53 protein-coding genes and 2 pseudogenes (1 of these 55 cut by a window edge) are annotated in these 57,671 nt (G+C 42.0%); 48 read left to right on the top strand and 7 right to left on the bottom strand.

The annotated features are described in order from the left end of the window. From asnS to I2E70_RS02775, 5 genes are all read left to right on the top strand, one after another. Positions 1 to 589 carry the end of an asparagine--tRNA ligase gene (gene asnS / locus I2E70_RS02795; RefSeq protein WP_003007581.1) on the top strand. The gene continues 758 nt to the left of window position 1, outside the view, so the window shows 589 of its 1,347 coding nt (coding positions 759-1,347); its start codon lies off the left edge, out of view; it ends in the stop codon at positions 587 to 589. 68 nt (positions 590 to 657) lie between these two features. Next, positions 658 to 1,395 (top strand): DUF1003 domain-containing protein, encoded by a 738-nt coding sequence (locus I2E70_RS02790; protein WP_195423320.1) that lies wholly within the window; start codon positions 658 to 660, stop codon positions 1,393 to 1,395. 58 nt (positions 1,396 to 1,453) lie between these two features. Next, positions 1,454 to 2,653: an MFS transporter gene (locus tag I2E70_RS02785; RefSeq protein ID WP_049506464.1), complete on the top strand. Its 1,200-nt coding sequence runs from the start codon at positions 1,454 to 1,456 to the stop codon at positions 2,651 to 2,653. A gap of 116 nt (positions 2,654 to 2,769) precedes the next feature. Continuing rightward, positions 2,770 to 4,497 carry an ABC transporter ATP-binding protein gene (locus I2E70_RS02780; RefSeq protein ID WP_195423318.1) on the top strand — a complete coding sequence of 576 codons (1,728 nt, stop codon included), beginning with the start codon at positions 2,770 to 2,772 and terminating at the stop codon, positions 4,495 to 4,497. Continuing rightward, positions 4,494 to 6,236 (top strand): ABC transporter ATP-binding protein, encoded by a 1,743-nt coding sequence (locus I2E70_RS02775; protein ID WP_061590614.1) that lies wholly within the window; start codon positions 4,494 to 4,496, stop codon positions 6,234 to 6,236. Before I2E70_RS02780 ends, I2E70_RS02775 begins: the two co-directional genes overlap by 4 nt. 339 nt (positions 6,237 to 6,575) lie before the next feature. Here I2E70_RS02775 and I2E70_RS02770 read toward each other — a convergent pair whose 3' ends face one another. Together I2E70_RS02770 and I2E70_RS02765 are read right to left on the bottom strand one after the other, a co-directional pair. Further along, on the bottom strand, positions 6,576 to 7,316 hold the full coding sequence (locus I2E70_RS02770) for an amino acid ABC transporter ATP-binding protein (RefSeq protein ID WP_003007564.1): 741 nt from the start codon (positions 7,314 to 7,316) through the stop codon (positions 6,576 to 6,578). Next, the gene (locus I2E70_RS02765) at positions 7,316 to 9,499 is read right to left on the bottom strand and encodes an amino acid ABC transporter substrate-binding protein/permease (protein ID WP_195423316.1); all 2,184 of its coding nucleotides are present in this window, start codon (positions 9,497 to 9,499) and stop codon (positions 7,316 to 7,318) included. The genes I2E70_RS02770 and I2E70_RS02765 overlap by 1 nt, the downstream gene beginning before the upstream one ends. Positions 9,500 to 9,761: 262 nt before the next feature. Here I2E70_RS02765 and I2E70_RS02760 point away from each other — a divergent pair, with 262 nt between their 5' ends. Further along, positions 9,762 to 10,709 carry a CPBP family intramembrane glutamic endopeptidase gene (locus tag I2E70_RS02760; protein ID WP_024055300.1) on the top strand — a complete coding sequence of 316 codons (948 nt, stop codon included), beginning with the start codon at positions 9,762 to 9,764 and terminating at the stop codon, positions 10,707 to 10,709. Between the two features lie 93 nt (positions 10,710 to 10,802). On the opposite strand, the gene I2E70_RS02755 is transcribed toward I2E70_RS02760, so the two are convergent. Together I2E70_RS02755 and I2E70_RS02750 are read right to left on the bottom strand one after the other, a co-directional pair. Beyond that, entirely contained in the window at positions 10,803 to 11,879 is a 1,077-nt protein-coding gene (locus I2E70_RS02755) for a sensor histidine kinase (RefSeq protein ID WP_195423314.1), read from the bottom strand. Further along, positions 11,864 to 12,535 (bottom strand): response regulator transcription factor, encoded by a 672-nt coding sequence (locus I2E70_RS02750; protein ID WP_049514999.1) that lies wholly within the window; start codon positions 12,533 to 12,535, stop codon positions 11,864 to 11,866. The genes I2E70_RS02755 and I2E70_RS02750 overlap by 16 nt, the downstream gene beginning before the upstream one ends. 158 nt (positions 12,536 to 12,693) lie before the next feature. Between I2E70_RS02750 and I2E70_RS02745 the strand changes: the two genes are divergently transcribed. From I2E70_RS02745 to I2E70_RS02660, 17 genes are all read left to right on the top strand, one after another. Further along, the gene (locus tag I2E70_RS02745; RefSeq protein WP_003007544.1) at positions 12,694 to 13,404 is read left to right on the top strand and encodes an ABC transporter ATP-binding protein; all 711 of its coding nucleotides are present in this window, start codon (positions 12,694 to 12,696) and stop codon (positions 13,402 to 13,404) included. 1 nt (position 13,405) lies between these two features. Continuing rightward, positions 13,406 to 14,215 carry a hypothetical protein gene (locus tag I2E70_RS02740; RefSeq protein ID WP_123159135.1) on the top strand — a complete coding sequence of 270 codons (810 nt, stop codon included), beginning with the start codon at positions 13,406 to 13,408 and terminating at the stop codon, positions 14,213 to 14,215. Continuing rightward, positions 14,199 to 14,888: a hypothetical protein gene (locus I2E70_RS02735; RefSeq protein WP_195423312.1), complete on the top strand. Its 690-nt coding sequence runs from the start codon at positions 14,199 to 14,201 to the stop codon at positions 14,886 to 14,888. The genes I2E70_RS02740 and I2E70_RS02735 overlap by 17 nt, the downstream gene beginning before the upstream one ends. A gap of 262 nt (positions 14,889 to 15,150) precedes the next feature. Next, positions 15,151 to 17,139, top strand: coding sequence for an excinuclease ABC subunit UvrB (uvrB, locus tag I2E70_RS02730; protein WP_195423310.1), 1,989 nt, complete (start codon positions 15,151 to 15,153; stop codon positions 17,137 to 17,139). 13 nt (positions 17,140 to 17,152) lie between these two features. Continuing rightward, positions 17,153 to 17,776: an NAD(P)H-dependent oxidoreductase gene (locus I2E70_RS02725; protein WP_129824596.1), complete on the top strand. Its 624-nt coding sequence runs from the start codon at positions 17,153 to 17,155 to the stop codon at positions 17,774 to 17,776. Between the two features lie 30 nt (positions 17,777 to 17,806). Then, on the top strand, positions 17,807 to 18,370 hold the full coding sequence (locus I2E70_RS02720) for a hypothetical protein (RefSeq protein WP_049493087.1): 564 nt from the start codon (positions 17,807 to 17,809) through the stop codon (positions 18,368 to 18,370). Positions 18,371 to 18,493: 123 nt separating this feature from the next. Further along, the gene (locus I2E70_RS02715) at positions 18,494 to 18,961 is read left to right on the top strand and encodes an 8-oxo-dGTP diphosphatase (RefSeq protein ID WP_173020169.1); all 468 of its coding nucleotides are present in this window, start codon (positions 18,494 to 18,496) and stop codon (positions 18,959 to 18,961) included. 291 nt (positions 18,962 to 19,252) lie between these two features. Beyond that, on the top strand, positions 19,253 to 19,957 hold the full coding sequence (locus I2E70_RS02705) for an ABC transporter ATP-binding protein (protein ID WP_195423308.1): 705 nt from the start codon (positions 19,253 to 19,255) through the stop codon (positions 19,955 to 19,957). Positions 19,958 to 19,960: 3 nt separating this feature from the next. Further along, a complete protein-coding gene (locus I2E70_RS02700) occupies positions 19,961 to 21,058 on the top strand; it encodes a hypothetical protein (RefSeq protein WP_195423306.1) in 1,098 nt (365 codons plus the stop codon). Between the two features lie 83 nt (positions 21,059 to 21,141). Further along, the gene (locus I2E70_RS02695) at positions 21,142 to 21,546 is read left to right on the top strand and encodes a PaaI family thioesterase (protein WP_061590603.1); all 405 of its coding nucleotides are present in this window, start codon (positions 21,142 to 21,144) and stop codon (positions 21,544 to 21,546) included. Further along, positions 21,521 to 22,273, top strand: coding sequence for an HAD family hydrolase (locus I2E70_RS02690; RefSeq protein ID WP_195423303.1), 753 nt, complete (start codon positions 21,521 to 21,523; stop codon positions 22,271 to 22,273). The genes I2E70_RS02695 and I2E70_RS02690 overlap by 26 nt, the downstream gene beginning before the upstream one ends. 126 nt (positions 22,274 to 22,399) lie before the next feature. Continuing rightward, positions 22,400 to 22,735 carry a zinc ribbon domain-containing protein YjdM gene (locus I2E70_RS02685; protein WP_129299215.1) on the top strand — a complete coding sequence of 112 codons (336 nt, stop codon included), beginning with the start codon at positions 22,400 to 22,402 and terminating at the stop codon, positions 22,733 to 22,735. 44 nt (positions 22,736 to 22,779) lie between these two features. Then, the gene (locus tag I2E70_RS02680; protein ID WP_021153316.1) at positions 22,780 to 23,403 is read left to right on the top strand and encodes a Pr6Pr family membrane protein; all 624 of its coding nucleotides are present in this window, start codon (positions 22,780 to 22,782) and stop codon (positions 23,401 to 23,403) included. Between the two features lie 274 nt (positions 23,404 to 23,677). After that, positions 23,678 to 24,196: a bifunctional pyr operon transcriptional regulator/uracil phosphoribosyltransferase PyrR gene (gene pyrR / locus I2E70_RS02675; RefSeq protein WP_003001719.1), complete on the top strand. Its 519-nt coding sequence runs from the start codon at positions 23,678 to 23,680 to the stop codon at positions 24,194 to 24,196. Between the two features lie 46 nt (positions 24,197 to 24,242). Further along, the gene (locus tag I2E70_RS02670) at positions 24,243 to 25,166 is read left to right on the top strand and encodes an aspartate carbamoyltransferase catalytic subunit (RefSeq protein ID WP_031577073.1); all 924 of its coding nucleotides are present in this window, start codon (positions 24,243 to 24,245) and stop codon (positions 25,164 to 25,166) included. A 124-nt stretch (positions 25,167 to 25,290) separates the two neighbouring features. After that, positions 25,291 to 26,382 (top strand): carbamoyl phosphate synthase small subunit, encoded by a 1,092-nt coding sequence (locus I2E70_RS02665; protein ID WP_195423301.1) that lies wholly within the window; start codon positions 25,291 to 25,293, stop codon positions 26,380 to 26,382. After that, on the top strand, positions 26,379 to 28,118 hold the full coding sequence (locus I2E70_RS02660; RefSeq protein ID WP_195423299.1) for an ATP-grasp domain-containing protein: 1,740 nt from the start codon (positions 26,379 to 26,381) through the stop codon (positions 28,116 to 28,118). Before I2E70_RS02665 ends, I2E70_RS02660 begins: the two co-directional genes overlap by 4 nt. A gap of 35 nt (positions 28,119 to 28,153) precedes the next feature. On the opposite strand, the gene pepT is transcribed toward I2E70_RS02660, so the two are convergent. From pepT to I2E70_RS02645, 3 genes are read right to left on the bottom strand one after another with little or no spacing between them, the layout of a single operon-like run. Beyond that, positions 28,154 to 29,374 carry a peptidase T gene (pepT, locus tag I2E70_RS02655; RefSeq protein ID WP_195423297.1) on the bottom strand — a complete coding sequence of 407 codons (1,221 nt, stop codon included), beginning with the start codon at positions 29,372 to 29,374 and terminating at the stop codon, positions 28,154 to 28,156. A 2-nt stretch (positions 29,375 to 29,376) separates the two neighbouring features. Then, a complete protein-coding gene (locus tag I2E70_RS02650; protein WP_195423295.1) occupies positions 29,377 to 30,198 on the bottom strand; it encodes a Cof-type HAD-IIB family hydrolase in 822 nt (273 codons plus the stop codon). Continuing rightward, the gene (locus I2E70_RS02645) at positions 30,195 to 30,950 is read right to left on the bottom strand and encodes a LexA family transcriptional regulator (RefSeq protein WP_195423293.1); all 756 of its coding nucleotides are present in this window, start codon (positions 30,948 to 30,950) and stop codon (positions 30,195 to 30,197) included. The genes I2E70_RS02650 and I2E70_RS02645 overlap by 4 nt, the downstream gene beginning before the upstream one ends. 195 nt (positions 30,951 to 31,145) lie before the next feature. On the opposite strand from I2E70_RS02645, the gene I2E70_RS02640 reads away from it, so the two are divergent. The 25 genes and pseudogenes from I2E70_RS02640 to I2E70_RS02520 form a co-directional block, all read left to right on the top strand. Continuing rightward, positions 31,146 to 31,583: a GNAT family N-acetyltransferase gene (locus I2E70_RS02640; protein WP_195423291.1), complete on the top strand. Its 438-nt coding sequence runs from the start codon at positions 31,146 to 31,148 to the stop codon at positions 31,581 to 31,583. A gap of 66 nt (positions 31,584 to 31,649) precedes the next feature. Then, the gene (lepA, locus tag I2E70_RS02635; protein ID WP_009731117.1) at positions 31,650 to 33,476 is read left to right on the top strand and encodes a translation elongation factor 4; all 1,827 of its coding nucleotides are present in this window, start codon (positions 31,650 to 31,652) and stop codon (positions 33,474 to 33,476) included. Positions 33,477 to 33,784: 308 nt separating this feature from the next. Then, complete coding sequence (locus I2E70_RS02630; protein ID WP_195423289.1) at positions 33,785 to 34,429, top strand: hypothetical protein; 645 nt, start codon at positions 33,785 to 33,787, stop codon at positions 34,427 to 34,429. Between the two features lie 84 nt (positions 34,430 to 34,513). After that, complete coding sequence (locus tag I2E70_RS02625; protein WP_195423287.1) at positions 34,514 to 35,008, top strand: YkgJ family cysteine cluster protein; 495 nt, start codon at positions 34,514 to 34,516, stop codon at positions 35,006 to 35,008. After that, positions 35,008 to 35,697, top strand: a complete 690-nt coding sequence (locus I2E70_RS02620) for a YjjG family noncanonical pyrimidine nucleotidase (protein WP_195423285.1) — start codon at positions 35,008 to 35,010, stop codon at positions 35,695 to 35,697. Before I2E70_RS02625 ends, I2E70_RS02620 begins: the two co-directional genes overlap by 1 nt. 123 nt (positions 35,698 to 35,820) lie before the next feature. Next, positions 35,821 to 36,093, top strand: coding sequence for a 30S ribosomal protein S16 (gene rpsP / locus I2E70_RS02615; RefSeq protein ID WP_003007475.1), 273 nt, complete (start codon positions 35,821 to 35,823; stop codon positions 36,091 to 36,093). 20 nt (positions 36,094 to 36,113) lie between these two features. Next, positions 36,114 to 36,353 (top strand): RNA-binding protein KphA, encoded by a 240-nt coding sequence (gene kphA, locus I2E70_RS02610; RefSeq protein ID WP_003001620.1) that lies wholly within the window; start codon positions 36,114 to 36,116, stop codon positions 36,351 to 36,353. A gap of 42 nt (positions 36,354 to 36,395) precedes the next feature. Further along, entirely contained in the window at positions 36,396 to 36,728 is a 333-nt protein-coding gene (locus I2E70_RS02605) for a MazG nucleotide pyrophosphohydrolase domain-containing protein (RefSeq protein ID WP_013903651.1), read from the top strand. A 75-nt stretch (positions 36,729 to 36,803) separates the two neighbouring features. Beyond that, positions 36,804 to 37,587, top strand: a pseudogene (locus I2E70_RS02600) (alpha/beta fold hydrolase). 36 nt (positions 37,588 to 37,623) lie between these two features. Continuing rightward, on the top strand, positions 37,624 to 38,142 hold the full coding sequence (gene rimM / locus I2E70_RS02595) for a ribosome maturation factor RimM (protein ID WP_195423283.1): 519 nt from the start codon (positions 37,624 to 37,626) through the stop codon (positions 38,140 to 38,142). After that, positions 38,132 to 38,848 (top strand): tRNA (guanosine(37)-N1)-methyltransferase TrmD, encoded by a 717-nt coding sequence (gene trmD, locus I2E70_RS02590; protein WP_003007469.1) that lies wholly within the window; start codon positions 38,132 to 38,134, stop codon positions 38,846 to 38,848. Before rimM ends, trmD begins: the two co-directional genes overlap by 11 nt. Positions 38,849 to 38,986: 138 nt before the next feature. Beyond that, positions 38,987 to 41,308, top strand: a complete 2,322-nt coding sequence (locus I2E70_RS02585) for a CAP domain-containing protein (RefSeq protein WP_195423281.1) — start codon at positions 38,987 to 38,989, stop codon at positions 41,306 to 41,308. A 229-nt stretch (positions 41,309 to 41,537) separates the two neighbouring features. Continuing rightward, positions 41,538 to 42,281, top strand: coding sequence for a DeoR/GlpR family DNA-binding transcription regulator (locus tag I2E70_RS02580; protein WP_031573070.1), 744 nt, complete (start codon positions 41,538 to 41,540; stop codon positions 42,279 to 42,281). Beyond that, on the top strand, positions 42,278 to 43,189 hold the full coding sequence (gene pfkB / locus I2E70_RS02575; RefSeq protein ID WP_070662261.1) for a 1-phosphofructokinase: 912 nt from the start codon (positions 42,278 to 42,280) through the stop codon (positions 43,187 to 43,189). The genes I2E70_RS02580 and pfkB overlap by 4 nt, the downstream gene beginning before the upstream one ends. Further along, a pseudogene (locus I2E70_RS02570) lies at positions 43,186 to 45,154 on the top strand (PTS fructose transporter subunit IIABC). Before pfkB ends, I2E70_RS02570 begins: the two are co-directional and overlap by 4 nt. 123 nt (positions 45,155 to 45,277) lie before the next feature. Beyond that, on the top strand, positions 45,278 to 45,718 hold the full coding sequence (locus I2E70_RS02565; protein ID WP_070662255.1) for a hypothetical protein: 441 nt from the start codon (positions 45,278 to 45,280) through the stop codon (positions 45,716 to 45,718). A 201-nt stretch (positions 45,719 to 45,919) separates the two neighbouring features. Further along, positions 45,920 to 46,294 (top strand): DUF1149 family protein, encoded by a 375-nt coding sequence (locus I2E70_RS02560; protein WP_003001888.1) that lies wholly within the window; start codon positions 45,920 to 45,922, stop codon positions 46,292 to 46,294. A 3-nt stretch (positions 46,295 to 46,297) separates the two neighbouring features. Continuing rightward, on the top strand, positions 46,298 to 47,146 hold the full coding sequence (locus I2E70_RS02555) for a DegV family protein (protein WP_070662252.1): 849 nt from the start codon (positions 46,298 to 46,300) through the stop codon (positions 47,144 to 47,146). Between the two features lie 10 nt (positions 47,147 to 47,156). Then, the gene (gene dapB / locus I2E70_RS02550; protein ID WP_070662249.1) at positions 47,157 to 47,924 is read left to right on the top strand and encodes a 4-hydroxy-tetrahydrodipicolinate reductase; all 768 of its coding nucleotides are present in this window, start codon (positions 47,157 to 47,159) and stop codon (positions 47,922 to 47,924) included. After that, positions 47,921 to 49,132 (top strand): CCA tRNA nucleotidyltransferase, encoded by a 1,212-nt coding sequence (locus I2E70_RS02545; protein WP_195423279.1) that lies wholly within the window; start codon positions 47,921 to 47,923, stop codon positions 49,130 to 49,132. The genes dapB and I2E70_RS02545 overlap by 4 nt, the downstream gene beginning before the upstream one ends. Continuing rightward, positions 49,129 to 50,997 carry an ABC-F family ATP-binding cassette domain-containing protein gene (locus tag I2E70_RS02540; RefSeq protein WP_195423277.1) on the top strand — a complete coding sequence of 623 codons (1,869 nt, stop codon included), beginning with the start codon at positions 49,129 to 49,131 and terminating at the stop codon, positions 50,995 to 50,997. The genes I2E70_RS02545 and I2E70_RS02540 overlap by 4 nt, the downstream gene beginning before the upstream one ends. 9 nt (positions 50,998 to 51,006) lie before the next feature. Continuing rightward, positions 51,007 to 51,525, top strand: coding sequence for a hypothetical protein (locus tag I2E70_RS02535; RefSeq protein WP_024055631.1), 519 nt, complete (start codon positions 51,007 to 51,009; stop codon positions 51,523 to 51,525). An 86-nt stretch (positions 51,526 to 51,611) separates the two neighbouring features. Next, a complete protein-coding gene (locus I2E70_RS02530; protein WP_195423275.1) occupies positions 51,612 to 52,571 on the top strand; it encodes an ROK family glucokinase in 960 nt (319 codons plus the stop codon). Between the two features lie 90 nt (positions 52,572 to 52,661). Beyond that, the gene (locus I2E70_RS02525) at positions 52,662 to 53,501 is read left to right on the top strand and encodes a thymidylate synthase (RefSeq protein ID WP_195423273.1); all 840 of its coding nucleotides are present in this window, start codon (positions 52,662 to 52,664) and stop codon (positions 53,499 to 53,501) included. A 203-nt stretch (positions 53,502 to 53,704) separates the two neighbouring features. Beyond that, positions 53,705 to 57,671 (top strand): CshA/CshB family fibrillar adhesin-related protein (locus tag I2E70_RS02520; RefSeq protein ID WP_195423271.1); only part of this gene is annotated, 3,967 nt, incomplete at its 3' end.

The raw sequence follows: 57,671 nt of genomic DNA, 5'->3' as shown, positions 1-57,671 counted from the left end.
GAAAGCTCTTCTACAAGGTGTTTTGGACCGTGCACCTCAAGCCTTGGAAACATTGGAGCGTGATACAGAGCTCTTGAAACGCTACATTGCAGAGCCATTCAAACGGATCACTTATGATGAAGCGATTGATCTCTTGCAAGAGCATGAAAACGATGAAGATGCGGATTACGAGCATTTGGAACATGGTGATGACTTCGGCTCACCACATGAAACTTGGATTTCAAACCACTTTGGTGTGCCAACATTTGTCATGAACTACCCAGCAGCTATCAAGGCCTTCTACATGAAACCAGTTCCTGGAAATCCAGAGCGCGTGCTTTGTGCAGACTTGCTTGCTCCAGAAGGCTATGGAGAAATCATCGGTGGCTCTATGCGTGAGGAAGACTACGATGCCCTTGTTGCAAAAATGGATGAACTTGGCATGGATCGTACAGAGTATGAATTCTACCTTGATCTTCGTAAATACGGTACAGTCCCACACGGTGGCTTTGGTATCGGTATCGAGCGTATGGTAACCTTCGCGGCTGGTACAAAACACATTCGTGAAGCCATTCCATTCCCACGTATGTTGCACCGTATCAAACCTTAATAGACGTAAAAACGCCATTAGGCGTTTTTCACTTTTATCTGCTTCAAAAAACTATGAAAGGAAACTCAATGCTGAAAATAGACATCATCGATGGGAAAGAATACGAGGATGGTCAGGGGTCTTTGATCGCAGATCTAGACCATAGCATTCAACAGATGCTCAAGACATCCTACCCGGAAAGTCAAATGGATGATTTTATCACGTATAAAAATTTGAGCCAATATTGTATGGATTATCTAGGTCAGATTATTGATCGTGCCAATGATAAAAATGATGCGATTAAACAGCAGGTAACTGCTGTCATGCCCGAAAGCGAGCGTCCCTTTAACGTTGAAGACCGCTTGACAGCCAGCTATACCTTCGGTCAGCGTGTGGCGGATTCGGTTGCGCGCTTCGGTGGTTCTTGGACCTTTATTATTAGCTTCATCCTGATGATGGCTATCTGGATGTTGATCAATGTTTTGCATCCCTTTGGCTGGAATTTTGACCCTTATCCTTTCATCTTGCTGAATCTAGCACTTTCTACGATTGCGGCGATTCAAGCTCCTTTGATCATGATGAGCCAAAACAGGGCAGCAGATTATGATCGCCTGCAAGCGCGAAATGACTTTAACGTCAATATGGAGTCTGAACGGGAAATTCGTTTGTTGCATACGAAAATTGACCATATGGTGCAGCAAGACCAGACGGATTTGCTGGAAATTCAAAAGTTGCAAACCGAATTGTTGGTATCCTTGTCTAATCAAGTGAGCCAATTGCGTCAAGAACTGAATCAAGAAAGAATGAAAGAGGTGGAGAAAATGTAGGCAACTCTAAGTAAGTCTTTTAGAAACACTCAAATAATCTATTGAAAGAGGAAAAACAATGTTTAAAAGAACTTACAAACGCAATATTTCACTCCTAGCAGGTCTGGAATTGACATCTTATTTTGGAATCACCAGTTTTTGGATTCTCTTTTTTATTCAAAATGGTCTTTCTTTGCTTCAGATTGGTTTATTAGAGAGTATCTTTCATGGGACGAGTCTCTTGTGTGAGATCCCATCGGGAATGCTAGCCGATCGATTTAGCTACAAGACCAATCTCTACTTGGCTCGCTTGTCCAGTATTGGATCTTCGATCTTGATTTTATTTGGTCAGGGGAATTTTTGGATCTATGCCATTGCCATGATGGTCAATGCTTGGTCTTATAATTTTGACTCGGGGACCAGTACAGCTTTCTTATTTGATTCAGCAGTAGAAGCGGGCCAAAAGGACCGTTATCTTCAGATTTCTAGCTTTTTGTCTGGGGTGGCCGAAGTCACCCGAACGTTAGGTACAGTGGTGGCAGGCTTCTTGATTCACGGAGCATTGGCTTGGACCTATTATATTGCTATCGGGCTATCCTTGATTTCCATTCTTTTGATCTTTCTAATGAAAGAGCCAGAGAGCAAGAGTGATGAAAGAAGTCACTTGACCTTAAAGCGGATATTGGAGGTAGTGAAACAAGAATGGCAGGAAAAACCAGTCTTGTTTTACTGGATGCTCACCTATCAGTTGGTAGGGACCATCATGTGTATGTTTTATTTTTACTACCAACAGAAAATCAGTGACTTAGCCAGTTGGCAAGTTTCGCTCATCATGTTAATTGGTAGTGGATTCAATCTCCTGGCGGTTTATTTGGCCAGTCAAATCGGGAAAAAATGGAATAGTAATCAAGTCTTTCCGATTCTGGTTGCACTGACAGGGTTGGCCTTGTTTTTGGTAGGTGCGAAGACTCCATTCGCCTATTTGAGTGTCTATCTCTTAACCAATGCTCTTTATGCCGTTTATCAACCCATCTACTACAATGATTTACAAGCTTATCTGCCTTCCAGTGTGCGAGCAACCATGCTGAGTATCAATTCGATGATGTTTAGTCTATCTATGATTGTCATTTTCCCACTGACCGGTTGGTTCATTGATAGCTTTGGCTTTGTAGCAGTCTTTCTTGTATTAGGCCTTATAACGCTTTTCTCTTTCCCTCTCTTGATGTTTGGGTTGGGGAAAATGGGCAAGACCTTAAGCAAGGTAACAAAGAAGGAATAAGATTTCTGACCTTCATCTGGTCAGTATTCAACTCTCTCTGCTCTGCAGGGAGAGTTTTTTCATCTTAAGAATTTGTGGTAAAATATGTATATCCATTAAAAAAAGAATCGAGTCGTATGAAATCATTATTGAAGTATTTTAAGGGCTATCTATGGGAAACTTTTCTAGGGCCCGTGTTTAAGCTTTTAGAAGCTATTTTTGAATTGTGTGTCCCCTTAATCATCGCCCACTTAGTCGATCAGGTCATTCCGAAAAAGGAAACGAGCGCAGTGGTGATGACGGTCGGTGTTTTGTTTTTATTTGCGAGCTTTGGGGTCGTCGTAGCTATTACAGCCCAGTATTTTTCTTCTAAGGCAGCAGTCGGCTTTACCCGCGAGATGACCAAGGATTTGTATGAGAAAATCTTATCGCTTCCAAAGGACAAGCGAGATAGGATCGGGACTTCTAGTTTGGTAACCCGCCTTACGTCTGATACCTATCAAATCCAGGTTGGGATCAACCAATTCTTGCGCCTCTTTTTGAGAGCACCCATTATTGTCTTTGGATCGATCATCATGGCTTTCACCATCAGTCCTAAACTAACCCTTTGGCTCTTGGGGATGGTGGCGATTTTAACCCTGATTATTGTCATCATGTCACGGATTGTCAATCCGCTATTTGCTAAGATTCGGAAAATCACAGACCGAATGGTTACGGTGACGCGTCAGCAATTTCAAGGGATGCGGGTGATTCGAGCCTTTGGACAAGATGCTAGTGAATTAGAGGATTTTAGAGAGGTCAATCAGGACTACAAGATCTGGCAAATTCGCGCTGGTATCTGGTCTAGTTTGGTGAGTCCCTTGACCTTCCTTGTGGTCAATACGACCTTGGTTTGTGTCATTTGGCAAGGACAATTGAATATCTCTGCTGGTCTTTTAACCCAAGGGATGTTGGTCGCTTTGGTCAATTATTTATTACAAATTTTAACAGAATTGATCAAGCTGGCGATGCTGGTCACGTCTTTAAATGTCAGCTATATTTCAGCCAAGCGTGTCCAAGAGATTTTTGATTTGAAGGAAGAAGACCTCTTAGAAGCTTTGCCAGTAGAAACTGCAAGAGTGCAAGAAGCGATCAGCGCCCAGAAAGTTTCTTTCACTTATCCAACGGCTTCAAACCCAGCTCTAGAAAATATTTCCTTTGATCTGGATCATGGACAGATGTTGGGAATTATCGGTGGTACAGGATCTGGGAAGTCTACCCTGGTTCAGTTATTGAGTCATTTGTATGCCGTGAGTCAGGGAAAATTAGCCCTCTTTCATCAAGGTCACTCTCCTAAAACTCTTAAGGAGTGGCGGGAGTGGGTAGCTCTTGTCCCACAGAAGGCAGAGCTCTTTAGAGGGACTATCCGCTCGAATCTCTTACTAGGGATGGAAGAAAATCTATCGGATGATGATTTGTGGTGGGCCCTAGAAACAGCTCAGGCGGCTGATTTTGTCCGTGAAAGAGAAGGACAACTCGATGAGCCAGTGGAAGCCTTCGGTCGAAATTTCTCAGGTGGTCAACGCCAGCGGTTGACCATTGCACGTGCCCTTTTGAAGAAGGCCCCTTTCTTGATTTTGGATGATTCAACCTCCGCCTTGGATTATTTGACGGAAGCTCGTCTCTTAAAATCGATTAAAGAAGAATTGAGTGATACAAGTTTGATCTTAGTATCTCAACGAACCAATAGTCTCAAGTCTGCTGATCAGATTTTGGTCTTGAACAAGGGACATCAAGTAGGACTGGGAAATCATGATTTCCTTTTGTCTACCAATGAGATTTATCAAGAAATTCATTATTCACAACACGGGAGGGAGGAAGCATGAGTCAAAAACGATCTAGTTATGTAAAACGTCTGTTTAGAGATTTTGCTCACCATCCCGGACTCCTGATTCTAGCTAGTATCGGAACCATCGCTCAAGTGGCCTTAACGGTCTGGTTACCGATCCTGATCGGACATGCGGTTGATTTAGTCATCAATCCTCAAGGGATGACAGTCTTATGGCCTGTCTTGATCCAAATGGTCCTGGTCATTGTGGCAAATACCTTAATTCAATGGATCAATCCCCTTCTCTATAATCAATTGGTCTATCGGTTTAGCCAAACCCTAAGAGAAAAAGTGATGGAAAAAGTGCATCGCTTGCCCTTATCTTATCTGGATAAGCAAGGGAGTGGAGACTTCGTCAGTCGTCTCACGACCGATGTGGAGCAACTCAATAGCGGGCTTCTCATGGTCTTCAACCAGTTCTTTGTTGGGCTCTTAACTATTCTTGTGACCATTGTAACCATGGCAGAGCTGGATTTCTTTATGATGGTAGCGGTTCTGGTCTTGACTCCTTTGTCTCTTTTGATTGCTCGTTTTATTGCCAAGCGCTCCTATACGCTTTTCCAAAAGCAGACCAAGGCGCGTGGTCTTCAAACCCAGTTGATCGAAGAGTCTTTGACCCAGGAAAGTTTGATCCAGTCCTTTAATGCTCAGGATCAATTCCGTAAGGCTTTTAAAGGGACGAATGAAAGCTATGCCAATTATTCCCAATCCGCTGTCTTTTATTCCTCAACTGTCAACCCTGCCACTCGCTTTGTGAATGCCTTGATTTATGCAGTAGTGGCTGGATTTGGTGCGGTACGCATTATTTCGGGATCTCACTTTACTGTCGGTCAATTGGTGACCTTCCTCAATTATGTCAATCAATACACCAAGCCCTTTAATGATATCTCCTCTGTCTTGTCAGAACTCCAAAGTGCCCTTGCCTGCGCAGAGCGCTTGTACAGCGTCTTGGATCAAGCTGAGGTCGAAGAGACGGGACATCGTGTTATAGAAACTCAGGATGTCAAAGGAGCGATAGGTTTTGAGCACGTCGCATTTGGCTATGATTTAGGGAGGACCTTGATCAAAGATTTAACCATTCAGGTTCCAGCCGCTAGTAAGGTAGCGATTGTAGGGCCTACTGGAGCAGGAAAATCGACCTTGATTAATTTGCTCATGCGTTTCTACCCTGTTAATTCTGGAGAGATCACGATTGATGGGGTGCCAATTACGGACTACACCCGTGCTTCTTACCGCCAACAGTTTGGTATGGTTCTACAAGAAACCTGGCTCAAGGTCGGGACGATTCATGAAAATATCGCCTTTTCTCGTCCAGATGCAACTAGAGAAGAAGTCATAGAAGCAGCCAAAGCGGCCAATGCAGATTTCTTCATTCGGCAGTTACCACAAGGCTACGATACCTATCTTTCAGATGCTGGAGAGTCTTTGTCCCAAGGTCAACGCCAACTCTTAACGATTGCGCGGGTTTTCCTTTCAGTTCCTAAGATTTTGATCTTGGATGAGGCTACATCCTCCATCGATACTCGTACTGAGGTCTTGATTCAAGATGCCTTTAATCAGCTTATGAAGGGACGGACCAGCTTTATCATTGCTCACCGCTTATCGACCATTCAAAATGCCGATATGATCCTTGTCATGGTCGATGGCGATATTGTTGAACATGGCACTCATGAAGAGCTAATGCAGGTGCAGGGTGTTTACTACAAGATGCAGACTGCTCAGCAACAGATTAGTTAGAATGTAAACAAACCATTTTTAATGTAAACTAAGTATAGTGATTCTGCAAAGAAATAAATATCTACCCAATTTGTATAACGAATTAAGAGAACATTAAAACTTTCCGCTGTGAGAAAAGTGCCTGAAACAATTTAGTTTCAGGCACTCGGAATTATTGAGACTTTAGGCTCAATAATTAGTCTTGGAACTTCGCAGAAGTTCGCTGACGTCCGTACTCACCTAAGGAAAGGTTTTAATATGTCTTTATCTTCAATCTAAGCATTTTCAGATTTGAAAATGCTTTTTTGGGTCTAAAAAACATCTAGCAAAATTGCTAGATGCTTCAAAAACCACTATTTTTTAAACGTTTAGAACCTTATCCAAGAATTCTTTCAAGCGTGGGTGTTGGGGGTTGTCGAAGATTTGGTCTGGTTTACCGTCTTCGAGGAATTCACCGTCTGCGGTGAAGATGACGCGGTTGGCTACTTGGCGGGCAAATCCCATCTCGTGGGTAACGATGATCATGGTCATGCCTTGCTCTGCCAACTCTTTCATAACGTTCAATACATCTCCAACCATCTCAGGGTCAAGGGCAGAAGTAGGTTCGTCAAAGAGCATAATATCTGGATTCATGGCAAGTCCACGTGCGATAGCCACACGTTGTTTTTGACCACCGGAAAGGCTGTTCGGATTGGCATCGGCTTTATCTGCGAGTCCAACTTTTTCCAACAATTCCATCCCGACTTTTTGAGCTTCTTCACGGGTCATCAGTTTGTGCTCTACTGGCGCAAACATAATATTTTCAAGGACGCTCATGTGAGGGAAGAGGTTGAAGTGTTGGAAAACCATCCCGATATTTTCACGGACTAGATCAACATTAGTTTTTGGATCGGTTAGATCATATCCATTAACTGTAATTTGACCTTTTGTAACTTCTTCGAGGAGATTGAGACTACGAAGGAAGGTCGATTTACCTGAACCGGATGGTCCGATAATACAAACCACATCTCCTTCATAGAATTTTGTTGAAATTCCTTTTAGGACCTCATTTTCACCATAGTATTTGTGGAGGTCATGGACATCAATTTTTAATTTAGCCATTAGTTAACCTTCTTTTCTAATTTTTTTGCAAATCGTGTTAGCAAGGTGATAATCACGAGGTAGAAGACGGCAAGGATCGCATACATCTTGAAACTTTGGTAGTTTCGAGCGATGATGATCTTACCAGTTTGGAAGAGTTCTACCAATCCGATCGCAGAAACGATCGTCGTATCTTTCAGGGCAATGACGAATTGGTTAACAAAGTTTGGAAGCATGAGTTTGGTTGCTTGTGGCAAGATGATCTTACGCATGGTCTTGCCATAGGAGATTCCCAGGCTTCGGCTGGCTTCCATCTGTCCAATCGGTACAGCTTGGATCCCCCCACGAACAATTTCTGCGATATAGGCAGCAGCATTGAGAGAGAGGGCAATGGTACCTGCGACAAAGTCGTTGATTGGAGATTGATGACCTGTGACTGATTCAATCAAGTTTGGAATTCCCCAGAAGATGAAGGCGGCGAGGATCATGAGTGGGATCCCACGAATAACATCGACAAAGATTTCTGCTGTCCAGCGGAGCCACTTATAAGGGCTAACACTAAACATCCCAAAGATAACACCGATCACCATAGCAATGGCGAAAGAGAGAAGCGCAAGGGCAAGAGTCACACCCAAACCACTTAACAATTGTTTGTAGTTGTTTTGAAGCAAGCCCCAGATCGTTGTTTCATCTGCTGTTGTACTTGAAGTACTTGATTTGCTATCTGATTTAAGGTATTTATCGAGAATCTTTTGGTATTGGCCATTTTTCTTCAAGTTTGCAAGACCGTTATTGAACATCTCGATCAATTCAGGATTTTCACCTTTTTTAACGGCAAATGCTAGTTGACCACTTGGAGTTCCTTCGATAGGTGTTTTGAATTTACGTCCTTGTTTAATAGCGTATTTGATAACAGGTTCGTCATCCATGATCGCCGCAACAGAACCAGAATTCAAACTATCATACATAGAAGCTCCGTCAGAGAACGTTTTGATCTTGTAGCCATATTTCTTTTGGTTTTCTTCAAGGAAATTTTGTGAGGAAGTACCGTTTTTAACACCGACTGTCTTTCCTTTTAGGTCATCATAAGAATCAATCTTGCTACTTTCTTGAACGGCTAGAATAGAATTGGCTGTGTAGTATGGTTCAGAAAAATCAAATGTTTCTTTCCGAGCATCTGTTACGGTCATCCCAGCGATCATTCCTTGCGCATGGCCGGATTGGACATCACTTACCGCTGCGTCAAATCCAGGATTATTAATCTCGATGGTAAATCCTTGGTCTTTGGCAATAGCCTTGATCAAGTCCATATCGATCCCTGTGTATTTGTTTTTTCCATTTTGGAAGACAAATGGTGCAAAAGATGAGTCACTTGAAATGCTATATTTTGATTTTTTAGGAGTTGCTTTTTGACCAGCAGGAGTAGTGGTTTCTGGAACGGCACTGTTACTTGATGATTGGCTTTCACCTGTCCATTTCTTGATGATCTCATCAAGTGTTCCATCAGCTTTCATTTGAGCGAGAGCCTTGTTAAATTCAGTGATTAACTTTTCATGATTTCCACCTTTTTTAACACCAAAGGCAAAGCCACCGACTGCTTCCCCGTCCATATTGATAGCTAGGTCCTGACCCTTTTGGATGGCGTATTGAATAACAGGTTGGTCATCCATCACCGCATTGACCGCACCAGCTGATAAACTGTTGTACATGAGATCACCGGTATCAAAAGTCTTGATCTTGTAGCCGTACTTGTCCTTGTTTTTATCGAGGAAGCGTTGGGCTGCAGTTCCGTTTTTAACACCGACTGTCTTCCCTTTTAATTGGCTGTACTTCGTGATTTTAACGGCTTTCGTAGTCGCGATGACAACTTTTGTATCGTAGTAAGTATCAGACATGGTGAAGACTTTTTCACGTTCTGTTGTTTTGGTCATTCCGGCCATGATGGCATCCGCTTGACCAGCTTGAACTGCATTGACCGCTGCATCAAATCCTGGGAAGGATTTGTCCAAATCCCAGCCATTGATTTCAGCGACCTTGTCCAAGATCTCTACGTCAATTCCTTTATAGGTTTGATCTGAATCCTTAAATTCAAACGGTGCATATGCTGTGTCGAAAACGACCTTGATCGTTTCAGCATGAGCATGACCAGCGAATGCAACGAATGGAAATAAGAACAGCAAACATGCTAGTAATTTTTTCTTCATTTCTGTCTCCTTTTTCTTCATTTCTCTTTGGGTGTTTGACCCATGAGTGCATTGACCAAAGGATGGCCTGAAAAAACAAAACATTCATACCAAATAGAGTATGAATGATCTTATGTTTTTCTATAAAAGCTATTATATCAGAAAAGTATCAGTTTAGCAAGAAAAATCAACCTTTGATGTCAGGTTTTCTAACATGAGGTGGTGTTGCAGGTCTGGATTTTCTTTGCTACAATGGACCTATCAGATAAATGGAGGTTACTAGATGAAGAAAGGGTTGATCATTCAGGGTATCAAAACGAAAACTTCAGTGTCAGTTTTCGTTTCTACACTATTCTACGTGTTTTTAGCTTCCTTCTTTATAGAAGGGGGACTATGGCTCAGTAGTGAATTGGTGGGACCATTTTCCATTGCAATAGGTTATTTAACCGAGTTCTTCTCACCAGGAAATGGGGTTGCAAGTATTCAAGAGTTTTTCTACCATTATATTCTCTATTATGAGCTCTTCAGTTTTGTATTTATTCTCTTACTCTTTATTTTTTGGGTGAAAGTAATAGAGAAGAATTCCTTATCAACTTTAGGTTTTGTAAAAAAGAACTGGCTCAAGTATCTAGGTTGGGGAATCTTGATTTCCCTTCTTCAAATGGGTGTGATTGCCCTTGTCTATCAAGTGGGCGGAATCGGGACTTTTGAGCTGAATGAATTAAGTTTAGAACCTATTCTCTTTATTCTAGGTTTATTCCCATTTTGGCTCCTTCAAGGAGGGACTGAAGAAGTAGCGACGCGGGGTTGGCTCCTGACTCGGATTGCTGCAAGAACTAATCTGCCTTTAGCGATCGCGATTTCTAGTAGTCTCTTTGGCATTCTGCATATGGGAAATGCAGGAGTGACCTTCTTATCCGTTCTGAATATCATCCTCGATGGAGTGCTGGCTGGTCTGCTTTTTATCTATACGGATAGTATCTGGCTAGTGGTCGCCCAACACGGCACTTGGAACTATGTACAAGGAAATCTCCTTGGTTTTCAAGTCAGTGGCACAGGCGCAGATGCGTCTATCTTTAGTTTTACCATGGGAGATGGACCTGACTGGTTGACCGGAGGGGAATTTGGAGCAGAAGGATCGATCATCACAACTCTGGTTCTTCTATTATCCGTCGTGATGGTTTACCGCTTAGGGGAAAGAAGAGAAAAAGTTGATCATGAAAAAGTGTGAAATGGCTGATAGTCATATAAGAAAAAGACAAACACCAAAAATGACGTTTGTCTGCATTCTGAGTCGAACACATATAGATGGGTTCGGCTTTTTCTATATAATAATAGGAATAATTAGCTTGACTTGGGCACCATGATTAATATTTTCTAAATGCATCGTTCCATTATGAAGTTTCATGACGCGTTTTACGAAAGATAAACCAAGTCCATAGTGACTTTCTTGAGAGGGTGTTCTTGCTTGGTCATCTTTATAGAAAAGATTTCCAGCATGTTGTAATATATTTTTTGAAAAACTAGATTGGTTATTCCATATAGTTAGAACTAATTGACTATTTTCTTGTGAAATTGTTAGGTTGATTTGTGCATCATTTTCTTTTTGATGTTGTATTGCATTATTAATAATATTTGTGATTGCTCGGAAAAATAGATTGGAATGAATTGCAATATGTGTCGATGGAGTTACTGTATTTGAAAAAACAAATTGTGTATATCTAGGGAGTAAGGGAGTGATGTGTTCTTTCAATTGATAAGTTACTTGTTTAATTGATATCTTTTCAAGTTGAATATCATGGTCGTAAAAGGTTTTGGAGTATTGGATGAAGTCGTTAAAATAATCGTTTAATTGAATACTTGCTTGCTCAAGATCTTTTAGACATTCTATTACTTGAGGTGTTTGCTCGGTGGATTGTAAGAATTCAGCATTTCCTCTGATGACAGTTAGAGGAGTTCGAAGATCATGTGCAGCGCTAGATACTTGAAACATGAGTTCTTTTTTTTGTTCTTTTTCATGTTCAATCCTATTTTTTATATCAGATTGCATTTTTTCGATCAGATCGTTTGTTTCAATGAATTCTTTAATCTGCAAATGGTGATGTTCATTTTTGGTGAAATATAGACCACTATGATAAACCATGTTCATTTCTTTTTGAATCTTGGTTAATAACTGTCTAATATTTATTACAATGATAACAATTAAAATGATGCAAAGATAAATCCAAGAACTGACGCTAAAAAATAAAGCAAAGCGATTGGCATTTTTCTCATTGATTCCAGACACAGAAGATAGAAGAGCTGGAACTATGTAAAAAAGTATAAGACATAGAAGAAATTGCCAAATAATTGTAAGGTAGGTACGCTTAATGAGTCGCTTGATCGTCAATTCTTTTTCCATTTGTATCCTCCTCCCCATACTGTTTTGATTGGATCAATTTGATGAGTTTTAAATTTTTGTCTAATTTGATAGATGTATTCGGTGATTGACCGTAGTTGAGCATCAGAGCTTACAGGATAAAGATAATTGTAAAGTTCTTCTATGCTAAATATTCGGTTTTCATTTTTGGCTAAAAGATAAAGTAAATCAAACTCTCGCTTAGTTAGTGATATTCTCTTTGATTGATAATAAACTTCTTGACGATCTCGATAAAAAGTAATATCTGAATTCATTTCTTCTTTAGAGGCAGGATGAGATCTTTCTTCTCTACGAAGATGCATTTGAATTCTTGCAATCAATTCTTTAATGCTGAATGGTTTTGTGATGTAATCATCGGCTCCGGCTTGTATTCCTTTTAGTAAATCTTCTTCAAAATCTTTAGCGGTTAGAAATAAGATTGGAGTAGCAATTTGTGGACGAATGGAACGACAAATTTCTAAACCAGAAATAGGCATCATGACGTCAAGTAAAATTAGATCAAATCCAGTAAAGTCACAGATATTGATCTCCTCTATATTTTTACGAGTTTCCACGTGAAAGTTGTTTGCTTCTAATGCATTCCCTATTAATCGTAAGATTTTTTCATCATCGTCAATGGCTAAAATTTTATACTTCATAGTTCCTCCAATTATATGAGCATATTATAGCAAATATAGAATGTAATTTGTTGAAAATAAAAAAAATAATTATTCTGAGAATTTCCTGATTTTCTCCTGTTATACTTGCTCCAAGTGAAGGTGGAATTTCACTAAAAGTCAGAAGGGAAAAAGAATGAATGATAACAATTCAAAAGCTACATAAGGAATATAATAATAAAATTGTCCTTCAAAACGTGTCTTTCAAAGCTAAGAAAGGTGAGATTACTGGATTGATTGGACCGAATGGGTCTGGAAAATCAACTTTAATCAGAATTTTACTTGGTTTAGAAAATAGTCAAATGGGAATGGCGTTGATCGATGGAAAAAAATACTCTCAATTGGGAGATAATCCTTTTTGTATTGTTGGATCGTTCCTTGACAGTTGCCAACCTTACCCAACCAGAACTGGATTTCAGCATCTTCGGTGGATTGGCTTGGCCTGTGGGGTTGATAGAAATAGGTGCAAGGAATGTTTAGAGTTGGTGGGGTTAAGTGAAGCTAAAAATAAAAAAGTAAAAGACTATTCATTAGGAATGAAGCAACGTCTTGGTTTAGCAACAGCCTTATTAGCAAATCCTGACATCTTAATTTTAGATGAACCAATCAATGGACTAGATCCAGAAGGAATTCGCTGGGTACGTAATTTTTTACAATCTTTTGTCAATGAAGGTAAAACTGTCTTAATGACAAGTCATTATATGAGTGAGTTAGAATTAACTGTAGATCATTTGGTTGGTATTTCTAATGGGAAAATCGTTATTGATGCTCCTACAAAAGACATTTTGAAAGAGTTTGGATCTTTTGAGGAAGCATATTTTAAGGCGCTCGAAGGGAAAGAAGGTGCATAATATGTTGAAGCGTTCCTTTTTTAGTGACCTCTATAAATATTGTAGTTTACCTACTTTTAAAGTTACTTTTTTTCTTATTTTGGGAGTCAGCATATTTTTTACAATTCAAAATATCCAGGTGATAAATGCCTTAGCAGAAGGAAATGGCCAAGCGGTTAACCTTGATCCATCTATGTTATCATCGAATCCAGTGTATACAGTCAGGGATGCTCTCTTATCTTCACCCTACCAAGCAAGTGTTATTTTCTTGCCAATTCTTGTTTCACTTGTTTATTCAACCCATTATCAATTTGGTGATGATTTTTTTAGCCAGTTATTGATTCCTAACTGGAAAGTTCGTCTTACTGGGTTTATTGCAAGTTCGATTGTCCTATCGTTACTCTCTACTTTAATATTTTCTATAGTAAACGCTGTTATTTTATTCGTTTTTCTAGATTCAACTCTAAAGAATTTTTTAGAATTGACATTGTTTTTAGACGTCACGGTAAGAGTTATGATATTTGCAATCGTTCTTACTTTATTAGCTTTACTTTTCGTAATCGTAACGAAAAAATCAATGACTGCATTAATTGCAGACGTTTTATTATTGGTAATCACCTTATCAGGTATTCTAAGAGGAATTTCTTCTAACATAGAGAATCTGTTACCTTTGATTGGGGCTAAATCATTTGCTTTTGGTCGAATTGAAGGGACTCAAATGAGTCAATTGTATGGATTTACTCTTCTAGTTGTTGAAGGAGTCGTATTCTTAGTATTGATAATTGTTGTAGAAAAGATTCGAATGGGGAGGAAGAATGGCAAGTTTATTTAGAAGTCTTATCATCAAAAAATATAGTTTAAAACCCGTGAAGTACCAGATAACTATACAGTCATTTTTGATAGGTTTTGTGTGTCTTTTAAGTGTTTTACCAGTTACAATCAATGATACTGTTGTACAATTATCTATAAAGCAAGCTCTTGTTTTTGCCTCAATGCTCTCTGTTAGTATAGGGTGTGTTAATGCATTTGTTGAGTTACAATCACACGAAACAAAACTAGTTTATTTGGTAAGTGGAAAAAGGATCTTAAGTTCAATTAGGATCCTGTTCGTAGAGTTATGTGATGTAGTACTACAATCAACCTTGTATTTCATTGTATTGCTTATATGGTTTCATTTTTTTAGTAGCGAAAATGGTGTCAGTTTAGAACTTTTCAGTTTCTATTTGATTGGCTCCATCCAATATTTTTTGATTTCTTACTTCTTAAGTTATTTTTTCAAAAGTCCAATGGGGAGTTTAGCTATTTTGCTGCTATTTCCTATTTTGGTACAACCTTTCATAGAAAGAGTAGTGGAACCAATGACTAGTTATCTATTTTACAATATTATTGCGGATACAATACTAGGGAGAGCTTCCTATTTGCAACTATGTGTTTATGCTATGGAATTGGTGTTTTCACTTGGAGCCACTCTTTACCTTTTGATAAGGAATCAAGAAGTTAAGTAGTAAATTGATTTCGTAAAAATGATACCGATGAGCAAACCTTGCTAATTTTGTATATCATGGACACTGAAGTTTATTACGTATTGCATTGTTTTAGAATAAAAGACAAGACTTTCGAAGTAATTGCGAGAGTCTTGTTTAGTTTTCACTCTAATGCGTGTCCAATTAATTATTTTGTAATATGTTGTTTTCCCTTTCATTCCTCATCTCAGAGAATTCTAGTGATTTATGGTAAAATAAGGTCTATATATGTGAGGACAAAGAGATGATTAATCGAGTAACTGATAACAAATTTAAACTAGTATCCAAATACCAACCGTCTGGGGATCAACCGCAGGCCATTGAACAGTTGGTGGATAACATCGAGGGTGGCGAGAAGGCGCAAATCCTGATGGGAGCGACTGGTACGGGGAAGACCTATACTATGAGCCAGGTTATTGCCCAAGTCAATAAACCGACCCTGGTTATCGCCCACAATAAAACGCTAGCGGGCCAGCTCTATGGAGAGTTCAAGGAATTCTTTCCAGAGAATGCGGTTGAGTACTTCGTCTCATACTATGATTACTACCAGCCAGAAGCCTATGTGCCATCGAGCGATACTTATATCGAAAAAGATAGCTCTGTCAATGATGAGATTGACAAGCTTCGTCACTCCGCAACATCAGCTTTGTTGGAGCGTAACGATGTGATTGTTGTGGCCTCTGTCTCTTGTATCTATGGTTTGGGTTCGCCTAAGGAATATGCCGATAGCGTGGTCAGCTTACGCCCGGGTCTGGAGATTTCTCGTGATAAACTGCTCAATGACCTGGTGGACATCCAGTTTGAGCGCAATGACATTGACTTTCAACGGGGGAAATTCCGTGTTCGTGGGGACGTGGTGGAGATTTTCCCAGCTTCGCGTGATGAACATGCCTTCCGGGTGGAGTTTTTCGGGGACGAGATTGAGCGGATTCGTGAGATTGAAGCTCTGACGGGCCAAGTTCTGGGAGATGTGGACCACTTGGCTATTTTCCCAGCCACTCACTTCGTGACCAATGACGACCATATGGAAGTAGCTATTGCCAAGATTCAAGCGGAACTTGAAGAGCAGTTAAAGGTTTTTGAAAAAGAAGGCAAGCTCTTGGAAGCTCAGCGTCTAAAACAACGGACCGAGTATGATATTGAAATGCTGCGGGAGATGGGCTACACCAATGGGGTTGAAAACTACTCTCGTCACATGGATGGCCGGAGTGAAGGAGAGCCTCCTTACACCCTTCTTGACTTCTTCCCAGAAGATTTCCTCATTATGATCGATGAAAGTCACATGACCATGGGACAGATCAAGGGCATGTACAATGGAGACCGCTCGCGCAAGGAAATGCTAGTCAACTATGGTTTCCGTTTGCCGTCAGCCTTAGATAACCGGCCACTGCGTCGTGAGGAGTTTGAAAGCCATGTCCACCAGATTGTTTATGTATCTGCGACACCGGGTGATTATGAGATGGAACAAACGGATACTGTCATCGAGCAGATCATTCGTCCGACAGGTCTACTCGATCCTGAGGTGGAAGTGCGTCCGACCATGGGTCAAATGGACGATCTCTTGGGTGAAATCAATGTGCGTGTAGAACGGGGAGAGCGGACGTTTGTTACCACCCTGACCAAGAAGATGGCGGAAGACTTGACCGATTACTTCAAGGAAATGGGGGTCAAGGTCAAATACATGCACTCGGACATTAAGACCTTGGAGCGGACAGAAATCATCCGTGATTTGCGTTTGGGCGTTTTTGATGTCTTGGTCGGTATCAACCTCCTTCGTGAAGGGATTGACGTACCTGAAGTCAGTCTGGTTGCTATTCTCGATGCGGATAAGGAAGGCTTCCTCCGTAATGAACGTGGGCTTATCCAGACCATCGGTCGTGCTGCCCGTAATAGTGAGGGTCACGTCATCATGTATGCGGACACCATGACCCAGTCTATGCAAAAAGCCATTGATGAAACAGCTCGCCGTCGGAAAATCCAGATGGCTTATAATGAAGAACATGGCATTGTTCCACAAACCATCAAGAAGGAAATCCGTGACCTGATCTCTGTTACCAAGGCGGTGGACAAGGAAGAGGACAAGGAAGTGGATATTACCAGTCTCAACCGCCAAGAGCGCAAGGAACTAGTCAAGAAACTGCAAGGTCAAATGCAAGAAGCAGTCGAAGTGCTTGATTTCGAGCTGGCAGCGCAAATCCGCGATAGGATGTTGGAAGTCAAGGCTTTGGATTAAGCGGAGGGAAAGTATGAAAATTTTAGTCATCAATGGACACCCGGATAAGGAAAGTTACTGTCAGGCTATTTTTCAAACCATTGTCGAAACTATTGACTCAAATCGCCACGAGCTCCAAGTGATCAGTCTCAATGAAGAGGACTTTGATCCGGTCCTTCGCTATGGTTACCGAAAGCGGATGGAGGAAGATTCCTTTATCCTTCGTTCTCAAGAATGGATCCAGTGGGCGGACCACCTGATCTTTGTCTATCCCATCTGGTGGAGCAGTATGCCGAGCCTCATGAAAGGTTGGATTGATCGGGTCTTCACACCTGGGATTGCTTACTCGGCTAATGATCAGGGCAGCTTTATCTGGAATTACCTCAGAGGCAAGCAATTCAAGAAGTTGCTCAAAGGGAAAACAGCTAGTATATATGCGACCTCCATGGCGCCTACTTGGTGGTACAAGATCTTTTCAGGTCCTCTCAACATTCCGGATAGTTATGGTATCTCTGTTTTGAAGAATGCCGTCTTGAACCACTGTGGGATCAAAACCAAGCGCGTCTGTATCTTGGGAGAAGTCGGCCGGGATGTGAACACCGCTAGCATGCGGGAACACCATCTCCAAAAGGTAGCAGCAGAAATGAAAAAACTCTGAGTAAATCCTTAACGTTAGGAAATGAGGTTAATGAAGCAGAAGAAAAATACTGTAAAGAAGGTCAACCATCAAAATAAAATAAAGAGTAAAAGAAGCTGGTTAGTTCGCTTAAACCTGTGGCTTGAAAAGCATTCAGGTATTGGTATGCTTTTGGATTTTATCATGTTTTTGTCAATGGGAGCTACCCTAGGTGTCTTTCTTTTTGACAATCATCTAATCCCAAGGACTTACCGTGATTTTAATTATCTATTTCCCTTATTTATGAATCTATATTTATTGCTGAATGGATTATATTTTAATGTCTTTCGAGTGCAGAAAGAAGACCGAGCTTCCATTGAATTTTTCGCAACCGTCTTTTTGTACGTGAATGCAATTACGTCTGTTGTGCATATTGGGTTTGGGATCAAAGGACGACGTATGGGAGATTATATTCCAGCACTTTACACCTTGAATCTGAAATACATCTGGTTTCCTATCGTGACCTATGCGATCTTCTTCATTCTAGCGGCCTTGATCTTATTCATAATAAAATTGAGGAAAAATAAGAGAAATAAGGTCGGAAAATTCGATAAAAAAGAAGACCATTGTCTTTGAGAGAGGCTTTCTTTTGGATATTTTTGATGAATACCATGAGTTGGTGAATCCCTTTGTGATGAATAAGGAGATAAAGAAAAAAGTTTATTTTGATGAATGAATTACATGATAGAAAGGAAATATATGTCACGTACAACGCCTACTATACTGTGCAATCTTTGCATGGTCGAAGATCTTGAAAATGGGAAAGTAGTCCTCCAATACCGCTCACCTGAAAAGACTCACTGGGCTGGCTATGCTTTTCCAGGTGGCCATATCGAAGAAGGAGAAAGCCTTGTAGAATCCGTCATTCGTGAAATCTACGAAGAGACAGGACTTACAATTACAAATCCAAAACTGGTCGCAGTCAAAGACTGGCCACAAGATGAGGGCGGCCGCTACATCGTCTTTTGCTACAAAGCGACAGAATTTACAGGCCAGCTAAGATCGTCTGAAGAAGGAGAAGTTTATTGGGTTGAGAAGGATCAATTAGAAAAGTTGGATTTATCCTACGATATGCTTCCTCTGCTGGAAGTGATGGAAGACCCAGATTTGTCCGAGTACTATTATCGTAAACGAACAGACGATGATTGGGAAAAATTAAGATTTTAAGCAAAGGGCTAGAGGGATCTAGCTTTTTTTGCTTGAAAGGTAAAAGAAGAAAGAATATTTCATTCGTGCTTGAATCTGCTCAGAAAAAGTACTATAGTATAAGCATAAAATACAATTGTAATCTTTCATACTGTGAATAGAAAGAAGGCAAGATATGAAATTACAATTTAGAATTCTAATAGGAATTTGCTTCTTGATCGGTGCCTTAGTCTTTGCCTTTCAAAAGGAATGGTTATACGCTTTGCTGTTGCTTTTAGTTGGGGCTTCTTACCTTTATAAAGGAGTGCGTCGATGAAGAGTGAGTGTTTAAACATCAGGGGGCTAAACGTTTGGTATAAAAAAGACAAGCCCGTTATAAAAGACACGAATTTGCTTGTACCCAATCATTCTGTAGTGGGGTTGATTGGTCGAAATGGAGCTGGGAAGACAACCTTGCTAAAAGCTTTAAGTAGTGTCTTTGATCATCGGCAGTATGCAGTTGAGACTGTTACCATAGAAGACAAGGCGACCTCTTTTCATACGAATTTCTATAAGAGCCGTACCTATACAGTTTTTACTGAAAACAATAGTTTTTTAAACTGGGATTTTGTTCATTATTTTAATTTTGTCTGTCGTTTGTATCATCGAAAGAGAGATGAAACGTTATTGCAGGACCTGATCTCAGGCTTTCATTTTGAAGAGTTTCTCAACACAGACATTGGTAGTTTGTCAACGGGAAATAAGAAGAAAGTCTTCTTGATCACAGCTTTTTATCTCAAACCTACCCTCCTTATTTTGGACGAACCATTTGATGGCCTTGATTTTGATGCGACAGAATTTCTATATGGTTTGCTATTGCAGTATAAAGAAGAAGGCTCTATTCTGATGAGTTCGCATATCGCAGAGAGTATCGTTCGGGTCTGTGATACAGCTTATACTATTGAAGATGGTCACCTAGACGCGATCGAATCGAATTTAGAAGATTGGTTTCATGACGTCAATCGTCAGAGGGGGTAGAACATGCTACTAGCAATTTTTAGAGATGTGGTATCCAAAAATCGGCTCTTCTTGTTCTTGACTTCCTTAGCCTTTGCTCTTTATTACTATCTTGTTGGGGCAAAATTTTCTACGAGCTTTCAAGTCTTGTTGATCAGTACGGCTATTGTTACTGCTCTATCAACCTTTCAATTGCTGTATTCCTACTTTTCGATGGACAGGGTCCAGGCCTACTACCAGCTTCCTTTGTCTCTCAATCGTTTTAAAGGGTCTTTTCTGACGGTAACCTTTCTTCTCAATTTACTAGAGCGCGTGCTGTTATTGATCCTCTTTTTAGGAGTCAGGTTAGACCTGCTACAATCCTTTAAGCTGGTCCTCCTTTCTTTACTGGTGGTATTGAGTGTGTTTTATATCTTTATCCAGTTCAATACCAGGCCAAGTCTTCTAGGAGGAGTGCTCATTTTTGTAACGACTGTTCTTACAGCATCTTCTTTATGGATTCAACAAGTGTCCTATATGATCTTACTTTCAGCCCTCCTTGCTGTCTTAATTTTTAAAAATGAGGACCTGGTCGCGATTTCAAAAAATGATCAGTTGCTCGTCGCAAAGAGAAGAAGTGGCAATTATTTTTTGCTTTCCTTGTTTCAAGAGCGCTATTTTTCCATCAATTTTGTCTTTACTCTCATCTTCCTCCTTCTCATTCTGATACAGGATTATGATGCTCCTTTAAAAATCATCATTCTTTTAACGATGGCTTCTGTCAATACGCCATTAACCACCCTCATTTCCGCGGATAAAGATTTGATTGTTCATGTTAAGTCCCTTCCTAAGAGTCGATTCTTTTACTTGATGTATTACCGAGTATTGCTGACTTATTTCTTAGCTGTGAATCTATTTGTTGCTCTATTATTAAAAATGGTGGTCATGCCTGACTTGGGGATTCTATTTTTACTAGGAGTCATGATTCTAGCAGTAGTGGAAGCTTTTTTGCACTTACTTATTGAAATCTTTTTCCCTTTAAGAAAATGGAATTTAAAGAGGGAATGTTGGAAGCATCCACGAAAATACATTGTTCCTAGTATCGTCTTCTTACTTAGTTGGAGTCTCCTTTTCTGTTTCTAAGGAATTGCTCCTTCGCTTGTATCTATACCTTAATTGTAGTATGATAGAGGAGTTGAAAAGATGCTAGAAAAGGTGGCAAGTATATGAAAGATTTTCACTTTGATGCAATTGCTGCATTTGAAAATTACGAAATCGAAAAGATGAGAGATGGCCATGTAGTGGTGACAACCAAGGTCGTGGAATCATCGCTCAATTATTATGGAAATGCGCACGGAGGCTATCTCTTTACCCTGTGTGATCAAGTCAGTGGTTTGGTCGTAGTTTCTCAGGGGGTCGATGGTGTGACCTTGCAATCCTCCATCAATTACTTGAAAGCAGGGCGTCTGGGGGATGTCCTCACGATCCATGGCGAATGTGTCCACAGTGGACGGACGACTCGAGTTGTGGATGTAGATATTACCAATCAAGACGGTGTCAATGTCTGCAAGGCAACCTTTACCATGTTTGTTACGGGAGTGAGAGATGAATCCGCACAAGTACGCATTTAAAAACTATATTTTTGATTTTTATGGAACCTTGGTCGACATCGAAACGGATGAGTCGAGTCCAGTCTTATGGAATACCATGGCTCAGATCTACCAATCCTACGGGGCAAGTTACACAGGAGAAGGTCTGCGCCTGCGTTATAGAGAGTTGGTGCAACAAGCTGAAGAAGACTTGGCCAAGGAAAAACGAGTTGCCCATCCTGAGATTGATCTGACGGTCATTTTTGTGCAATTGTATTTAGAAAGTCATCCAAGTGGAAACAGTGTTGCCCACCTCAAAGAGTGGGGACGTTTGATTGCACGGACTTTCCGTGTCCTTTCTCGCAAACGATTGGAGCTTTATCCTCACACGAAAGAAGTATTAGAGGATATGAAAGCTGCAGGTTGCCGGATCTATCTCTTATCCAATGCCCAAGCAGATTTTACCAATCCTGAGATTGATTTAGTAGGCTTGAGAGAACTTTTCCATGCCATTTACTTGTCATCAGATGCAGGTATTCGCAAACCTCAGCCAGAGTTCCTCTTGAAAGTGCTGAAAGAACACCAGTTGAACCCTGAGAAAACGGTCATGGTGGGGAATGACTTTACAACAGATGTTGCCGTGGCCCAAAGTATCGGCATGGAGAGTATCTTGATCAATACCTTCCCATACTCTGATGCTGAACTGGGCGAGAAGAATCAAGCAGGCGTGCGCGTGATTCGGGATATTCAAGAATTGCAAGAAGATTGAAAGATATCATCCATGTAAGGAGGCCAAGTTGCCTCCTTTTTTTGAAAATCCTACAGTCGAACAGGATTTGTCAAATTTTTGCTTTCATGGTATACTATGAAAGTTAATTTGAATAAGGAGATAAACATGAATAACTTACCAAACTGTCCAAAATGTAACTCTGAATATGTCTATGAAGATGGAGCACTCTTGGTGTGTCCAGAGTGTTCTTATGAATGGAACCCAGCTGAGGTCGAAGAAGAAGAGGGTGTCGTAGCGATTGACGCCAACGGAAACAAATTGGCTGATGGCGATACGGTCACCTTGATCAAAGATTTGAAAGTCAAGGGTGCACCGAAGGATTTGAAACAAGGAACGCGCGTGAAAAACATCCGTATTGTAGAAGGCGATCATAACATCGATTGTAAGATTGATGGCTTTGGCGCAATGAAACTCAAATCAGAATTTGTGAAGAAGATCTAAAGATAAGAAGAAGGGCCTAGCCCCTTTTCTTTCAGGAGAATACTATGAAATTCAAACTGTTGTTTAGCTATCGTTTTCTATTGTTTATCTTAAGTGTGCTCGGCGTTTATCTGCAACTGACCAAGCATGGTGGCTTTGGTATGATGCTTTATTACACCATTTTATCCAACATGTTGGTCATGTTCTTCATGGGAGACATGGTCTGGCGCATGCTTCGTGATCGTTCGACCCAGAGCCAGGGCTACCTTCGCATGAAGGGGGCAGTGACCATGGCTATTATGATTACCTTTGTCATCTACCACTTTATGTTGGCGCCTCTTGCGACACCTGAGAAGTTTTATCGTTTGGAAAACTTCCTTTGTCATTACATCGTTCCTTTGATGTTCTTCTTTGATACCCTAGTGGTTGATAAAGCGAAGCAATACCGTAAGCTCGATCCTTTCCTTTGGACCTTGATTCCCCTTGCTTATATGCTCTTTGCCCTTCTCAATGGTTTGGTCCTCAAGTGGCCGATTCCAGGTGCAAAAGATAGTCCTTTTGCTTATTTCTTTATCAATGTCAATAAATACGGCTGGGCCTTTGTGGGCAAATGGGTGGTGATCATCTTTATCGCCTATCTCTTGGCTGGCTATGTGCTCTATGGGATCAAAAATATCAAGCGAAAATAGGCTGTTTTTCAGTAAAAACCGAACATTATTCAGACGAAAAGTCATATCTTTAAATTTTTTTGAAAAATGTTGAGTTTTTTCTTGCATGTCGTTTGAAACTGTGATATAGTTATCTCAATTAAATAAATCCTTTAATCCTGTCCCGTGAGGCAGGCAAGGAGACTGTGAAAAACAATGGCTAGGACCATAGGGCGAGACTCTATCCTCTTAGACCATTCATTTGCTGAACCTCCTTGAAAAAGGAGGTTTTTCTTTTACAACTAAGGAGGACTGAATGAAAACCAAAGAAGTCGTTGATGATTTGACGATGAAACGGGCCATTACCCGTATCACCTACGAAATCATTGAACGAAACAAAGATTTAAGCCAGATTGTGCTGGTGGGGATCAAGACGCGCGGTGTTTACATTGCTCGCCGGATCCAAGAACGCCTCTCCCAGCTGGAACAAATTGATGTCCCTGTTGCAGAACTCGATACCAAGCCTTTCCGAGATGATATGAAGGCGACAGAAGATACAACGGTCTTACCAGTTGATATCGCTCATAGAGAGGTCATCTTGATCGATGACGTCCTCTATACAGGTCGTACGATTCGCGCTGCCATTGACAATCTGGTCAGTCACGGTCGTCCTGCTCGAGTAAGTCTTGCGGTTCTAGTCGACCGTGGGCATCGGGAGTTGCCGATTCGTCCGGACTTTGTTGGGAAAAATATCCCGACCAGTAAGTCAGAGGAAATCATTGTCGAGATGGTGGAGCTAGACGGTCAAGACCGCGTCCTCATCAAAGAAGCTTAAACAAATTGTAAATTTTTTGTATTCACATTATAAAAGGAGAATCAACATGTCTGAAAATCAAATCGCTCTTAAAAACCTTGTCTCAATGGAAACTCTTACCAATGAAGAAGTAATGGCATTGATCAAACGTGGGATTGAGTTCAAAAACGGAGCTAAAGCATCCTACGAAGACCAACACATCATCTCAAACCTTTTCTTTGAACCTTCAACTCGTACCCACAAAGCCTTTGAAGTGGCAGAGTTGAAATTGGGATGTGATCTCCTTGACTTTGATGTTAAGACAAGCTCTGTGAACAAAGGTGAAACACTTTACGACACCATCTTGACCATGTCAGCTCTTGGAGTAGATGTCTGCGTCATCCGTCACCCTGAAGTGGACTACTACAAAGAATTGGTTGAAAGCCCAACGATCACAGCCTCTATCGTCAATGGTGGGGATGGTTCAGGTCAACACCCAAGCCAAAGTTTGCTTGATTTGATGACCATCTACCAAGAATTCGGTCACTTTGATGGCTTGAAAGTTTGTATCGCTGGGGACTTGGATCACTCACGTGTGGCAAAATCAAATATGCAAATCTTGAAACGTTTGGGAGCAACCCTCTACTTTGCAGGTCCAGACGAATGGAGAAGTGCGGAATTTGAAGACTATGGAACCTTCGTCACTATCGATGAAGTCATTGAAGATGTAGATGTGATGATGTTCTTGCGTGTGCAACACGAACGTCATGATTACGAATCACTCTTCTCTAAAGAAAACTACCACCGTCTTCATGGTTTGACTCAAGAACGTTATGACCGTATGAAAGATACAGCGATCTTGATGCACCCAGCACCAGTCAACCGTGACGTTGAAATTGCGGACCACTTGGTAGAAGCTCCTAAATCACGCATCGTAGAACAAATGACCAACGGTGTCTTTGTCCGTATGGCCATCATTGAAGCCGTCCTTAAAGGTCGCGGTGCAAAATAAGATAACTGACAATTCATTGAAAGGAAAGAAAGAGGACAGAGTAGAGAGCTACATGGAATCTGACTTTCCTTTTTTTGAGGAACTATGATAAAATTGGACTAGTGAAAAAGAAGGGAGGGGTTCGATGAAACGATTATTGGTCCTAGAGGATGGGACTGTATTTGAAGGGGAAGCCTTTGGTGCAGACTTATATGTGACTGGTGAATTGGTCTTTACGACAGCCATGACAGGCTATCAAGAATTGATCACGGATCAGGCTTTTAGTGGCCAGATCCTCTCCTTTACCTTTCCGGTTATTGGCGCAGCAGGGATCAATCGGGATGATTCTGAATCCATTACACCCACTTGTCTGGCAGTAGTGGTTCAGCATCTGGTGGAGATGCCGAGCAATTGGCGGCAACAGATGACCTTGGATGAATTCTTGAATCGAAAAAAAATCCCTGGTATTGTAGGGATTGATACCCGCCAGGTTGCAAAAATTGTCCGCAAGTATGGACGGATGAAGGCAACTGTTATTAATAAGGGGGATTCGATCGAGCATATCTTGGATCAGTTGCGAGCGACAGTCCTTCCAAAAGACCAAGTGCGTCAAGTCTCGACCAAAACAGCCTATGCTGTACCTGGTTTTGGAAAGAGTATTGCCTTGATTGATCTAGGGGTCAAGCACTCTATCTTACGCCAGCTGAGTCAAAGGGACTGTAATGTGACAGTCTATCCCTATGATATCTCTTATGATGAACTGATGGAGCAGCAGCCAGATGGGGTTATTTTATCCAGTGGGCCAGGCGATCCCCATCAGGTAAAAAAACTTTGCCGCTTGATCAAAAAGCTCAATGGTCAGATTCCGATCTGGGGCATGGGCTTGGGAGCTCAGTTGTTGGCACAAGCTTACGGCGCTGAGCTGGCCCCTATGGAAGTCGGTCATTTCGGCTTGAACATACCTGTGCGTGAAATTGCGACAGGAAAAATCGAGATAACCAGTCAAAATCACTTGTATAGTATAGCGAGGGACAGTCTGCCTCATGATTTATTGGTCACACATGAAAATGTCAATGACCATAGTATTGAAGCTTTTCGTCATCGTTACCAACCGATTTTAGGGGTTCAATTCCAAGTGGATGCGAGTCCAGGTCCAAGGGAAAATCTCTATTTTTACGATGAATTTTTAGAGTTGATTGATGCCAAAATTCACGAAAGTAGAAGGGAGAAGGAATGATGAAACAAAACCAGAAATTGCTTCTCCTGTGTGGAGATTCTTATCAGGATATTAGCCTTTTGGCTGCGGTAAATGAAGCACAAAAACTCAATGCCAAGGATGGGAATGCTCTTGTCCTTTACTTGGGTGAAGAAAATGCTATCACCCAAGAAGCTGCAGATATAGTTGTAGTTAGTAAACTCAAGCTGGATGCTCTTAGGACGACTCTTCTTTCTTATACTGGATCTCGCTTGCTCCTAGCTTTTGCGGATAAACAGATTTTGAATCTCTTGTTTCGTTTGGAAGAAACTGGATTTTTCAAAGATGCATCGATCATGATTGTCGGGCCGAGTCTCCAACGCTACCGGACTTTTTACCAGCAGGCAGATCAACGACGTCTCTTTCAAGAGCTGGGCTATCAGGTACCTGCTTCAGCACTGGTTGGTTCGGTTCGAGAAGCTATCGAGTTTTCTGAAGGCATTCAATTTCCTATTATGATCTGGCCAGTAGCGAGTAAGCAAGGGCAAGGGCGAAAGATCGCTCATAACCTGGATGACTTGTGCGAAGCTGTAGAAATGGGACTTTCGGTCTCTCCAAGTCAGCAGTGTTTGCTGGAGTTTTCGACCTATGGCTTTAAGGAACTGGATTTTGTAGTCATACGGGATCGCGAAGACAATCACTACCTTGCTGCCTCTATTGAAAGCATTGATCCTGTTGGGATCCACTCCAGTGACTCTTACCAATTCATGCCAGCGGTCACTCTGACTGACCGGGAGTTTCAAAATCTTCGTGAAGCGGCGATCCATATCAGTCGCTATCTGAAGCTGACAGGAGCCATCTCCATTAAGTTTGCCTTGGATCCGACGAGCTATGCTTTTTATATCTTAGAGGTTAATCCATTTGCTTCAGATAGCATCTCGATGGCCTCTATGGGCTTGGGCTATTCCTTGTTTGAGCAAGGCGTGCAGCTGCAATTGGGGCGCTCTCTCGAGCATTTGCCTCACCCCTTATTACAGGATCTAAAGGCTGTCTATGAACCCAGTCTAGACTATATTTTCTTTAAGATCCCGATCTTTTCAGATGCTGCACAGAATGCTCGTCTCAATACCCAAATTCACTCCTATGGGGCAGTTTATGGATTTGGAAAGAGGATCGATGAAGCTTACCAACAGGCCTTAGAAACCATTAAAGATAAAAAACTGCTGACTGTCTTTCCTGAAGAAATGAGCGATGATGAGTTAATCCAAAAAATAGCTCGTCATATGCCCCATCGGCTCTTCTATATCTTAGAGGCTCTGAAACGTGGTTTTGAGTTTGAGGAACTCTTGGATTTGAGTAAATTAGCACCTGTCTATTTGCAGGTCCTAGCCAACCTTGTAGCAATGGAAAAAGCAGCAGAAGTTGCAACAAGTCCAGCCTTTCTTCCGGTTGAGCCATCAGCTGGCTTATATGAGGTCAAAGCAGGAGCAGCCTATTATCTGACCCAAAATGGGACCAATGAATCATTCGGTTTGGATGCTCCCTGTGTCTTAGTGGATGATCTAGAAATTCGGGACCCGAGTTTTTACCAAAAGGTACGAAAGAAGGAGCAAGAGTTAAAAGAAAAAGGACAACAGGTAATCTTACTCACCAATCGTCCTTTTACAGAATCTTTGGCAGATAAAGTCTATTATCTGCCTATCAATGAGACAAGTCTTAACCTAATTCAGACCATTGATCAGGTCAAAGATATTATCAAGCTTTCTAACCTACAATAAAGGATCCGGACAATCTATCCGAATCCTTTTTTTACTTATTTTTTGGTTACAATACCGATAATGGTATCAACAGCGCGTTCCATGGTTTGGAGGCTAACGTATTCAAAGCGACCGTGCATATTTTCGCCACCGGCAAAGATGTTTGGTGTAGGAATTCCCATAAAGGAAATTTTAGACCCATCTGTACCACCTCGGATCGGTTCAATGATTGGAGTGATGCCAAGATCTTCCATGACTTCCTTAGCAAGGGTAATCGGCGTCATATCTTTTTCAATCACTTGCTTCATGTTGTAGTACTGATCTTTGAGGGTGAGGAGAACGCGTTCGCTACCGAGCTCAGCATTCATCTGATCCACAATAGATGTCATGAGGTCTTTGCGTTTCTCAAAGCTTTCAGTTTCAAAGTCCCGAATGATGTAACTGGCACTTGCTTCCTCAACAGTTCCTTCAATGTTCATCAAGTGGTAGAAGCCTTCATAGCCTTCGGTTAATTCAGGACGTGCTCCTTCAGGTAGTTTGTTATGGAAATCAATGGCCAATTGAAGGGCATTGATCATTTGACCTTTGGCTGTACCTGGGTGGACATTGCGTCCTTTGAAGGTGATTTCAGCTCCAGCTGCTGAGAAGGTTTCGTATTGAAGCTCACCAAGAGGACCGCCATCAACCGTATAGGCGAAGTCTACATCAAAATCTTCTGCATCAAATTGATCGGCTCCGACGCCGATTTCTTCATCTGGACCAAAGCCGACACGGATCTCCCCATGTTTGATTTCAGGATGCGCTGTCAGATATTCGATAGCCGTCATAATTTCAGCTATACCAGATTTATCATCTGCTCCCAGAAGAGTAGTACCGTCCGTCGTGATCAAGGTTTGTCCCTTGTAGTTGTTCAAATGAGCAAAATCAGCTGGATCCAGTGTGAAACCAGAATCCCCTAGAGCAATGACACCCCCATCATAATTCTCAACAATTTGTGGATTGACATTTTCCGCATTGAAGTCAGCGGTGTCCATGTGAGAGATAAATCCAATCTTGCGTGTAAAGCTTGGATCATTAGCTGGTAGTGTCCCAATGGCATAGCCGTTTGGCAAATAGTAGACGTTTTGAAGACCCACGCGTTTCATCTCAGGGATCAAGACCTTGGTTGCAAAATCAACTTGTGATTGGGTACTTGGAGTGGTTGTAGAGTTTTCGTCTGAACGTGTGTTGACCTTTACATAGGTAATAAAACGGTCCAACAGATTTGCGTATTTCATAATCATTCTCCTTTTTCAGTTTCAATTAATTTGTGAATAGCATGGGCCACACCATCCTCATCATTAGTCAAGGTGATGAAGTCAGCTATTTCCTTGACAGCAGCATTGCCATTTCCCATAGCGACGCTATAGCCAGCAAAACGAAGCATTTCAAGGTCATTATTGGCATCTCCAAGAGCCATAACCTGGTCTCTGCTGTAGCCTAATGTTTGGCTTAATGCTTGAAGAGCAGATGCCTTGCTCGCACCTTTAGGAAGGATTTCAAATAGGATATTCTGTGAACGAACAGTGTTAAAATCGGCTTCCAACGCAGCCTCGTGCTGAGCTTGGAAGGCATAAATAGCAGAAGGCTCTCCTACATACATGGCTTGAAAAATAGGAACAAGGTTGGGCAGATCCTCTTCTGAGACAGGTGTCGGTTTACTATTAACAATGCCCGCATCCATCGTAACCAGTTCACTGGCTTCAGGTGCGACTACTAGGTAGTGATCTATGTCAAATAAGGTCAGCTGGACGTCTGAATCTTTCGTCAAAACATGCAACCGGTGCATGTCCTCAAGGCTTAATTCTTCCTTGCCAATGATTTCCCAATTCTTAGTAGACAAAGTTGTACAGCCGTTATTGATAATCATATAGTAGTTGCCATCCGGAAGACCAATCTCTTCAAAGATGGGACGGACACCCGCTAAGGGACGTCCCGTACAGATCACAATGTCATAGCCAGCTTCATGGGCCTTATGAAGAGCCTCAATATTGCCTTTAGACAGCGACTTATCTTCATGCAAGAGAGTTCCGTCCAAGTCAATCGCGATTAATTGAATCATTTAATCTCCTCCAGATCGAGAGGAACAAAGCCATCAATCACTTTTCCAATCACCCCAGGTTCCTCATCTAGTGGAATGATCTGATCACTATATTTCTTATTGAGGGAAACAAGTCGTACCCCGTTGGCCTCACGAAAGACACGTTTGATCAAAGTTTGCCCATCAAAATCAATGGCATAAATAGCCCCTGCCTGATCGTAGTAGGTTTGCTTGATTAACACAACGGCTCCCTTTTCATATTTGGGCTCTAGGGAATCCGTATGAATCCAAAAAGCCAAGTCGTAAGGGATCTTTTGATCAAACCAGACGATATCAGCCTGTTTCTGATTTTGATAAGATGCAAAAGAATCATAGACAAAATAAGAGTGGTATTGCTTTTCAATCTTCTGTTTTTCTTTCTGATGGGTCAAGAGACTTTTACCATAAGAAAGAAGATTTTCTTGATTTCCCTCATCGAGCTGTTTGTACAATCTCTCAATCTCTGAATCAATGACCACAAAATCATTTCGTAATCGAGGGTCAATTTCAGCAACTGCTACCTGAAAAAAGGCAGCAATCTTCTCCAAATTTTCAGGAACGGGAAGAGAAGTTCCTTTTACATAACCAGTTAAAGTGCTAGCAGGAATTCCAGTAATACGAGATAATTCGATCTGCTTTTTCCCTTGTTCTTTCAGTAATTCTCGGATCTTTTCCGATATAATCCGTAATGCCTCTTTGTCTTGAGGACTTGCTTTTCCACGACCTCTGGCCAACGTACTCACCTCCTTGTATTTACCTTTTCTATTATAATGAATTAAATCGAAAAAGTAAATAGAAATCCCTGATAAATGTGAAAAAAGATTGATTTGATATAAATCGGATTTTCCATTGAAATTTCATTTAATTTTCCTTTACTTTTTGAGGGAAAAGGTCTAAGATAAAATCAAAGAATTCATGGAGGTTGTGGTATGATTCGTAGCGTTCAAGTCAAAGATGCAGGTCAAATTCGAGATTTGTGTCACCAAGCATTGGGGTATGATTCGACCCTTGAGAAAGTGGCAGCTCAGATCGAAAAATTCAATCTGCCAGACTCGGGTCACTTTTGTTTTGTACACGAAGAGGACCAAACAGGCAAAATTCTTGGTTATGTCGAAGCAGAGGTTTATGAAAGTCTTTATAGTGATGCTGGTCTAAATATTTTAGGTCTAGCGGTTTTCCCTTCTGCGCAAGGACATGGGATCGGTCGCCAATTGATGGAGCGAGTTGAAGAACTTGCCAAAAGCAGACATTCTGCTTTTATCCGTTTAAATTCTGGATCTCATCGAAAAGAAGCCCATATCTTTTACGAACACATAGGCTATGAGGGAAATAAAACGCAGAAGCGATTTTTGAAAATAATGAATTAAGATAGGCAAAGGCCTATCTTTTTTGTTATAATGAAGAGTACGATTAAATTTACTAGGAAGATGATTATGCCAAATTTTGAAGAATTAAAAAAACGACAAGAGAAGATTCGGAACTTCTCGATCATCGCCCATATTGACCATGGAAAGTCAACCTTGGCCGATCGAATTTTAGAAAAAACCGAAACCGTGTCTAGTCGGGAGATGCAAGCCCAACTCCTAGATAGCATGGACCTGGAACGGGAACGTGGGATTACCATCAAGCTCAATGCCATCGAGTTGAACTACACGGCTAAAGACGGGGAGACCTATATCTTCCACTTGATTGACACACCGGGGCACGTGGACTTTACTTATGAGGTTTCGCGTTCACTTGCTGCCTGTGAGGGAGCCATTCTCGTAGTGGATGCCGCTCAAGGGATTGAAGCCCAGACACTAGCCAATGTTTACCTTGCTTTGGACAACGATTTGGAGATTCTGCCAGTTATTAACAAAATTGACCTACCAGCTGCAGATCCAGAACGTGTGCGCACAGAAGTAGAAGATGTGATTGGCTTGGATGCTAGCGAGGCAGTGCTAGCTTCTGCCAAGGCTGGTATTGGGATTGAAGAGATTTTGGAGCAGATCGTTGAGAAAGTTCCTGCTCCGACAGGTGATGTTGAAGCGCCACTTCAAGCCTTGATCTTTGATTCCGTCTATGACGCCTATCGTGGGGTGATCCTTCAGGTACGGGTTGTCAATGGAATGGTCAAACCAGGCGATAAGATCCAGCTCATGAGTAATGGAAAAACCTTTGATGTGACTGAGGTTGGGATCTTTACTCCTAAAGCAGTTGGACGTGATTTCCTTGCTACAGGAGATGTTGGTTATATTGCGGCCTCTATCAAGACCGTTGCAGATACCCGTGTCGGGGACACTGTGACCTTAGCGACCAATCCAGCAAGTGAGCCACTACATGGGTACAAGCAGATGAACCCAATGGTCTTTGCTGGTCTTTACCCAATCGAATCCAATAAATATAATGATCTTCGTGAAGCCTTGGAAAAATTGCAATTGAATGACGCTAGTCTTCAATTTGAACCGGAAACTTCTCAAGCCCTTGGTTTTGGTTTCCGTTGTGGTTTCTTGGGACTCCTTCATATGGACGTTATCCAAGAGCGCTTAGAGCGTGAGTTTAATATTGACTTGATCATGACAGCACCGTCTGTTATCTACAAGGTTAATTTGACAGATGGCGAAGCACTAGATGTGTCTAACCCATCTGAGTTCCCAGATCCAACCAAGATCGCTTCGATTGAAGAACCTTATGTAAAGGCGCAGATCATGGTGCCACAAGAGTTTGTCGGAGCTGTCATGGAATTGGCCCAACGCAAACGTGGGGATTTTGTGACCATGGACTACATCGACGAAAATCGGGTCAATGTCATCTATCAAATCCCACTGGCGGAAATTGTCTTTGATTTCTTTGATAAATTGAAATCCTCTACTCGTGGCTATGCAAGCTTTGACTATGAGTTGTCTGAATACCGTCCATCTAAATTGGTTAAAATGGATATCCTTCTTAATGGCGATACCGTCGATGCTCTCAGCTTTATCGTTCACAAGGACTTTGCCTATGAACGTGGTAAGTTGATCGTTGAGAAGCTTAAGAAGATTATCCCTCGTCAACAGTTTGAGGTGCCCATCCAAGCAGCCATCGGTCATAAGATCGTGGCCCGTACAGATATCAAGGCCCTTCGGAAGAACGTCTTGGCCAAGTGTTATGGTGGGGATGTCTCACGGAAACGAAAGCTTCTTGAAAAACAAAAAGCCGGTAAGAAACGGATGAAAGCCATCGGTTCGGTAGAAGTGCCACAGGAAGCCTTCTTATCCGTATTGTCAATGGATGAAGAATAACAATTAGAGAGTGGGACAGAAATAGGTAATTCGTTAGAATTCGATTTCGTCGTCCCACCTCCGCACAGTTGAGTAGGGCTGTAAAAGCTGATGAAATCAGCGTAGTAGAGCCCACTCAACCACTGCGTCTTGCTCGACAATCCAAAAACAATTAAAAGGCTAGGACTTTTGTCCCAGCCTTTTGTTTTAGGTTTAAAAGAAATGAACTGAATTTGAAAGGTTCGATCAGATGTGACACGTATCCTATTTTAAAATACCTGTATTTATGGTAGACTAGGGGAAGGAAAACGTTCTCAAGGAGGTTGAGTATGAAACACAAATTACTAGTCACATCCCTTACGATTCTTTCTGCCTGCACACTAATGGCTTGTAGTCACACCGCTAAAAAGGATACAACAGCTTCTTCTACAAAAGAAAGTAGCAGCAAAGTCGAAAAGAAAACAAGTAGTTCTTCGTCAAAGGATACTACTTCTACAAAGAAAAGCACTACCAATCAAGAAACCAAGCGGATTGGAAATGCAGATTATGGATACATCAATATTCCAAGTAAATGGATCAAGTTTACGGACCTTAGTGGTGTTGAGGCTGTCCAATATACTGATGGGAGTGGTTATAATATTGTTACCCTGAACAGTTTTACCAAAGAAAAAGCCAAAGTTCCTGCTGATATGGAATTTAATGCAGAATTTCTGGCCAAGAAACTAGCCGTTATGTGGCAAGACAATCAGGATGTTGGGAAGATGACAGGAGCGCGGACTAAAGTCGCAGGACTGGACGCCTACCAGCTCCAAATTGTCATGAAATCTGGTCAATACCTGATTACTTGGATCTTCCAGAAGGGTGAAAAAGTTTATACCATTTCATTTGAAGGAGATGCAGAAACCCTGAAAACCTTTATCCCGTATATCGAAGATACCTGGAGCCTGGATGGAACAGGTGCCGTAACGGATTAATCAAGTGAGATAGATCTCAGGATCTATCTTTTTTTAGAGTCTTTGTGGTATAATCTTTCTATTGTTTAGAAGAGGAAATAGAGGATGACACAGGAAATTGATATTGAAAAATACCATCAGTTAGCTCTCCAAAAGCAAAAGGAGCACCGAAAGGTATTGGCGAATCTGAAAAAGAAGCCTCCTAAAAATCTAGATAAAATAGCCCAAGAAATTCACGATGAAGTCTTTCAAGAAATTGATTGTACCGTCTGCGCCAATTGCTGTAAGACCTTAGGTCCTGATTTTAAGGAAGCAGATATCACGCGGATCGCCAAGTATTTCAAGATGAAACTTCCTGCTTTTGAGGCGGAGTTTCTTCAAGTTGACGAGGATGGGGACAAGGTTTTTAAATCCATGCCTTGCCCTTTCTTAGGTGGAGATAACCTCTGTTCGATTTATGATGTTCGTCCGAAAGCTTGTCGAGAGTTTCCTCATACCGATCGCAAGAAGATCTACCAGATCAACCATCTGACCATCAAAAATACGCTCACTTGCCCAGCTGCTTATTTATTTGTCGAAAAATTGAAGGATCGTTTGTAATGGCATATAAATTTTTACTTTTTGATTTGGACCATACCTTGTTGGATTTTGAATCTGCTGAAGAAACAGCCTTGACTCAGATGTTAGAAGACATGAATTTTCCAGATGTAGAGGCCTTTAAAGATTACTACAAACCTATGAACCAAGGGCTCTGGAAGGACTTGGAACAAAAGAAGCTCACCAAACAAGAACTCGTGGATAGTCGGTTTGCGATTGGGTTTGCCCACTTTGGGATCACGGTTGACGGGGCTGAGATGGCTCTTCGCTACCAAGATTACATCAGTCTTCAAGGGCAATCTTTTCCAGGGGCGGAGGACTTACTGGCCCGACTTAAAAAAGCAGGTTACCAGCTCTATGGTGCAACGAACGGAGTGACGGCCATTCAAGAAGGACGCTTAGCTCATTCTACCATCGCACCTTATTTTAAAGAGGTCTTTATCTCTGAACAGCTTCATACTCAGAAACCAGAACCTGCATTTTTTGACAAAGTTGGCCAACTGATTCCGGGGTTTAGCAAGGAAGAGACTCTCATGATCGGTGATTCTTTGACAGCGGATATCGCAGGAGGGAATGCTGTGGGGATTGCTACCGTTTGGTATAATCCAGATCACAAGGAAAATACCAGCCAAGTAGTGCCAACTTATGAAGTTAGCACCTATCAAGAAATCGCCGATTTACTGCTTAATTAAAAAATTTTAAACACTGTCAAGTTTTTTTCTTGACAGGTTGATGAAATGTGTTATAATAGATCATGTGCTAAATAGCTTGTCTATTTCACCGAAAATTAAAATATAGAAAAGAGACTTATAAAAATGGCAGTTAAAATTCGTTTGACTCGTATGGGTTCTAAGAAAAAACCTTACTACCGTATCAACGTAGCAGATTCACGTTCACCACGTGATGGACGTTTCATCGAAACAGTTGGAACTTACAATCCACTTGTTGAAGAAAACCAAGTAACTTTGAAAGAAGACCGCGTTCTTGCATGGTTGGCTGACGGAGCTCAACCTTCAGATACAGTTCGCAACATCCTTTCAAAAGCTGGTGTGATGAAGAAATTCCACGATTCTAAATTCTCAAAATAATTTTTTAAGTAGGTTGATGTATGGATACGATTGAAAATCTCATTATTGCAATTGTGAAACCCTTGATTTCACAACCGGATGCTTTAACCATCAAGATCGAAGATACTCCTGAATTTTTGGAGTACCATCTTGACCTTGATCCTAGCGATGTTGGTCGTGTAATCGGTCGAAAAGGTCGCACCATTTCTGCGATAAGAACGATTGTCTACTCTGTCCCAACTGAAGATAAAAAAGTAAGAATCGTTATTGACGAAAAATAAGAAAAGCGGGACAGGGTCTCGCTTTTTTTGCAAGGAGAAGGAATGAGAGATTTAACAGTTAGACAACTAGAGGAATACTTACTTGATCATTACCAACAATCTAGAACAGAAGAAGGACTTTTTATCAAACTAGTGGAAGAAGTTGGAGAAGTCGCTGAGGTTTTAAATGGACGTTCAGGTAGAAAAGAGGGTGTCCAAGATTCAAACGAGGAATTGGCAAAGGAGTTGGCAGATATCATTCACTACACAGTAGCAATTGCAGCTATTAACCACATCGACCTAACGAAGACCATTTTTGAAAAAGACAAGAAGGCAGCCATCAAGTATCAGCATGAACAAGATTTGGAAGGTTTTTTAGCAAAAAAGAGCATTTGAGAAAATCCCTTGAACGTGATAAAATAAAACCTAAGAATGTTAAGTGAATTGTTGTTTAGAAAGAGTTATTTTGATATGAACCGATTTGAAGTAACTACAAAGATTGGTTGTCTCTCTATTACTTATAAAAAGAGAAATAAAGTACTAGTTTGTTTAAATGGTACTGGTTTGATACCAAGTTATGAAAATTTCCTACCAATACTTGAGAAACTTCCTTCCTCAATAGGTTACTTAACGATTGATTTTCCGAATACAGGTAGGAGTCCGATTCATAGTCAAACAGGACTTAATTTGGATAATCTTGTTGAAGCGGTATTTGAAATCCTGAAGGGATTGGAAATTTCCAATTATATACTTTGTGTTCATAGTTTAAGTGGTGTTTTGGCTTTAAAGTTAATGAGTAAACCAATTAAGTGTCAAGCTTTGATAGCAATTGAACCAACAACAAAAAATATAATGTTTGCTGATTTTTCAAAAAATCCTTATCCAGAAATGGAAGAGCAAATGAGAATGATTGAAGAATGTGGTCCGGAAAAATTATTTTAAGGGACTAACTCAAGCAACATTTGAACCTGAAACTGATAGACTGATTTGGGAATTGATGGAAGAAAAGGGCTTAGAATTGGAAAAGCAAGTTCCTGGATTTCAGATATCTGTAACTATTACCGCTGAAGATTTTGATAGTTTGTCCTTAGCAGATAATATTCCTGTTTTCGTATTTTGTCAGGCGTACAGAGAAAAAGAGTACAGAGATTCAGAATATTGGAATTCTAATACAAAACTCATTCTAGGTGGAAACCACCACTATCTACAGTGGTCAGAATCGGAAAAAATTGCAGCTCTTATTAGAGAACTGTAGAGATAAATTAATTAAAAGAGGGATGTAAAGAATAAAATGAATTATTTTAACGTTGGGAAAATTGTCAATACCCAAGGCTTGCAAGGTGAGATGCGGGTCTTGTCCGTGACAGACTTTGCGGAAGAGCGTTTTAAAAAAGGAGCTGAGTTGGCTCTCTTTGATGAGAAGGATCGTTTTGTCCAAACGGTGACCATTGCTAGCCATCGCAAGCACAAGAATTTCGACATCATCAAGTTTAAGGATATGTACCATATCAATGCCATCGAGAAATTCAAAGGCTTTATCCTCAAGGTTGCGGAAGAAGACTTGACGGATTTGGAGGATGGCGAGTTTTATTACCATGAGATCATCGGCCTTGATGTTTACGAAAATGACCAACTGATCGGTCAGATCAAGGAGATTCTTCAACCAGGTGCCAATGATGTCTGGGTGGTGAAACGCAAAGGCAAACGAGACCTTCTCTTGCCTTATATCCCACCAGTGGTCCTCAATATTGATATCCCAGCGAACCGGGTGGATGTAGACATCTTAGAAGGGTTAGACGATGAAGATTGATATTTTAACCCTCTTTCCAGAGATGTTTTCGCCTTTGGAGCACTCGATTGTCGGAAAGGCGCGTGAAAAAGGACTTCTCGAGATCAACTACCATAATTTCCGCGAAAATGCAGAGAAGGCGCGGCATGTGGACGATGAACCTTATGGTGGCGGGCAAGGTATGCTCTTACGTGCTCAGCCGATTTTTGATGCCTTTGATGCCATTGAGAAAAAGAATCCGCGCGTGATCCTGCTGGATCCTGCTGGTCGGACCTTCGACCAAGCCTACGCAGAAGAGTTGGCTCAGGAAGAAGAATTGATTTTTATCTGTGGTCACTATGAGGGCTACGACGAGCGGATCAAGACCTTGGTGACGGATGAGATTTCTCTTGGCGATTATGTCCTGACGGGTGGCGAGCTAGCGGCCATGACTATGATTGATGCGACGGTACGCTTGATTCCAGAAGTGATCGGAAAAGAGTCCAGCCACCAGGATGACAGTTTCTCCTCTGGTCTCTTAGAGTATCCTCAATACACCCGGCCTTATGAATACAGAGGAATGACAGTTCCAGATGTTCTTATGAGTGGTCACCATGAAAATATTCGTCAGTGGCGCCTCTATCAGAGTTTGAAAAAGACCTTAGAACGTCGTCCAGACTTGCTAGAAAACTATGAGTTGACAGCAGAAGAAGAGAAGATGTTGGAACAAATTAAACAAGAAGACTAACAGCGTCAGCTGTTTTTCTTTTGCCTCAAAAATTTATGAAAAAAACTTTTTAAACCTACTAGTTATTGGTAACAAAATGTGGTATGCTAAGGGGTAGAGAAACTTCAAGAAAATAATTCAGTTTTGGGGGTGAGTTTAATGGGAAAGAAATTAGGAAAATCGGTTTTCACGACAGGGATTGCTGCGACAACGGTCCTATCTGGCATGTTTCATCACAAGGCAAATGCCGAAGAGGTCAAACAAAATGAAAATCCAGAAACCAACAGCACGGAAGTAGTCGAGAAACCAATTACGGTTGATGAGTTGAAGCAAATCACAGCTCAAAAAGGCCAAGTGGTAAAAGATATCCACTACCAAGAGCAAAAAGTGATCGATGCTCAAACGGATGTCAAGGCGGCTGGACAAGAACTGGAAGAAAAGAAAGCAGAAGTGACGGATGCGGAAAACCTCATCGCAACGACATCGGATGCCCAAGTTCAGAATGCAGAAAATGACGTCAAGGTGGCTCAAGCCTATGTGACTATCGAAGAAAATAAGGTTCGAGAAGCAGAAGCTGCCCATGACCAAGTCGTAGAGGCTGTTCGTCAACAGGAAAATCAGGTTACTGCTCAGGAATCTTTGGTCGATGTAGCACAAAATGAATTGAACCAAGCAAAAGCACCGATTTCAAATGATGAGAATGTGCTAAACCAGGCCTTGTTGGAGCAAAGCCAAGTCGAGCAAAGTATTCGAGAATCTCAGAATTATCTGGCGACCTTGCAAGCGAGTCAGCAAACCGGTTCAGATGCAGTGGCTCAAATTGAGAACGATATTCAACTGGCTCAAACGCGTCTGACAGATTTGAAAGCGGTCATCGCTACCAAGGAAGCAGAATTGGCAGCCTTAGAACAAGCAGCGGCCAATAGCCCAGTTCAGTTGAGTCAAGCGACTTATGAAGGTTATTTGCAACACTTAGCCGAGAATGGCAATGAAGCTGCAGCGAGTGCTTTAGCCCTCTACAAGCGTGGTCGGGAAGAAGATGGCTTGACAGTTGGAGAGTCTGGATCTTTGCAAGCCAACCTTCGAGCTCTTGAAATTGCGGATGCCATCAATAGCTATCGTCGCAATGCCGGCTTGCCTGAATTGGAGCTGGATCCTTATTCCCTTCCTGCCAGTCAAGTACAGTTGGAATACTTCAAAAAAGCCAACTGGCATATGTTTAAGTATTTGCCAAACGAGAACATTGCATATGGCTTCTCACCTGCTGGTGCGGTTGACTTTTGGTACAATGAAAAAGCGGCTTATCAAGAAGTAGCGGCTCAATATGGTCTACCAACAGACGAAACTCAAATTGATGCCAACGATATCTATATGAAGATTGGGGCTGAGGCCTTTGCTAAGGTTGGTCATTACCTCCAAATGGTAGACAACAAAGCGACAGCTTTATCAGTCGCTTATGACCCTAGCAATGCCATGTCAGAAGCAGCTTTCTTACACAGCCCAGTCAATTCAGCAGTGTCAACCAGTGCACTCGCTTACCAATTGCGTCAGGGAGCTGGGGCTACGACGACAAGATCAGATGTCAAAGCAAAATCTGATGAAGTCGCTAATCTCAAGCTGGACAAGGCCAATCAAGAGTCACAAATCATTATCTTGCAAGGCAAGTTAGAAGATGCCCGCCATGCTAATTCAAATGTGGCAGTAGAGATGGCCAATGTCCAAAAGACCATCCAAAATTACAAAATTCTTCTCGTTAGCAAGGACCATGCGGTTGAAAAGGCGAAGGCGACTCTTGATGTATCTCGAGGTCGGATTGAAGCAGCTATCCAGCCAAAAGAAGCAGCCCTTCAAAAAGCGAAGGATTTGTTAGCGGCTGCGCGTGAGAAATTAGATCTTTTAAAAGCAGAAGAGGCAGAAAAAGCCCAAGTCGTTCAAGAAGCGCATGAGGGCTTGAAGGCGGCGCAAGAGCGCCTGGTTGCAGCTGAAAAACGTCTTTCTGACTTTAAAAATGCACCAGAATTATTGGTCAAAGCCCAATCCGTTTTATCAGCTGCGGTGGCTAATTTAGAGAATAAAAAAGAAAAATTGGAAGCAGAATTTACAACCCTTCAATCTTATCAAAGTGTTGTGGAGCTGTTGAATTCCCAATATGAAGATCTAGCCTCACGGATGGATCCAGCTATTTTAGAAGCAGCAGATATGCCAATGGATATCCGCTCAAGCAATCCAACAACTTTCTCGGATAGACCAACCGTTCTTCCAACAACTACCAATAGTCCGCAAGTGCAAGCACCAACAGCTACTCCGGCGCCAAAACAAGAAGCTAAAGTAGAAGAAATTAAACCGAAAAAAGAAAACAGCCAAGCTGTGGCTGGAACTGATTCCTCCAAATATGCAGCAGCAACAACAGGTGTTGCCGTCGGGCTACTTGCTGGATTGTTTGGTTTCAAGAAAAAGAAACAATCTTCAAAAAATGATTAAGACATACCGAAGATAGAGTGAATGCTTAGACACTTTATTGCTTAAACTCTTCAAAGAAGATTGATGAGGGTGGGAAAAGAACTCGCTTAACAAAATGAGTTCTTTCCTACTCTTTTTTTGTACACTTTTAGAATGTTTGAAAGAAAATGATAGAAAATGATAAAAAGTGTTGACATTTTTTGGAGATGGAGTATAATAATCCTTGTAATCGATTGCAAAAGGAGGAGAAATGCTTAAGTCTGAACGAAAACAATTCATCCTCGAGAAGGTACTGAAGGAAAAATTTGTTTCCTTAGAAACCCTTGTACAAGAGCTGGGGACGTCTGAATCAACGGTTCGACGTGACTTGGATGAATTAGAAGCTGAAAGTAAACTTCGCCGGGTTCACGGCGGTGCGGAAAGCCTGCATTTTCTTCAAGAGGAAGAAAGCAATAAAGAAAAATCTATCAAAAACATTCAAGTTAAGTCAAAGATCGCTGTAAAAGCAGCGGAATTGATCAAAGATCATGATGTGATCTTTATCGATGCCGGGACGACCAATGAACTTTTGGTACAAGAAATTGTCAATCCAACGGTAACCGTGGTGACCAACTCGATTCACCATGCGACCAAGTTGGTCGAGCGAAATGTTCCAACGGTCATCATCGGTGGGAAGGTAAAATCTTCAACAGATGCTAGTATCGGAGGGATCGCGCTCAATCAGATCGGTCAGTTGAATTTTGACAAAGCCTTTCTTGGTATGAATGGAATCGATGATGAATTTTACAGCACTCCAGACCTGGAAGAAGGATCTGTCAAGCGTGCGATTATCGAAAATGCGAAAAAAACCTATATCCTAGCGGATGATTCGAAAATTGGGGTGACATCCTTTGTCAAAGTGGCTCCTATCAAGCGAGCAATGATTATCACCAATCAAAGTGAACCGCAACGATTAAAGGTTTTAAAAGAAAAAACGGAGGTTATAGAGGTTTGATTTATACAGTTACACTGAATCCAGCAATTGACTATATTGTCCGTCTCGATCATGTAGAGACCGGAGCGGTCAATCGGATGGCTTCGGAAGATAAATTCGCCGGTGGTAAGGGAATCAATGTCAGTCGTGTCTTGAAACGTCTCGATATCGAGAACACAGCGACGGGATTTATCGGTGGTTTCACTGGACGCTTCATCGAAGACGTACTGACTAGCGAAGCCATTTCAACCAACTTTGTGACAGTAGACCAAGATACACGGATCAATGTCAAGATCAAAGCTGATGAGGAAACAGAGATCAATGGGAATGGCCCAGAAGTGACGGAAGCTCAGTTGCAAGAATTGCTCAACATCTTATCGAGCTTAACAGAAGATGATGTTGTAGTCTTTGCAGGATCTGCTCCATCTTCACTCGGCAATGCCATTTACAAAGAATTGATCGCAGCAACTCGTGCGACAGGTGCGCAAGTGGTTTGCGACTTTGAAGGGCAAACCTTGATTGATTCCTTGGAGTTCAATCCCCAATTGGTCAAACCAAACAACCATGAATTGGGAGATATTTTTGGCGTTACCTTGACGGAATTGCCAGAAATTGAACGCTATGCCAAAGAAATCTTGGCCAAAGGAGCACAAAACGTCATTATTTCCATGGCGGGTGATGGTGCTCTTCTGGTCAGTCCTAGTGGCACTTACTTCGCAAAACCAATTAAAGGTCAAGTGAAGAATTCTGTCGGGGCTGGAGATTCCATGGTGGCAGGCTTCACTGGGAAGCTCGCAACGACGGGAGATGTTATCGAAGCCTTCAAATGGGGTGTGGCTTGCGGAACAGCAACCACCTTCTCAGATGATTTGGCAACAGCTGATTATATAAAAGAAACTTATGAAAAAGTAGAGGTAGAAAAACTATGAAAATTCAAGACGTTTTAAATAAAAACGTGATGTTGTTTGACCTTCAAGCAACAGATAAAGAGGGCGTGATCAATGAGATGGTCCAATCGCTCGTTGACAAAGGTGTGGTGACAGATTTTGACACCTTCAAGGCTGGAATCATGAACCGTGAAGCACAAACTTCAACTGGTTTGGGTGACGGAATTGCTATGCCCCACAGCAAAAATGAAGCAGTTAAAGAAGCTACAGTCTTGTTTGCAAAATCAAACAAGGGTGTGGACTATGCATCGCTTGATGGTCAACCAACAGACTTGTTCTTCATGATCGCAGCTCCAGAAGGAGCAAACGACACTCACTTGGCAGCCCTTGCTGAATTTGTCTAAGTACTTGATGAAACCAGGATTTGCGGACAAACTTCGCCAAGCAAGCACTCCTGATCAAGTGATCGCAGCCTTTGATGCAGAAGAACAAGAAGCTGCAGCTGAAGAAGCGAAAAAAGCAGAAGCAGTCAAAGAAGCAGCCTCATCTGACAAACCATTGATCGTTGCCGTTACAGCATGTACAACAGGGATCGCCCACACTTACATGGCAGAAGAAGCCCTCATCAAAAAAGGGGAAGAAATGGGTGTTACGGTCCGCGTTGAAACAAACGGGGCATCTGGTGTCGGCAACCACTTGACAGCTGAAGAAATCGCCAAAGCTGAAGGGGTTATCATCGCAGCGGACAAAGCAGTTGAAACCGCTCGTTTCGATGGCAAAAAATTGATCTCTAAACCAGTCGCAGCTGGTATCCGTCAGACAGAAGAATTGATCCAAACCATCTTGGATGGCAAAGCAGATGTCTTCCACGCTGAAAATGCTGCCCAAACTAGCGCTAGCCAAGAAAAATTGAGCTTGGGTGGAGCCTTCTACAAACACTTGATGAGTGGGGTTTCTCAAATGCTTCCATTCGTTATCGGTGGTGGTATCTTGATCGCCCTTGCCTTCTTGATTGACCAAGTTATGGGTGTACCTCAAGATCAATTGTCTAGTCTTGGTTCTTATCATGTATTAGCAGCACAATTTAAAACAATTGGTGGAGTAGCCTTTGGCTTCATGCTTCCTGTACTTGCAGGTTACATTGGATTCTCAATCGCTGAAAAACCTGGTTTTGTAGCAGGGTTTATCGCTGGATCTATTGCTAGCTCAGGGTCAGCATTTGGAAATATCGCCTACGGTGCTGCTAAAGGTGAATTACCAGCAGCCGTATCATCAGGTTTCCTTGGAGCTTTGGTAGGTGGTTTCCTTGCAGGTGGAGTTGTTCTCTTACTTCGCAAAGCCCTTGCAGGTCTTCCACGTTCACTCGATGGTATCCGTTCAATCCTTCTCTTGCCATTGCTTGGTGTTGGTTTGACAGGATTCTTGATGTTCCTCATCAATATTCCAATGGCTGCTATTAATACTGGTCTTAACAACTTCCTTTCAAGCTTGTCAGGTAGCTCAGCTGTCCTTCTTGGACTTCTCGTCGGCGGTATGATGGCTGTCGATATGGGTGGACCAGTTAACAAAGCCGCTTATGTCTTCGCTACAGGTACACTTGCTGAATCTGTTGCTTCAGGTGGTTCTATTGTTATGGCAGCTGTTATGGCAGCTGGTATGGTTCCTCCATTGGCAGTCTTTGTGGCTACAGTTTTGTTCAAAGACAAATTTACTAAAGAAGAACGCGATTCTGGTTTGACTAACATTGTTATGGGTCTTTCCTTCATCACAGAAGGTGCCATTCCATTCGGTGCAGCTGACCCAGCGCGTGCGATTCCAAGCTTCATCGTAGGTTCAGCTTTGACAGGTGCCCTTGTTGGTCTTGCAGGCTTGAAACTCATGGCTCCTCACGGAGGTATCTTCGTTATCGCCCTTACTTCAAATCCACTTCTTTACATCTTGTTCGTATTGATCGGTGCAGTCGTAAGTGGTATCTTGTTCGGATTGCTTCGCAAACCTAAAAACTAAATATGATTAAAAGGTTGGGAATGCCCAACCTTTTTTATTGCGCAAAAACACCAACTAGTGATGAAGTTGCATATCTCTATAGATTTCGATATGATAGTAGAAAGCATTTTTCTTGGAGGATCAATGAGAAAAAAGAAGAAAATTCTCATATTGGGATTTACAGCAATTGCGTTATCAGGAGTGGTAATTATCGGTTCTCAACATCCAAACTTGTTTTCAATTAGTAGTCATCAAGCGAATCAAGTCAGTCCTAAGGAACAACAGTTAGAAGATGTAAAGAAGCATGCGAAAGAAATTGAAGATTTTGTAAAATCGTTAAGTCCTAAAGTTGAATCTGTCCAGATTGCTTGGGATGAAACGCAATGGGATGAGATAGGAAATGGTACGCCACAAGGAGGTGGCTATATGTTAACACTGCGAGGAAAGGTGAATCAGAATGAACAAACGAAATTCATGGTTGGCTTTTCTTTAGATAATGCTACCAGCACACCAAAGGAATTTGGAATTTATGAGATGCAACCCATAAGAATTTATAGGGATGGCGGTTGGTATTATTATGACTAATCGTCATTCAAAAGTCTTTATCTTGTTTTTTCGATCCTTACAAAAGAGTTAGCGAAGAATTGAGCAAAACAAGTTAAAGACTGGCCAAACTTCCCTGGGCTTTTCTTCTTGTACAAGTGAAAAAATCACCTCATTCGGCGTTGGTATCTTGAGCTGAATTATGATATAATAAGCCTATCGCATATTTTTAGGAGAATAAAAATGGATATTCAACGTGAAAAAGAATTTGTCAGCCAATACCACTATGACGCTCGTAATTTTGAGTGGGAAAAAGAAAACGGCATCCCTGAAACAAAAGTAGATGTAAACTTTCAATTGATCAATCGTGATCAAGAACAAAACACGACTTCCTTGATTGTCATCTTGAGCTACATGATCGTTTTTGACGGTTTTGTGATCAGTGGAACCATCACTCAAATCAACCACTTGTTTGGTCGTTATGTCAATGAACCAAGCGAATTCAGCAAAGACGAAGTGGAAGAATTGGCTCGCCCTTGCTTGAATATGCTCAACCGTTTGACTTATGAAGTCACAGAAATTGCCCTCGATTTACCGGGTATTAATTTGGAGTTTTAATCAATGAAATTAGCAGTGATCACGGATTCGTCTGCCTATTTAACGCAAGACGTACTCCATCACGACGACTTATTTATTTTAGAGATCCCGATCTATATCGATGGGGAGTCTTATGTTGAAGGGAAGAACCTGACACACGATGAGTTCTACCAAAAGATGGCTGCATCTAAGGAATTGCCAAAGACTAGCCAACCGAGTGTGGCAGAGTTAGAAGAAGTCTTATCTGGTTTGACAGCTAAGGGCTATACACATGCTATCGGTCTTTTCTTGTCATCTGGTATTTCTGGTTTCTACCAAAATATCCAATATTTGAAGGACGAATTTGAAGGCTTGACCGTCGAATTTCCGGACTCAAAAATCACCAGTGCTCCTCTAGGGATGATGGTAGAAGACTGCTTGAAATGGGCTGGTGAAGGCCGTTCCTTCGACGAGATTGTTGCCAATGTCCAACACCAGATTGATGGAACCTCTGCCTATATCATGGTGGATGATTTGAACCACTTGGTTAAAGGTGGTCGTCTGTCAAATGGGGCTGCCATTCTTGGGAACCTCTTGAGCATCAAGCCTATTCTTCATTTTAATGATGAAGGCGTGATTGAGGTCTTTGAGAAAGTCCGGACGGAAAAGAAAGCCATGAAACGCTTGGTAGAGATTGTTGTATCAGATATCGCAGATGGTCATTACCAAGTCTTTGTCATCCATGCCAATGTCCCTGAAAAAGCAGAAGCACTTCGCCAACTGCTCATTGAAGAAGGAGTGGAAGGTGACATTCCTTTTGCGACTTTTGGAGGGGTTATTGGGACGCACTTAGGTGACCATAGCTTAGCAGTTGGGTATATCCCTATCGTTTAAGGAGAATTCTATGTCCATTAAAGTCATTATCGCAGGTTTCAAGGGAAGAATGGGACAAGCAGCCTACAAGATGGTTTCTGAAGATCCTGAGTTAGAATTAGCTGGCTTGATCGATCCATTTACTGATGAGACAGAGGTTGTAGGAGTCCCTGTCTTTAACCGCAAAGAAGATGTCGCGGGTCTAGAGGCAGATGTTTGGGTGGACTTTACCATGCCCAAGGTTGCTTACGAAAATACTCGCTTTGCAATTGAAAATGGCTTTGCGCCTGTTGTGGGAACGACTGGTTTCACTCCTGATCAGATCCAAGAATTGACAGACCTTTCACGTGAAAAGGGCTTGGGTGGCTTGATCGCTCCGAACTTTGCCATTGGAGCCGTGCTCTTGATGCAATTTGCAGCGCAAGCAGCCAAGTATTTCCCGAATGTAGAAATTATCGAATTGCACCACGATAAGAAAAAAGATGCACCGAGTGGAACAGCGATTAAGACCGCTGAGTTGATCTCTGAGAAGCGCGATAAGATCCAGCAAGGTGCAGCAGATGAAGAAGAGTTGATGCCTGGAGCAAGAGGGGCAGAGTTTGAAGGGATGCGCATCCATTCGGTTCGATTGCCTGGCCTAGTGGCTCATCAAGAGGTGATTTTTGGTAGCCAAGGCGAAGGGTTGACTCTCCGTCATGATTCCTATGATCGTGTTTCCTTCATGACAGGAGTAAATCTAGGGATTAAAGAAGTTGTCAAGCGTCATGAGCTTGTCTATGGTTTGGAACACTTACTATGAGATTAGAAAAGATGCCTTCTGAGTTTCAGGAGGCTTTACCAATATTAGAGAAGATTAAAGCAGCTGGTTTTGAGGCCTATTTTGTTGGGGGATCTGTCCGAGATGCCCTCTTGGATCGTCCAATTCACGATGTCGATATCGCGTCCTCCTCTTACCCAGAAGAGACCAAGGCGATTTTTGATCGCACAGTGGACGTCGGTATCGAACATGGGACTGTCTTAGTTCTTGAAAATGGTCAAGAATATGAAATTACGACCTTCCGGACGGAGGATGTCTATGTCGATTATCGCCGTCCGAGCTCCGTGTCTTTTGTACGCTCGCTTGAAGAAGACCTCAAGCGTCGTGATTTTACGGTCAATGCCTTTGCCTTAAATGAAAAAGGAGAAATTGTTGACCTCTTTCATGGACTAGAAGATTTAGAAAACAAGGTTCTTCGGGCCGTTGGGCTTCCTCATGAACGGTTTAACGAAGATGCACTCCGGATCATGCGAGGATTTCGTTTTCAAGCCAGTCTCGGCTTTGAATTAGAAGAGGCGACCTTTGATGCCATGAAGGAGTGTGCTCCCTTACTAGAGAAGATTTCCGTAGAGCGTACCTTCATCGAGTTTGATAAACTCTTGCTTTCTCCATACTGGAGACAGGGCTTGGAGGCTATGCTAGCCAGTGGAGCCTATCACTATCTGCCAGAGATGAAGGATCGTAAAGCAGCGATCGAGCGTTTGTTTGACATAGAGTTGGAATATACCTTTTCAACTTCTGAGCAAGCCTGGGCTGCTCTGGTCTTAGCACTAGAGATTCAAGATATTCCAAAATTCTTTAAGAAATGGAAGACCTCTAGAGACTTTGCCAAGACGGTGGAGCAGATCGTGGAGATTCTGAAGCTCCGAGAAAATGGAAGTCTAGACAAGCGTGCCTGCTACAAGTATGAGAAGCGTTTGTTGCTACTAGCTGAAGAGCTCCGGGAAGCGTATGCCTTGAGTGTGGATTATTTGGCCATTGAGCGCGTTTATGATAGCTTGACCATTCATGATAAGCATGAAGTAGTGGTCAATGGCGGTATGTTGATCAAAGACTATGGTTTTCAACCAGGTCCAGCCTTGGGAGAGATTTTGACAAAAATTGAATATGCCATTGTCGATGGGGAACTGGCCAATGAGAAAGAAGCCATCATCGCCTATATCCAACAAGCAAAAGAGGAGGAAAAATGAGCGATTTTATTGTCGATAAATTAACCAAATCTGTCGGAGATAAGACCGTCTTTCGTGAGATTTCCTTTATCATTCACGACTTGGATCGGATCGGATTGATCGGGGTAAATGGGACTGGAAAAACCACGCTGTTAGATGTGTTGTCAGGTCGCTCTGGCTTTGATGGAGATGTGAGTCCTTTTTCTGCCAAGAGTGATTATACAATTGGCTACTTGACGCAGGAACCTGATTTTGATGATCAAAAGACGGTTCTGGATACGGTGCTATCTAGTGATTTGCGTGAAATGCAGCTGATTCGCGATTATGAATACTTGATGGCGGATTACCGAGAAGAGAACCAAGCCCGTCTTGAAAAGATCATGGCGGAGATGGATTCGCTTAATGCTTGGGAAATCGAGAGTCAGGTCAAGACAGTCCTTTCCAAACTTGGAATTGAAGACTTGAACGCCAAAGTTGGGGACCTATCTGGGGGCTTGCGTCGTCGGGTGCAACTGGCCCAAGTTTTGCTGTCTCACCATGACCTGCTCTTACTAGATGAGCCGACCAACCACCTAGACATTGATACCATCGAATGGTTGACCAATTTCTTGAAGAACTCTAAGAAAACCGTGCTCTTTATTACTCACGATCGCTATTTCTTGGATAATATCTCGACGCGGATCTTTGAGTTGGATCGAGCTGGCTTAATCGAGTATCAGGGCAATTACCAGGATTATGTCCGCTTAAAGGCTGAGCAGGATGAGCGTGATGCGGCCCTTCTTCATAAGAAGCAGCAACTCTATAAGCAGGAGTTGACCTGGATGCGGCGTCAACCTCAGGCGCGTGCGACCAAGCAACAAGCACGGATCAATCGATTCCATGATCTCAAGCAAGACTTGTCTGGTCAAAGCAACCAGACGGATTTGGAGATGAACTTTGAGACTAGCCGAATCGGAAAGAAAGTCATCGAGTTTAAAGATGTGAGTTTTGCTTTTGAAAACAAGCCGATTTTAAAGAACTTTAACCTCTTGGTGCAAAACAAAGACCGCATTGGGATCGTCGGGGATAATGGCGTCGGCAAGTCCACCCTACTTAATCTGATCGCTGAGCGACTCCAGCCTCAGTCTGGGCAAGTCATTATCGGAGAAACCGTGCGGGTGGCTTATTTCTCACAACAGATTGATGGGTTGGATGAGAGCAAGCGCGTGATTAATTTCCTCCAGGAAGTTGCCGAGGAAGTGAAGACGACCGTTGGAACGACATCAATTGCAGATCTCTTAGAGCAATTTCTCTTCCCACGTTCCATGCACGGAACCTTGATTGAAAAACTCTCCGGTGGTGAGAAGAAGCGCCTCTTTCTTTTAAAACTCTTGATTGAAAAACCCAATGTGCTTCTCCTCGATGAGCCGACCAATGACTTGGATATCGCTACCCTGACAGTTTTGGAAAACTTCCTTCAAAACTTTGGTGGGCCAGTCATTACCGTCAGCCACGACCGCTATTTCTTGGACAAGGTCGCAAGCAAGATCCTGGCTTTCGAAAATGGGGGCATTCGGGAGTTCTTTGGCAATTATACGGATTACCTGGATGAAAAAGCCTTTGAAGCAGCTCAAGTAACGGCCAGTCACAAGGTTGAAAAAGAGAAACCTATCAAGCCAAAAGAAGAGAAGAAGCGTATGAGCTATATGGAAAAGCAAGAGTGGGCAAGCATTGAAGCAGATATCGAAGCCATTGAAAATCGGATCGCAGAGATTGAAGTGGAGATGAATGAAAACGGCTCTGACTTTGGCAAATTGTCAGCCCTTCAAAAGGAATTGGATCAGGAAAATGAGCGATTGCTTGAGAAGTACGATCGTTATGAATACCTGAGTGAATTAGATGAATAAGGAGGCCCTATGAATCAATTGAACCGGATATCCCTTGGGATTTCAGCCACTATTTTTACCATTATCGGTATCGTCTTGTTTATCAATCCAATTGAGCATATTGGCTCATTTAGCTGGTTGATTTCCTGTGGTTTCTTTTTAATCTCCCTTTCGCGTTTTTCACGCTATTACCGATTGCGCCAAGCTGGTATCATTCAGCAGCAACAGCTCTTTCACAGTATGGTCGCCTTGGTTTTTGCGGTCTACTTACTACTTTATGGCTACAAGACCTTGCCGATTGTCTTTCCAGTTACCTTAGGAATTTGGCTGATCTATCGTTCGATTTTAAACTTCCGAAAAGCCAATTTCTACTCTAGGAAGGTTGAAGAACTGTCCAAGCGTTATATTTTCTTTGCCTTGCTACAGCTCTTCATCGGCTTATTCTTAATCGTTAGTCCACTCTCGATAAGTGTCTTTCTATTAAATATTATTGGTTTGATTTTCCTCATTTTAGGATTTCAATCCTTTAGTCTCTTGTTAAAAAGTTAAGAAAAGTTACGTGCAAACCTTTGCGTTTGATAAAAAGTCTGATATAATAGATCTGTAAGTGTTTACAAGTTTGAAAGGAGTTACAGATGTCTAAAAAAATTATCGGTATTGACCTTGGGGGAACTTCAATTAAGTTTGCCATCCTCACTTTGGATGGAGAAGTTCAAGAAAAATGGTCCATTAAAACAAATATCTTGGATGAAGGTAGCCATATCGTAGATGATATGATCGAATCCATCGCGCATCGTTTGAAGATGCTTGGGCTTGATGCTTCTGAGTTCCAAGGAATTGGAATGGGTTCACCTGGTGTCGTTGACCGTGAAAAAGGTACAGTTATCGGGGCCTACAACTTGAACTGGAAGACCCTTCAACCAGTCAAAGAAAAGATCGAAAGTGCCCTTCATATTCCATTCTTTATCGATAATGATGCCAACGTTGCTGCTTTGGGTGAACGTTGGAAAGGGGCTGGTGAAAACCAACCAGATGTTGTCTTCATGACCCTTGGTACAGGTGTCGGCGGTGGGATCGTCGCTGAAGGTCGTCTCTTGCACGGTGTACGTGGAGCTGCTGGGGAACTTGGTCACATCACGGTTGACTTTGATGATCCAATCCAATGTACCTGTGGTAAAAAAGGCTGTCTTGAAACGGTTGCCTCAGCAACTGGGATCGTTAACCTCACTCGTCGTTATTCCGATGAGTACGAAGGGGACTCTCAATTGAAAGTCTTGATTGACAACGGAGAAGAAGTAACGGCTAAAACGGTCTTTGACCTGGCAAAAGAAGGCGATGCTCTTGCTTTGATCGTCTACAAGAACTTCTCACGTTACCTTGGACTTGCTGCTGCCAACATCGGTTCAACCTTGAACCCATCTAAGATTGTTATCGGTGGTGGGGTTTCCGCTGCTGGAGACTTCCTCTTGGACGGCGTGCGCAAGGTCTTTGAAGAAAACTCATTCCCACAAGTACGTGAATCTACTCAATTGGCGCTTGCTACTTTGGGAAATGACGCCGGTGTTATCGGTGCTGCATCCCTTGTATTACAATAAGATGAAAAGGAGATCTGGCTCGTGCTAGGATCTCCTTTTTTTCTGTGTCCTGTGATATAATGAAGACAAAACTGGATTCAAGGAGAGTATATGACAAAAGCAGATACAATTTTTAAAGAAAATATTCGAAAAATCATGGAAGAAGGGGTCTGGTCAGAGCAGGCGCGTCCTAAGTACAAGGATGGCAGAACGGCCAACTCCAAGTACATCACAGGAGCCTTTATGGAGTTTGACCTCTCAAAAGGCGAGTTTCCTATCACGACCCTTCGTCCCATCGCGATTAAATCAGCCATCAAAGAGATGCTCTGGATCTACCAGGATCAGTCGAATAGCTTAGACCTGTTAGAAGACAAGTACAATGTCCACTACTGGAATGACTGGGAAGTAGGGGATAGTCGTACTATCGGTCAGCGCTATGGTGCTGTGGTCAAAAGGCATGACATTACCAATAAAATCCTCAAACAATTAGAAGCCAATCCTTGGAATCGCCGCAACATCATCTCGCTCTGGGATTATGATGCCTTTGAGGAGACCGACGGACTCTTGCCATGTGCTTTTCAGACCATGTTTGACGTGCGTCGGGTTGATGGAGAGATCTATCTAGATGCGACCCTGACCCAGCGTTCAAATGATATGTTGGTAGCCCACCATATCAATGCCATGCAATATGTAGCTCTTCAGATGATGATTGCCAAGCACTTTGGCTGGAAGGTCGGAAAGTTCTTTTACTTCATTAATAACCTTCATATCTATGATAATCAATTTGAACAGGCTGAAGAGTTACTCCGCCGGGAGCCTTCAGATTGTCAGCCACACTTGGTTTTGAATGTACCAGATGGAACCAATTTCTTTGACATCAAACCAGAAGATTTTGAACTAGTCGATTACGATCCAGTGAAGCCACAATTGAAGTTTGATCTTGCGATTTAGTGATAAATCAAGGGTTTTTGATGCCCGGTTCTATTGGTAAAATCCTTTTAGAATTAAAACAATTATAGCTAAAAATTTTTACTCATTTTTGAGTCAAAATGTTTTGAAAATCGTTCGGATTTTGTTAAAACAGATAAGGTTTGTAAAAACTAAACAATTTTAAAAAGAATGTTAATTTATAGATAAATATGGAGGTCCATTAGATGGGGAAAGACTTATTTAATGATCGTATTAGCAGATTCTCAATTCGTAAATTGAATGTGGGTGTTTGCTCAGTACTATTGGGAACACTTGTCATGGTTGGTACAGCCGCAAGTGCAGCCGCAGAAGAAAATACAGATACTACCAGTGAAAGTGTAGCAGCAGTTGCAACAGCGTCAGAAGCGCCAGCTTTATCAACAGCCACAGCAACTTCAGCAGCATCAACAGCTGAAACAACTAGCACAGCAGCGACAACATATGAAGCAAGCCCGGCTGTTACTGCAGCAGCAACTTCAACAGCCCCTGCTTCAACTAGTGAAGCAAGTAGCACAAGTACAGCAGCTTCAGCAACATCAACTGCTACAGCTACATCAACAGCTGCAACACCAAAATTAGAAGCAACTACGCCAGAAAATAATGTGGCAGCTGCTTCAACATCTCCAGATAAAAAAGAAGCACCAACTCTTTCAGCTGGACAAGGTGTAACAGCAAATAATACTGTAACAACGGAAGAGACAGCCCAAACTTCTGGTAAAAAACGTAATCGCCGTGCATTGGGTGATGCCAATGATCCAAGCTTAATCGGGGATGACGTTGAAGACGCAACTTCAACTCCAAAAGTTGAAAAGCCTGGCTTTACAACAGATCTTGATGCCAAATCTATGACTAGCCAGATTACATGGTTGGACTTTGGAGATGTAGCCAACTGGACAGGTGCAAAAACAGTCATCGTTCCTAAAAATGACGCTTTTCCTAATAAAGATTTAGAAGAAAAATTAGCTCTTCAAGTTGGCGCTACCTATACCAAGGAAATCATGCCTGGCTATGTAGTCACTGTAAAAGTCAAATCCTTGAAACCTTTCCAAGCGACTGAAATCTATAAAAAGCGTATGGAAGAGCAAGGGGCTACAGAAGCTGAAAAAGCAACCTATGATCCAAATGCAAAAAATGGATATGTAAAGGGTGTTACTTCAACAGGGGCTAAAAAAGCTTTTAACGATGGCATGGAAGCCGACGTTGTCGCTGATGCTCAAAATAGTTGGACTGAAGTTAGACATGAAAACGTTGATACGAAAGCCAAGAAGACTACCATGGGTTCAGCTATGAATGGTGGAAATATTGGAGTTCAGTTTGAAATCTCTGCAACCTTCCGTGGCAAGACAGTTAAGCCAGCTATTGTTATGGCTGATGGGGAATCTGCTAACCCTGGTGAATTTGTTATGTTCACTACCAATGGAGGAGGTTGGCAACACCTTGGGGAATGGAAGAAAAATACTAGACCAGCCACCTCTGTACCTTATCAACCACAAGATACAGATAACCTTTTGGGGCCTAAACCTAAATATAATAACATTAACCTAAGACAACTTCGTGATTCTACTCAAGTTGGACCAGAAAAGAAACCAGTAGCTTGGAAATATTTCGGAAATCCTGACCAAGTAACTGGTGGTCTTGGGACTGGTGTCTTTGGACCAAACATTTCTGAAGGTAATTATACTGTTCCACTCGTGATGACGCGTGGAGCATCTGAAGTGGGACTTTATATCGCTTCAGCTGGTAAACAGTCAGCAATGCTAGGATTCTTCCCACTTGATGAAGGGGATGCTCCTGAGTCATATGGTAAGGCAGTCCATACCATTGCAACTGTTGACGGTGTTACTGGAGCTAAAGTAAATCAACCGTATCTTGGTAACGTGAGTCCTGATATGGATGAAAACACGACTCTCGACTGGTTCGGTGATGATAAGGCAACTACGGCCGATGAAGGAATTAACCAACTGCTTCCAGATGAACTCAAAGGGACAACCAATGAGATGATCAAGATGGATCGTACACGCCCAGGTAACTACAAAATGTCAGTTCAAGCCCATTTGGATGGAGCTTCAGAAGCACATATCTATGGTTGGGTAGACTTTAACCAAAATGGTAAATTCGATGAGGATGAACGCTCAAATCTCGCTACAATCACACAAGATGGCACTGTTGAGTTGACCTTTGCAAACAGCAAGACTTACGTCGATCCAAGCGTTAACGAACTAGGTGCTCGTGTCCGTATTGCTAAGAAAGCTACTGAGATTGAAAGCCCAACGGGTATGGCCTTCTCAGGGGAAGTAGAAGACTTCAAGACTCAAATCACCCACCCACCAAAAGGGGAATTCAAGGAAACTTCTGGTCCTCAAGCTACTAAACAAACAGCAACTGTAACCTTTACAGCACGTGGAGAGCACAAGTATGAACCTAACTCTCATGCAGTCATCGACGAGACAGTAGAACCATACATCGTTGATAAAGATGGCAACCGCGCAACTCTTGATGCAGATGGTTACTATGTTGTCCCAGGTCAAGGGAAGTATAAGATTACTGCCAACGGTAAAGATGTAGACGTTGAGTTTATCCCAGAAGATAACTTCCTAGGAACAGCTGATGGTATTTCTATCCGTCGTTCAGATAACAACGGTTACGATACTGGTTGGTCAACCAAATTCCCAGACCAAGAACCAAACATTGATGGTCAGTTGAATACTATGGATGGTCAATACGTTCCAACAGTCACTCCGATTGAAATCGAAGGGGTTGACAAAACTTCGACTGATGTTCAAGGGGCAACTCAAAAAGAAACACCTACCTTTAATACAACTGCTACTAACTTAAATGGTGATAAAATTGCGATCACTCCAAGCGCAGACTATCCTGCTAAGTTGGTAGACCCAGCTACAGGTCTTACTACTGATGCGCCATCTGTAACAGTTGAAGGGGAAGGAACATACACAATTAATCCTACAACAGGTGAAGTAACCTTCACTCCAGAACCAAGCTTTACTGGTACAGCCAAAGGTGTGGATGTTACATTGTCAGCGCCAGTTGGACGCAATAAAAATGGTAAGGTTCAAGAGGAGTACATTAAGACAGCTACGGCTAAGTACACTCCAACTGTAACTCCAATTACCATCACTCCAACAGACAAGGTTTCTGCGGATGTTCAAAATGTTCCTCAAACCCAAACACCAACCTTTGATTTGAGTAACGAAAAGACTGCTGAAATCACTAGCAAGAAATTGGTGGATCCAGCAACTGGTCAACCAACTGATGAAACAACAGTGACAGTAGCAGGTGAAGGTAGCTATACTATCGATCCTACTACAGGAGCGGTGACCTTCACACCTGAAAAAGACTTTGTTGGTACTGCAAAAGGAGTAACTGTTCAGGCAACTGCTACTATTACAAATGCTAATGGTAAGACTGCAACCATTACTTCAGATGCAACCTACACACCAACGGTTGTGCCAGCAGTTCCAACTGCAAACCCTGCAACTTCAAAAGATATCCAAGGTGCAACTCAAACCGGTACACCAACCTTTGCAGGAACAACTGTTCAAGTAAATGGTGAAGATAAAGCTATTACCATTAAAGACAATAGCTACACATTGCTAGATAAAGATGGTAACGAAGTTTCAAGCACACCAGCCTTTGCTGAAGATGGTTCAACTGAAATTGGTACTTTCTCTATTGATCCAGCAAATGGTCAAGTAACTTTCACACCGACTGATAAATCATACACTGGTGCAGTCACACCAGCCAAGGTTCAAGCTGAAAGCTCAAACGGTATCAAGGTGGACACAACTTACACGCCTGAAATCGTTCCAGTAACACCAACAGCAACACCAGCTGAAACAGAAGATATCCAAGGTGCCACTCAAACAGGTAAACCTGAATTCAAAGGTGGAACTGTAACGGTTGATGGCGTTGAAAAGACTGTTGAAATCAATGAAGACGTTCCAGCAAAATTCGACGACGGCTCAACAACTAAGACCGTTGAAGGTGTTGGTACTTACACAGTAGCAGCAGACGGTACTGTTACATTTGTACCAGAAAAATCATTTGTCGGAACTGCACCAGCCGTGACCGTTGTCCGCGAAGATAAGAACGGAACCAAAGCATCTGCGACTTACACACCAACAGTATTACCAG

This window comes from Streptococcus parasanguinis, from assembly GCF_015556095.1.
GTDB classification, from domain to species: Bacteria; Bacillota; Bacilli; order Lactobacillales; family Streptococcaceae; genus Streptococcus; species Streptococcus parasanguinis_Q.
The sequence above is the reverse complement of the archived record's forward strand: the minus strand, read 5'-3'. Positions and strand labels throughout refer to the sequence as shown.

Coding starts and splice junctions, on each gene's coding strand:
- I2E70_RS02790 (WP_195423320.1), top strand. CDS start 658: ATGCTGAAAATAGACATCATCGATGGGAAAGAATACGAGGATGGTCAG.
- I2E70_RS02785 (WP_049506464.1), top strand. CDS start 1,454: ATGTTTAAAAGAACTTACAAACGCAATATTTCACTCCTAGCAGGTCTG.
- I2E70_RS02780 (WP_195423318.1), top strand. CDS start 2,770: ATGAAATCATTATTGAAGTATTTTAAGGGCTATCTATGGGAAACTTTT.
- I2E70_RS02775 (WP_061590614.1), top strand. CDS start 4,494: ATGAGTCAAAAACGATCTAGTTATGTAAAACGTCTGTTTAGAGATTTT.
- I2E70_RS02770 (WP_003007564.1), bottom strand. CDS start 7,316: ATGGCTAAATTAAAAATTGATGTCCATGACCTCCACAAATACTATGGT.
- I2E70_RS02765 (WP_195423316.1), bottom strand. CDS start 9,499: ATGAAGAAAAAATTACTAGCATGTTTGCTGTTCTTATTTCCATTCGTT.
- I2E70_RS02760 (WP_024055300.1), top strand. CDS start 9,762: ATGAAGAAAGGGTTGATCATTCAGGGTATCAAAACGAAAACTTCAGTG.
- I2E70_RS02755 (WP_195423314.1), bottom strand. CDS start 11,879: ATGGAAAAAGAATTGACGATCAAGCGACTCATTAAGCGTACCTACCTT.
- I2E70_RS02750 (WP_049514999.1), bottom strand. CDS start 12,535: ATGAAGTATAAAATTTTAGCCATTGACGATGATGAAAAAATCTTACGA.
- I2E70_RS02745 (WP_003007544.1), top strand. CDS start 12,694: ATGATAACAATTCAAAAGCTACATAAGGAATATAATAATAAAATTGTC.
- I2E70_RS02740 (WP_123159135.1), top strand. CDS start 13,406: ATGTTGAAGCGTTCCTTTTTTAGTGACCTCTATAAATATTGTAGTTTA.
- I2E70_RS02735 (WP_195423312.1), top strand. CDS start 14,199: ATGGCAAGTTTATTTAGAAGTCTTATCATCAAAAAATATAGTTTAAAA.
- uvrB (WP_195423310.1), top strand. CDS start 15,151: ATGATTAATCGAGTAACTGATAACAAATTTAAACTAGTATCCAAATAC.
- I2E70_RS02725 (WP_129824596.1), top strand. CDS start 17,153: ATGAAAATTTTAGTCATCAATGGACACCCGGATAAGGAAAGTTACTGT.
- I2E70_RS02720 (WP_049493087.1), top strand. CDS start 17,807: ATGAAGCAGAAGAAAAATACTGTAAAGAAGGTCAACCATCAAAATAAA.
- I2E70_RS02715 (WP_173020169.1), top strand. CDS start 18,494: ATGTCACGTACAACGCCTACTATACTGTGCAATCTTTGCATGGTCGAA.
- I2E70_RS02705 (WP_195423308.1), top strand. CDS start 19,253: ATGAAGAGTGAGTGTTTAAACATCAGGGGGCTAAACGTTTGGTATAAA.
- I2E70_RS02700 (WP_195423306.1), top strand. CDS start 19,961: ATGCTACTAGCAATTTTTAGAGATGTGGTATCCAAAAATCGGCTCTTC.
- I2E70_RS02695 (WP_061590603.1), top strand. CDS start 21,142: ATGAAAGATTTTCACTTTGATGCAATTGCTGCATTTGAAAATTACGAA.
- I2E70_RS02690 (WP_195423303.1), top strand. CDS start 21,521: ATGAATCCGCACAAGTACGCATTTAAAAACTATATTTTTGATTTTTAT.
- I2E70_RS02685 (WP_129299215.1), top strand. CDS start 22,400: ATGAATAACTTACCAAACTGTCCAAAATGTAACTCTGAATATGTCTAT.
- I2E70_RS02680 (WP_021153316.1), top strand. CDS start 22,780: ATGAAATTCAAACTGTTGTTTAGCTATCGTTTTCTATTGTTTATCTTA.
- pyrR (WP_003001719.1), top strand. CDS start 23,678: ATGAAAACCAAAGAAGTCGTTGATGATTTGACGATGAAACGGGCCATT.
- I2E70_RS02670 (WP_031577073.1), top strand. CDS start 24,243: ATGTCTGAAAATCAAATCGCTCTTAAAAACCTTGTCTCAATGGAAACT.
- I2E70_RS02665 (WP_195423301.1), top strand. CDS start 25,291: ATGAAACGATTATTGGTCCTAGAGGATGGGACTGTATTTGAAGGGGAA.
- I2E70_RS02660 (WP_195423299.1), top strand. CDS start 26,379: ATGATGAAACAAAACCAGAAATTGCTTCTCCTGTGTGGAGATTCTTAT.
- pepT (WP_195423297.1), bottom strand. CDS start 29,374: ATGAAATACGCAAATCTGTTGGACCGTTTTATTACCTATGTAAAGGTC.
- I2E70_RS02650 (WP_195423295.1), bottom strand. CDS start 30,198: ATGATTCAATTAATCGCGATTGACTTGGACGGAACTCTCTTGCATGAA.
- I2E70_RS02640 (WP_195423291.1), top strand. CDS start 31,146: ATGATTCGTAGCGTTCAAGTCAAAGATGCAGGTCAAATTCGAGATTTG.
- lepA (WP_009731117.1), top strand. CDS start 31,650: ATGCCAAATTTTGAAGAATTAAAAAAACGACAAGAGAAGATTCGGAAC.
- I2E70_RS02630 (WP_195423289.1), top strand. CDS start 33,785: ATGAAACACAAATTACTAGTCACATCCCTTACGATTCTTTCTGCCTGC.
- I2E70_RS02625 (WP_195423287.1), top strand. CDS start 34,514: ATGACACAGGAAATTGATATTGAAAAATACCATCAGTTAGCTCTCCAA.
- I2E70_RS02620 (WP_195423285.1), top strand. CDS start 35,008: ATGGCATATAAATTTTTACTTTTTGATTTGGACCATACCTTGTTGGAT.
- rpsP (WP_003007475.1), top strand. CDS start 35,821: ATGGCAGTTAAAATTCGTTTGACTCGTATGGGTTCTAAGAAAAAACCT.
- kphA (WP_003001620.1), top strand. CDS start 36,114: ATGGATACGATTGAAAATCTCATTATTGCAATTGTGAAACCCTTGATT.
- I2E70_RS02605 (WP_013903651.1), top strand. CDS start 36,396: ATGAGAGATTTAACAGTTAGACAACTAGAGGAATACTTACTTGATCAT.
- rimM (WP_195423283.1), top strand. CDS start 37,624: ATGAATTATTTTAACGTTGGGAAAATTGTCAATACCCAAGGCTTGCAA.
- trmD (WP_003007469.1), top strand. CDS start 38,132: ATGAAGATTGATATTTTAACCCTCTTTCCAGAGATGTTTTCGCCTTTG.
- I2E70_RS02585 (WP_195423281.1), top strand. CDS start 38,987: ATGGGAAAGAAATTAGGAAAATCGGTTTTCACGACAGGGATTGCTGCG.
- I2E70_RS02580 (WP_031573070.1), top strand. CDS start 41,538: ATGCTTAAGTCTGAACGAAAACAATTCATCCTCGAGAAGGTACTGAAG.
- I2E70_RS02565 (WP_070662255.1), top strand. CDS start 45,278: ATGAGAAAAAAGAAGAAAATTCTCATATTGGGATTTACAGCAATTGCG.
- I2E70_RS02560 (WP_003001888.1), top strand. CDS start 45,920: ATGGATATTCAACGTGAAAAAGAATTTGTCAGCCAATACCACTATGAC.
- I2E70_RS02555 (WP_070662252.1), top strand. CDS start 46,298: ATGAAATTAGCAGTGATCACGGATTCGTCTGCCTATTTAACGCAAGAC.
- dapB (WP_070662249.1), top strand. CDS start 47,157: ATGTCCATTAAAGTCATTATCGCAGGTTTCAAGGGAAGAATGGGACAA.
- I2E70_RS02545 (WP_195423279.1), top strand. CDS start 47,921: ATGAGATTAGAAAAGATGCCTTCTGAGTTTCAGGAGGCTTTACCAATA.
- I2E70_RS02540 (WP_195423277.1), top strand. CDS start 49,129: ATGAGCGATTTTATTGTCGATAAATTAACCAAATCTGTCGGAGATAAG.
- I2E70_RS02535 (WP_024055631.1), top strand. CDS start 51,007: ATGAATCAATTGAACCGGATATCCCTTGGGATTTCAGCCACTATTTTT.
- I2E70_RS02530 (WP_195423275.1), top strand. CDS start 51,612: ATGTCTAAAAAAATTATCGGTATTGACCTTGGGGGAACTTCAATTAAG.
- I2E70_RS02525 (WP_195423273.1), top strand. CDS start 52,662: ATGACAAAAGCAGATACAATTTTTAAAGAAAATATTCGAAAAATCATG.